This is a genomic window from Tannerella sp. (assembly GCF_052170195.1).
Classification (GTDB): domain Bacteria; phylum Bacteroidota; class Bacteroidia; order Bacteroidales; family Tannerellaceae; genus Tannerella.
Genome location: NZ_JBQNAZ010000005.1, coordinates 57672 through 115342, shown reverse-complemented (window position 1 = coordinate 115342; position 57671 = coordinate 57672). Strand labels below are relative to the sequence as shown.

49 protein-coding genes and 1 other RNA gene (1 of these 50 only partly in view) are annotated in these 57671 nt (G+C 49.4%); 21 read left to right on the top strand and 29 right to left on the bottom strand.

Going from position 1 to position 57671, the window contains the following annotated elements; all coding sequences use genetic code 11:
• Positions 1–100 precede the first annotated feature (100 nt).
• Positions 101–562, top strand: a complete 462-nt coding sequence (locus ACTTKA_RS02845; RefSeq protein ID WP_442714925.1) for a C-GCAxxG-C-C family protein — start codon at positions 101–103, stop codon at positions 560–562.
• 216 nt (positions 563–778) lie between these two features.
• Here ACTTKA_RS02845 and rd read toward each other — a convergent pair whose 3' ends face one another.
• Together rd and ACTTKA_RS02835 are read right to left on the bottom strand one after the other, a co-directional pair.
• Positions 779–940 carry a rubredoxin gene (rd, locus tag ACTTKA_RS02840; protein ID WP_124750398.1) on the bottom strand — a complete coding sequence of 54 codons (162 nt, stop codon included), beginning with the start codon at positions 938–940 and terminating at the stop codon, positions 779–781.
• A gap of 442 nt (positions 941–1382) precedes the next feature.
• On the bottom strand, positions 1383–2327 hold the full coding sequence (locus ACTTKA_RS02835; RefSeq protein WP_442723890.1) for a hydrogen peroxide-inducible genes activator: 945 nt from the start codon (positions 2325–2327) through the stop codon (positions 1383–1385).
• Positions 2328–2458: 131 nt separating this feature from the next.
• Here ACTTKA_RS02835 and ACTTKA_RS02830 point away from each other — a divergent pair, with 131 nt between their 5' ends.
• A complete protein-coding gene (locus tag ACTTKA_RS02830; RefSeq protein WP_442723889.1) occupies positions 2459–2935 on the top strand; it encodes a Dps family protein in 477 nt (158 codons plus the stop codon).
• A gap of 77 nt (positions 2936–3012) precedes the next feature.
• Here ACTTKA_RS02830 and ACTTKA_RS02825 read toward each other — a convergent pair whose 3' ends face one another.
• From ACTTKA_RS02825 to tssD (ACTTKA_RS02785), 9 genes are all read right to left on the bottom strand, one after another.
• Positions 3013–4113, bottom strand: a complete 1101-nt coding sequence (locus ACTTKA_RS02825) for a mechanosensitive ion channel family protein (RefSeq protein WP_442723894.1) — start codon at positions 4111–4113, stop codon at positions 3013–3015.
• Between the two features lie 153 nt (positions 4114–4266).
• Entirely contained in the window at positions 4267–5022 is a 756-nt protein-coding gene (locus ACTTKA_RS02820) for a tRNA threonylcarbamoyladenosine dehydratase (RefSeq protein ID WP_442714934.1), read from the bottom strand.
• 149 nt (positions 5023–5171) lie between these two features.
• Positions 5172–5558 carry a diacylglycerol kinase family protein gene (locus ACTTKA_RS02815; RefSeq protein WP_442714928.1) on the bottom strand — a complete coding sequence of 129 codons (387 nt, stop codon included), beginning with the start codon at positions 5556–5558 and terminating at the stop codon, positions 5172–5174.
• Positions 5559–5638: 80 nt separating this feature from the next.
• Positions 5639–6223, bottom strand: a complete 585-nt coding sequence (locus tag ACTTKA_RS02810) for a hypothetical protein (RefSeq protein WP_442714929.1) — start codon at positions 6221–6223, stop codon at positions 5639–5641.
• Positions 6224–6596: 373 nt separating this feature from the next.
• Positions 6597–7502, bottom strand: coding sequence for a hypothetical protein (locus ACTTKA_RS02805; RefSeq protein ID WP_442714930.1), 906 nt, complete (start codon positions 7500–7502; stop codon positions 6597–6599).
• A 13-nt stretch (positions 7503–7515) separates the two neighbouring features.
• Positions 7516–8130, bottom strand: a complete 615-nt coding sequence (locus tag ACTTKA_RS02800; protein ID WP_442723888.1) for a hypothetical protein — start codon at positions 8128–8130, stop codon at positions 7516–7518.
• The gene (locus tag ACTTKA_RS02795; protein WP_442723887.1) at positions 8079–8627 is read right to left on the bottom strand and encodes a hypothetical protein; all 549 of its coding nucleotides are present in this window, start codon (positions 8625–8627) and stop codon (positions 8079–8081) included. The genes ACTTKA_RS02800 and ACTTKA_RS02795 overlap by 52 nt, the downstream gene beginning before the upstream one ends.
• Before the next feature lie 21 nt (positions 8628–8648).
• Positions 8649–9047 carry a type VI secretion system tube protein TssD gene (gene tssD / locus ACTTKA_RS02790; RefSeq protein ID WP_442723886.1) on the bottom strand — a complete coding sequence of 133 codons (399 nt, stop codon included), beginning with the start codon at positions 9045–9047 and terminating at the stop codon, positions 8649–8651.
• 14 nt (positions 9048–9061) lie between these two features.
• Entirely contained in the window at positions 9062–9493 is a 432-nt protein-coding gene (gene tssD, locus ACTTKA_RS02785; protein ID WP_442723885.1) for a type VI secretion system tube protein TssD, read from the bottom strand.
• A 1006-nt stretch (positions 9494–10499) separates the two neighbouring features.
• Between tssD (ACTTKA_RS02785) and ACTTKA_RS02780 the strand changes: the two genes are divergently transcribed.
• On the top strand, positions 10500–13769 hold the full coding sequence (locus ACTTKA_RS02780) for a SusC/RagA family TonB-linked outer membrane protein (RefSeq protein ID WP_442713367.1): 3270 nt from the start codon (positions 10500–10502) through the stop codon (positions 13767–13769).
• Between the two features lie 48 nt (positions 13770–13817).
• On the top strand, positions 13818–15479 hold the full coding sequence (locus tag ACTTKA_RS02775; RefSeq protein WP_442723884.1) for a RagB/SusD family nutrient uptake outer membrane protein: 1662 nt from the start codon (positions 13818–13820) through the stop codon (positions 15477–15479).
• Positions 15480–15669: 190 nt separating this feature from the next.
• Here ACTTKA_RS02775 and ACTTKA_RS02770 read toward each other — a convergent pair whose 3' ends face one another.
• Entirely contained in the window at positions 15670–18090 is a 2421-nt protein-coding gene (locus ACTTKA_RS02770) for an alpha-L-arabinofuranosidase C-terminal domain-containing protein (protein ID WP_442723883.1), read from the bottom strand.
• Between the two features lie 140 nt (positions 18091–18230).
• A complete protein-coding gene (locus ACTTKA_RS02765; protein ID WP_442723882.1) occupies positions 18231–18707 on the bottom strand; it encodes an ISAs1 family transposase in 477 nt (158 codons plus the stop codon).
• A gap of 202 nt (positions 18708–18909) precedes the next feature.
• On the opposite strand from ACTTKA_RS02765, the gene rnpB reads away from it, so the two are divergent.
• The 4 genes from rnpB to ACTTKA_RS02745 all read left to right on the top strand — a co-directional run bounded on the left by rnpB (position 18910) and on the right by ACTTKA_RS02745 (position 24570).
• Positions 18910–19284: RNase P RNA component class A (gene rnpB, locus ACTTKA_RS02760), an RNA gene on the top strand.
• A gap of 30 nt (positions 19285–19314) precedes the next feature.
• On the top strand, positions 19315–20679 hold the full coding sequence (locus ACTTKA_RS02755; RefSeq protein WP_442723881.1) for a YihY/virulence factor BrkB family protein: 1365 nt from the start codon (positions 19315–19317) through the stop codon (positions 20677–20679).
• A gap of 240 nt (positions 20680–20919) precedes the next feature.
• A complete protein-coding gene (thrA, locus tag ACTTKA_RS02750; protein ID WP_442723880.1) occupies positions 20920–23358 on the top strand; it encodes a bifunctional aspartate kinase/homoserine dehydrogenase I in 2439 nt (812 codons plus the stop codon).
• Between the two features lie 6 nt (positions 23359–23364).
• Positions 23365–24570, top strand: coding sequence for a cofactor-independent phosphoglycerate mutase (locus ACTTKA_RS02745; protein WP_442723879.1), 1206 nt, complete (start codon positions 23365–23367; stop codon positions 24568–24570).
• A 17-nt stretch (positions 24571–24587) separates the two neighbouring features.
• On the opposite strand, the gene ACTTKA_RS02740 is transcribed toward ACTTKA_RS02745, so the two are convergent.
• The 4 genes from ACTTKA_RS02740 to ACTTKA_RS02725 form a co-directional block, all read right to left on the bottom strand.
• Positions 24588–25484 (bottom strand): bile acid:sodium symporter family protein, encoded by an 897-nt coding sequence (locus ACTTKA_RS02740; RefSeq protein ID WP_442723878.1) that lies wholly within the window; start codon positions 25482–25484, stop codon positions 24588–24590.
• Positions 25485–25527: 43 nt separating this feature from the next.
• A complete protein-coding gene (locus tag ACTTKA_RS02735) occupies positions 25528–27516 on the bottom strand; it encodes a glucosamine-6-phosphate deaminase (protein WP_442723877.1) in 1989 nt (662 codons plus the stop codon).
• Positions 27517–27678: 162 nt separating this feature from the next.
• Entirely contained in the window at positions 27679–30141 is a 2463-nt protein-coding gene (gene priA / locus ACTTKA_RS02730) for a replication restart helicase PriA (RefSeq protein ID WP_442723876.1), read from the bottom strand.
• A gap of 24 nt (positions 30142–30165) precedes the next feature.
• Positions 30166–30768 carry a porin family protein gene (locus ACTTKA_RS02725; protein WP_442723875.1) on the bottom strand — a complete coding sequence of 201 codons (603 nt, stop codon included), beginning with the start codon at positions 30766–30768 and terminating at the stop codon, positions 30166–30168.
• Positions 30769–31189: 421 nt separating this feature from the next.
• Here ACTTKA_RS02725 and ACTTKA_RS02720 point away from each other — a divergent pair, with 421 nt between their 5' ends.
• The 9 genes from ACTTKA_RS02720 (at position 31190) to ACTTKA_RS02680 (ending at position 40274) form a co-directional block, all read left to right on the top strand.
• Positions 31190–31519 (top strand): hypothetical protein, encoded by a 330-nt coding sequence (locus tag ACTTKA_RS02720; RefSeq protein WP_442723874.1) that lies wholly within the window; start codon positions 31190–31192, stop codon positions 31517–31519.
• Positions 31520–31789: 270 nt separating this feature from the next.
• Positions 31790–32983 carry a saccharopine dehydrogenase family protein gene (locus tag ACTTKA_RS02715; RefSeq protein ID WP_442723873.1) on the top strand — a complete coding sequence of 398 codons (1194 nt, stop codon included), beginning with the start codon at positions 31790–31792 and terminating at the stop codon, positions 32981–32983.
• Between the two features lie 71 nt (positions 32984–33054).
• Positions 33055–33510, top strand: a complete 456-nt coding sequence (bcp, locus tag ACTTKA_RS02710; protein WP_442723872.1) for a thioredoxin-dependent thiol peroxidase — start codon at positions 33055–33057, stop codon at positions 33508–33510.
• 33 nt (positions 33511–33543) lie between these two features.
• On the top strand, positions 33544–34560 hold the full coding sequence (gene recA, locus ACTTKA_RS02705) for a recombinase RecA (protein ID WP_314695159.1): 1017 nt from the start codon (positions 33544–33546) through the stop codon (positions 34558–34560).
• A gap of 1 nt (position 34561) precedes the next feature.
• The gene (locus ACTTKA_RS02700) at positions 34562–35515 is read left to right on the top strand and encodes a GNAT family N-acetyltransferase (RefSeq protein ID WP_442723871.1); all 954 of its coding nucleotides are present in this window, start codon (positions 34562–34564) and stop codon (positions 35513–35515) included.
• Complete coding sequence (locus ACTTKA_RS02695; protein WP_442723870.1) at positions 35497–36804, top strand: polysaccharide deacetylase family protein; 1308 nt, start codon at positions 35497–35499, stop codon at positions 36802–36804. Before ACTTKA_RS02700 ends, ACTTKA_RS02695 begins: the two co-directional genes overlap by 19 nt.
• Before the next feature lie 20 nt (positions 36805–36824).
• Positions 36825–37922 (top strand): non-hydrolyzing UDP-N-acetylglucosamine 2-epimerase, encoded by a 1098-nt coding sequence (wecB, locus tag ACTTKA_RS02690; RefSeq protein ID WP_314790671.1) that lies wholly within the window; start codon positions 36825–36827, stop codon positions 37920–37922.
• Complete coding sequence (locus tag ACTTKA_RS02685; protein WP_442723869.1) at positions 37919–39157, top strand: glycosyltransferase; 1239 nt, start codon at positions 37919–37921, stop codon at positions 39155–39157. Before wecB ends, ACTTKA_RS02685 begins: the two co-directional genes overlap by 4 nt.
• The gene (locus ACTTKA_RS02680) at positions 39150–40274 is read left to right on the top strand and encodes a glycosyltransferase family 1 protein (RefSeq protein ID WP_442723868.1); all 1125 of its coding nucleotides are present in this window, start codon (positions 39150–39152) and stop codon (positions 40272–40274) included. Before ACTTKA_RS02685 ends, ACTTKA_RS02680 begins: the two co-directional genes overlap by 8 nt.
• A 763-nt stretch (positions 40275–41037) precedes the next feature.
• On the opposite strand, the gene ACTTKA_RS02675 is transcribed toward ACTTKA_RS02680, so the two are convergent.
• Genes ACTTKA_RS02675 through ACTTKA_RS02665 form a run of 3 tightly spaced genes read right to left on the bottom strand, consistent with a single transcriptional unit; the run spans position 41038 to position 42909 of the window.
• Positions 41038–41739, bottom strand: coding sequence for a 16S rRNA (uracil(1498)-N(3))-methyltransferase (locus ACTTKA_RS02675; protein ID WP_075589272.1), 702 nt, complete (start codon positions 41737–41739; stop codon positions 41038–41040).
• Positions 41740–41769: 30 nt separating this feature from the next.
• Positions 41770–42393: a bifunctional nuclease family protein gene (locus tag ACTTKA_RS02670; protein ID WP_074452263.1), complete on the bottom strand. Its 624-nt coding sequence runs from the start codon at positions 42391–42393 to the stop codon at positions 41770–41772.
• Between the two features lie 15 nt (positions 42394–42408).
• Entirely contained in the window at positions 42409–42909 is a 501-nt protein-coding gene (locus tag ACTTKA_RS02665; RefSeq protein WP_097530873.1) for a thioredoxin family protein, read from the bottom strand.
• A 117-nt stretch (positions 42910–43026) separates the two neighbouring features.
• Between ACTTKA_RS02665 and ACTTKA_RS02660 the strand changes: the two genes are divergently transcribed.
• The 3 genes from ACTTKA_RS02660 to ACTTKA_RS02650 are packed head-to-tail and all read left to right on the top strand — an operon-like array spanning position 43027 to position 45361.
• Positions 43027–44265, top strand: coding sequence for a 3-keto-disaccharide hydrolase (locus tag ACTTKA_RS02660; RefSeq protein WP_046472706.1), 1239 nt, complete (start codon positions 43027–43029; stop codon positions 44263–44265).
• Between the two features lie 29 nt (positions 44266–44294).
• Positions 44295–45155 (top strand): sugar phosphate isomerase/epimerase family protein, encoded by an 861-nt coding sequence (locus tag ACTTKA_RS02655; protein WP_442723867.1) that lies wholly within the window; start codon positions 44295–44297, stop codon positions 45153–45155.
• 32 nt (positions 45156–45187) lie between these two features.
• Positions 45188–45361 (top strand): hypothetical protein, encoded by a 174-nt coding sequence (locus ACTTKA_RS02650; RefSeq protein ID WP_442723866.1) that lies wholly within the window; start codon positions 45188–45190, stop codon positions 45359–45361.
• Positions 45362–45409: 48 nt separating this feature from the next.
• Here ACTTKA_RS02650 and ACTTKA_RS02645 read toward each other — a convergent pair whose 3' ends face one another.
• The 9 genes from ACTTKA_RS02645 to ACTTKA_RS02605 all read right to left on the bottom strand — a co-directional run bounded on the left by ACTTKA_RS02645 (position 45410) and on the right by ACTTKA_RS02605 (position 56432).
• A complete protein-coding gene (locus ACTTKA_RS02645) occupies positions 45410–46591 on the bottom strand; it encodes a TolC family protein (RefSeq protein ID WP_442723865.1) in 1182 nt (393 codons plus the stop codon).
• Complete coding sequence (locus ACTTKA_RS02640) at positions 46588–49671, bottom strand: efflux RND transporter permease subunit (protein WP_442723864.1); 3084 nt, start codon at positions 49669–49671, stop codon at positions 46588–46590. Before ACTTKA_RS02640 ends, ACTTKA_RS02645 begins: the two co-directional genes overlap by 4 nt.
• A gap of 13 nt (positions 49672–49684) precedes the next feature.
• The gene (locus ACTTKA_RS02635; protein WP_442723863.1) at positions 49685–50917 is read right to left on the bottom strand and encodes an efflux RND transporter periplasmic adaptor subunit; all 1233 of its coding nucleotides are present in this window, start codon (positions 50915–50917) and stop codon (positions 49685–49687) included.
• A 75-nt stretch (positions 50918–50992) separates the two neighbouring features.
• On the bottom strand, positions 50993–51433 hold the full coding sequence (locus ACTTKA_RS02630; RefSeq protein ID WP_442723862.1) for a DUF6769 family protein: 441 nt from the start codon (positions 51431–51433) through the stop codon (positions 50993–50995).
• A 39-nt stretch (positions 51434–51472) separates the two neighbouring features.
• Complete coding sequence (locus ACTTKA_RS02625; RefSeq protein WP_442723861.1) at positions 51473–52204, bottom strand: HAD family hydrolase; 732 nt, start codon at positions 52202–52204, stop codon at positions 51473–51475.
• Complete coding sequence (locus ACTTKA_RS02620; protein ID WP_442723893.1) at positions 52201–53121, bottom strand: CDP-alcohol phosphatidyltransferase family protein; 921 nt, start codon at positions 53119–53121, stop codon at positions 52201–52203. The genes ACTTKA_RS02625 and ACTTKA_RS02620 overlap by 4 nt, the downstream gene beginning before the upstream one ends.
• A complete protein-coding gene (locus ACTTKA_RS02615; RefSeq protein WP_442723860.1) occupies positions 53121–53978 on the bottom strand; it encodes a hypothetical protein in 858 nt (285 codons plus the stop codon). The genes ACTTKA_RS02620 and ACTTKA_RS02615 overlap by 1 nt, the downstream gene beginning before the upstream one ends.
• Positions 53979–54017: 39 nt before the next feature.
• A complete protein-coding gene (locus tag ACTTKA_RS02610; RefSeq protein ID WP_442723859.1) occupies positions 54018–54713 on the bottom strand; it encodes a sugar phosphate nucleotidyltransferase in 696 nt (231 codons plus the stop codon).
• 54 nt (positions 54714–54767) lie between these two features.
• Positions 54768–56432 (bottom strand): putative transporter, encoded by a 1665-nt coding sequence (locus tag ACTTKA_RS02605; RefSeq protein WP_442723858.1) that lies wholly within the window; start codon positions 56430–56432, stop codon positions 54768–54770.
• Between the two features lie 135 nt (positions 56433–56567).
• Here ACTTKA_RS02605 and ACTTKA_RS02600 point away from each other — a divergent pair, with 135 nt between their 5' ends.
• Positions 56568–57671, top strand: partial view of a DUF5686 family protein gene (locus ACTTKA_RS02600; RefSeq protein WP_442723857.1) — the beginning only. 1485 nt of this gene lie beyond the right edge of the window; 1104 of the gene's 2589 nt are visible here — the first part of the coding sequence; it begins with the start codon at positions 56568–56570; its stop codon lies off the right edge, out of view.

Here is a 57671-nt window from a genome sequence, read left to right as displayed (position 1 = left end):
GGCTCTGCCGTTTTTTATTTATACTGGCTTATAAATCGCGATTTTTATGTAAATTTGTCGAATATACAGTATACTTGTGTGTTGTTGTAAAAGAAAAAATATGGAATCAATCAATGTCGAGGAACGTGTACAGAAGGCACGTCGTTTATTTTCGGAAGGGTATAATTGTGCGCAGTCCGTGTTGTTGGCCTACGCGGATGTATGGGGTATAAAACCCTCATTGGCAGCCACTATGGTAGCCCCGTTTGGTGGAGGGATCGGAAAGATGCGTGAGGTATGCGGTACCGTCAGCAGTATGGCTATGATGGCAGGGTTTATGGAACCGGCAGCCGATCCGTCAGACAAAGAGGCTAAGAAGCGAGTTTACGCATTAGTGCAGGAGTTAGCAGGGCAGTTTCGTCAGGCAAACGGCTCTATCTTGTGTCGGGAATTACTCGTAGTGGAAAAGGAAGAGTCTGCTCCATCCGAAAACACTTCCGGATCGATCAGGAAACGCCCATGTGCAGAATATGTTGCCACAGCGGCTCGCCTTGTAGGTGAAAAGCTTCTGGAACGCTCTTGAGGCATTAAGAACTTACAATACAAATAGAAAAATTCCTGATTGAAGAGGTTTGCTTTTGTAGAACCTATGTGATGCCTTAAACGTATCAGGAAAATTGGGGAATCGTAGAAAAGAAAGAAATCAGGATGAGAGTTCCGTACGTAATGACGAATACGGATACCATCCTCATCCTGATTTTACCGTTAATTTTATCCTTTGAACTTGTGCAGGCCGGTTTTATTCGACCGGTTCAAAATCTTCTTTGCCAACGCCACATAAAGGGCAAACCCAATCGTCCGGAATATCTTCGAACGCTGTTCCCGGATCAATACCGCCATCCGGATCTCCTTCTACCGGATCGTAAATGTAATCACATACGATGCATCTATACTTTTTCATACTTTATTATTTAAAAAATTAGGCGGACAAATATAGTGTTTTTTTTATATTGATAATTGTTTGCAGTGATTTTTTTTATGTTTATTGCGTTTTCCACAAATCAAAAAACAGGATCCTTAATTTTCCTTTTTCTATAGATTGAAAATGAATATTTTATAAATCTTTATTAAAAATGAATATCCGTGTTTGTACCTAAAAGCTCCATTAAACTATTTAATAACAATAATTTGTATGTATGGATCGGAGAAAGAAATAAATTTCTGTATACCAGCAATATATAATTAATTTTAGGCATATATACGGACATTCATATTATTGAATAATGTTTTCTGCTCGTCAGCCGTTCCTTTGTATCAGGGAAATAAGCATGGTTTCCAGAATCCGTATGACGTACTCCTTTTTCAAGTGTAAAAATACAGTGTTACGGCATCTTTCGCAACTTTCAGAGATCTACCTTAATAGTATAACGGCTGAGTTCGGAATTTTGCATCGATTGAGGTACTGATTTCTTAACCATGCTTACAATAACCTCAGCCATTTTTTGGCGGACAAAATTACGACTGACAATCAAGCTGATTTCTCTTACCGAAGTGTCTCCTTTGATCTTGCGGAGATTACCTTGCTTTTCTTCGGGCAGTCCCATGGCAGTCATCTCAGGTATAATCGTCAAACCTCCATTATAATCTACAATGTTCATCAGCGTATCCAAACTCCCTGATTCATAGCTGACCGTTGGAGATGGTTCGTTTTCTCTTTTCTTTTTACAGAGCGTTTCTGCCTGTCCGCGTAGACAATGAATGTTATTAAGCAACCATACCTTATGAATGTCAATCTCTTTCAGGTCGATTTCGTTACTGTGAAAAAGATGTTCTTCCGGCGATACATACGCGTAAAATTTTTCGTAATAGATGGGGGTTTCGATCAGTAAAGGATGATTTAAGGGACTAGCGGCCAGCCCTCCGTCTATCCGGCCACAGAGTATGTTTTCGATCATCGCCGAGGTAGACACTTCTTCCATCATGAGATTAATTTCCGTATTCGATTCACGGACCCTCTTGAGAAGTTCCGGGACCAGATAAGACGCGATGGTGGGAATGATCCCCATTTTAAAATTTCCTTTCAGAACATCTTTTTCGTTGTAAACAAGCTCCTTAATCTGATTAAATTGATAAATAGACAGTCGTGCCTGATGGATGATTTTTTTTCCGATTTCTGTGGGTTGAACGGGTTGCGTCATCCGATCGAAAATTTTGACTTCCAGCTCATCTTCCAACTTCTGAATCATCATGCTTAAGGTCGGTTGTGTCACCCGACAAGCTTCTGCCGCTTTGACAAAATGCCGGTAATTATCGACGGCAATGATATATTCTAACTGCTGAATCGTCATCTCTGTACCATTTATTGATAAAATTGATGCAAAGATAGAAATTATCAATTTGACAAGAGGGATTTATGACTGTATCTTTGCATTCAAAAAAATAAGATTATTAACAAACACATAAAAAAACAGTTAGAATTATGAATGCGAAAAAAAAGACAGGTAAAGAAGTGAACAGTGCCGTACAATCGATTATTAACGGTTTGAGCGATGTACTCGCCAATCGTCAGGTGTATTATGCAAATCTGAGAGGATTGCATTGGGATATCGTAGGAGATAAGTTCTTCGAACTGCACGAACTGTATGAAGAATATTACAATGAAGAAGCAGCGGCCATCGATCAGGTAGCAGAGCGCATTGCCATGTTGGGCGGACATCCTGAAAACCGCTTCTCGGAGTATCTGAAACAGTCAGATATTAAAGAAACACATCATGTTTCGGATTGGGAGAAAGGGATTAATCAGGTACTCGATTCGATGAACATCTTGCGCGAGAAATACCAAGGCCTCGTTAAGTTGGCTACCGAAGCTGGTGATTTCGGAACAGTTGCATTGGCCGGCAAGCATCTTGGGGCTATTGAGACGAATCTGTGGAAGTTGACGGCTTATATGGCGTAATATTGACGCTTACTGAGAGCATAAAGAAGATGTGTCGAAACATATCGTTATGACACATCTTCTTGTCTTTTGTAGCATCAGCGTTGCTCGTTTATTAACGCTTTGACCTCCGGCGTTTCGGCATGATTTTCGATATAGATGGTTCTGGAGGGGAAGGCGAAGTTTAGGCCGGCCTCGTTAAACGAACGAAGGATCTCGAAATTGACGGTCGAGCGTGTCCCGAAAATATCGGCTCCCTTGCGAATGAAATAAACGAAACGGATAACAAGCGACGAATCTGCAAAATTCGCGAATGCCACATTCAGACTGTTTTCTTCCACATCTGGCACCTTATGAGGAATCTTTCGTAAAATTTTGACGGCTTTCTGCATCTTTTCGGGTGTAGTATCATACGTCAGTCCGATCTCCATGACAATACGCCGCGCAGGCTCTGAAGAGATATTGGTAATCAAGGCATCAATTAATTTGTAGTTTGGGATAGTGACGATCCGCTTGTCATACGTCTCAAGTCGTGTACTTCTTAATCCGATATCGACAACGGTGCCTTCCATCTGATCGAAACTGATCACATCGCCGATTTGAAAGGTTTTGTCAGTAAAAATGGTAATTCCGCCGAAGATATTTTTGATCGTATCCTGTGCAGCGAGTGCAAAAGCAATCCCTCCGATCCCCAACGTTCCGATCAGGGTGGTTACGGTTACTCCGATATTGTGCAGCCCGACTACCCCGCCAATCACCCATACGAAAATAAGTATTCCGCGTTTGATGACCGGGAGGAGCTTCCGGTCGATGTTAAAAGGAGTTCTCTGCTGATCATCGTCCTTGCCGGCCAGATTTTCTTCAAGCAGCCCCGTGAAAAGTCGGGCGAAGAACCACGTTACATTAAGCGTGATCAATACTTCATATACATTTTTAAGCGTTTTATGAAATGTGTCACTCAATGTCAGCCGATCAAGAGATATCCATATCGCAAACAGTATGATGCCCATGTAAACAGGTTTTTCAAAGGCAGTGACCAGGATATCGTCAAGGCGTGTACGACTCTTAGCCGTGACTTTTCGGATGATTTTCTTAATGATCATAGAAATGAGCTTATTAATAAGAAGAGCACCTATAATAATAAGCAAAGATATTCCCCAGTCCTGCACTGAGTTGCCGTAGTAAAGTGTATCCAACATCATTGTGTCTTATTTTTATGATTTGTAAAATTCTATTGTTGAGGAATGTAATCTGTTTGTAATATCTTCCCCGCTGTCTACAAAGATACAAAAGAATGAAAAATGCCAAGACTAACCGTTATTCATCGCATGAAAGAAACAACGGGATAAGTATCATTTCGTGTTGACAGAGGTGTATATATCTCTGATAACAAGGCTGGATAAAGTAAATCCGAAAATAGCTGTGATATATGCCAGTGTACCGTTGATACGCGCTTTTCGGGCATCCCATCCCGACGATGATATGACTGCGTCGGGAAGAGCACCTCGGTTATCGAGTACTTCGTCGCTAAAGACACAGACAAATTTCTTTCCGGGCAATTGGCCTTTTTTCAATTTCCGGCGCAGCGCCGCAGCCAATGGGCATCCTTGTATTTTCCAAAACTCTGCCATACGGATACGCGACGGGTCCATCTTTAAGGCGGCTCCCATGCTGGAAAAGAACACGGCATCGGTCTGTGTAGCTGTCCGTATCAGGTGGGTTTTTTCTTCTAAGCTGTCAATGGCATCGAGGATGTAATCGTAGGATTCGAGATGAAAAGAGGCGGATGTGTAAGCATTATACATCTCTTGAATCGCTGTAATTTCTGCCTCCGGATTGATCTCGAGAAGACGTTTTTTCAGCACATTTACTTTGGCTTCCCCTACGGTAAGTGTCGTGGCCGGAAGTTGACGGTTGATATTCGTTTCGCTTACACAGTCGGAATCGACAAGGGTCAAGTGACGAACACCACTGCGTATCAGGCTCTCGGCACACCAACTGCCCACACCTCCAACTCCCAGCAGGATTACTCGTGCGGCGTTCATGCGTCGCATCGCATCCGTACCGATCAACAATTCGGCACGTTCAAAATTCGCTTTTTCCGACATATCTACATAGTCCAATGACTCCGGCGCAAAGATAAGGATAAAACAAAAAAACAACGATTTATATACCATACACTCGCCCTATAAAACCGGAGTATTCATCATTTGATCTTCTGATCGGAAGACGATATATTAGTACTGCTAATAGTGTGTTAGTAGCAGCACCCGGCAACTTTAGGGATAAAAATCACCAGACCTATGATAGCTGCCGTGATAGCCATGATCAGTACGGCACCGGCCGAAAAATCTTTTACACGTTTGATACGTTCATCATATTGAGGAGATACGGCATCCGATAATTCTTCGATGGCTGTGTTAAACGTTTCCCCTGCAAATACTCCACCGGCTGCAAGGGCAACAGCGATCCATTCCGTCGACGATAGCCGGAAATACATCCCGGCTACAACTACACATACCAGCACACACGTGTGAACCCGTGCGTTTTGCTCTGCATAAATCACCTGACGGACTCCCCGTAATGCATAGCTGAAACTCCGGAATAAACGCCGGACAGAAAATTTTTTCTTCTCTTTAATCATGCTTCAAACATAGATAAAAAAGTCGAGATGTACATACACGATCCAATAAAAAAATCATTTTACGATCTATATATAGGTATCTACGGGATTGCTGTTTCCGGAGGGGCAGGGGGTTGTTTTTGGGGCAGGGGAAACGTTTTTCCGTCCAGGCAATCCAACTGCTCCGTTCGCAGAAACTCACGCATAAAATGCTTCGTAGGCAAAGCCAATAAAGCCGTATCCATTTCCTGAAGGTATTGGGCTTTTATCGTATCATCAATAATACAAAACCCGAGAAAACGTTTCATCAGTCTTTTTCCCACATAATAATCGATTTTCGCCTTCTCTACCGGAAAATAACACATACCCAAATCATACGTCGGAGGTAATATATTATCCTCGCTACAATATGGATAATAACGGGCGTATATTGCCGAATCCTGTTTGTCATAATAATGATATGCTGCATCACAGTAGCTATACCAAATTTTTTTATAAAAATCCCAAGAATCCGATATACGGTATTCGCGCGAAACCCTGTATAAATCGTTTTTCACCTCTTCCTGACGTTCATTATGGGTCATATACCGGTAGCGGATAACCGTATCGATCTGAAACCTGTATAAAGGCAATGCACTACCGCCCGGCAGTTTGATGCCCTCCGGATGGCGCTTCCCAATATTCATACCGAATACGCCCGAACGAGAAGAAGGAGCATAGTATGTATACAATTTTCCTGCATACGAATCCCCGCATATTTTGATTAAAGTGCTGTATTCAGGTCTTTCAAAAACGCATCTGTATTCGTATAATAACGTATCATTTGGCTGATAACGATAGACATCCTGCATAATCCTGTCGTCTCCGTATATTGTTCTATCATACGGTGCTATCATCGGACATTTATCGAATTCAAACAAATGTATCTTGGGCCGGAACAAACTGCACGAAGCAACAAAAAGCAAAGCCCCGACGCATAGAAGAATTTTACAATCAAACATTTTCATCTTACGATCTATATATAAGTATTGGGTTGTAGATACGCAATGAATTGCGTATCTACGGGATTGCTGTTTCCGGAGGGGCATGGGGTTGTTTTTTGGGCAGGGGAAACGTTTTTCCGTCCAGGCAATCCAACTGCTCCGTTCGCAAGAACTCACGTATAAAATGCTTCGTAGGCAAAGCCAATAAAGCCGTATCGACTTCCTGAAGGTATTGGGAGGCTATCGGTATTCTTTCAATTTTGCAAAATCCCAGAAAACGTTTCATCAACCTCTTTTTTACATAATAATCGATTTTCGCCTTCTCTACGGGGAAATAACACATACCCAAATCTGACGTTAGTGGCAATACCTCATCCTCGACACAATAACAATATAAAGCATTTATACTTGCATCCCATTTGTCGTAATAATGGTATGCAGCCTCATAATAAATAGTCATAATTTCTGTATAAAAATCACAAATTCTATATGAAACACGACATTCACGGGCTAACCTGTATAGATCATTGTTCACCTCTTCCTTCCGTTCATTGGAGGTCATATACCGGTAGCGGATAACCGTATCGATCTGAAACCTGTATAAAGGCAATACATCGCCTCCCGGCAGCTCGATATTTTCCGGATGGCGCTCCTCAATATTCATTCCAAATACGCCCGAACGAGAAGAAGGAGCATAATGAGTATAAAGTTTTCCTCCCCAAGAATCCCCGCATATTTTGATTAAAGGTATATATTCACGTCTTTCAAAAGTACATCCATAATCATATAACAGTGTATCATTTTGCTGATAACGATAGATATATTGAAGAATTTCATCATCTCTGTATTTGGTTGTATCCTCTGGCGAAATTCCACAATAAGGAGCGTATAATTCAAACAAATGTATCTTGGGACGAAACAAACTACACGAAGCGACGAGAAACACTGATCCAGCGCATAGAATAATTTTAATATAAGGCATTTTTGTTTTTCTATTATTTCTTTTTACGATATGTAACACCATTGCAGCGAAAAGAAATATCATAAGCATTTGCGAATCCTTGCAATTCTTCGCATATTTCTCTCTTTTTTTCCATTGGTGTAAGCGGGTCTTTTAGTTTACGTTCACATTCGGTGATATAATCGGCATTCATAATCCGATAATCAAGAGCATATCCTGCTTTGTTGATCGATACGGTTGCCGTATCCCTAATGGCATGTTGTTCGATATCTTTCCTTTCGGGGAGGAATTCGTATACCTTGTTGTCGTATCCCTGTCCGCCGAAAAGCTGCCCGCGGGCAAAAGCCTCCAACTCGTCTTCCTTATCATACATTCCGAAAGTATATCCATTTATTTTTCCCGTATTTTTATCCCTAGATATGCGGGAAGGAGAGCTAAATTTTCCCGTTTCGAACTGATAGGCATGTTTCAGTTCGTGAGCAAACGAAATCATCTTTTTACTTACCAAACGGATCACGAAGACGCCTGTTTTGTCCTCAAATTTTGCTTCTCCGTAATATTTCACATCCGGGTTATTGCCTGGGATCGGCCCAGTTTCTACATGATACGTCTGATTAGACGTTGCCAGTACGCCAATCTCGTATTCCACCTGCTCGTATTCCTTGATTTCGTCGGAGAGTTTTTGGATTTCAGCATCGATATCATTGATTTTTTCAGGTTTACGGGTTTGTTTTTTTCGGCAGCCCTCCGTTTTATTTCTTCTTTATCCTTTATCTTGTCTTTCATCGCCTTTTTCTGCTCATCCTTCCGCTCCTGACATTTTTTGAGCAGCAGATTGGCCATCTCTCTCGCCGCAGGTGTAAAAGCGGGTTGGGCGATCTTCTTCAACACCTCCATTAAGTTTTCGTGTACATAGGCGGGAGCCGAGGGGCTGACGATCGGCGTAATAGTCGGCAGTCGCACGGTATGAAAAAACGTCGTATCGCGAAGGATCGCATACGCCTTTTCGTTGGGATAGCGCGGATGGGAAGACCTGACCTGAACGGTATCGCTCCCGGCTATGCCCAACCCGTCTACATAGTCGCCTTCACAAGGGCAACCGTTTGTCACTAAATAACAATAATCTTCTTTCGATATAATTCTCATGACACAAGTCCTTTACATTTTTTATTTACTCCAGAAATTGTTGTGTTCTACGCCATTGATAATGACTCTCTCGGGCGAGAGGGTCAATGTGGTCATCGTTCCCGTCTTCGAGCCGGTCTCTCGGTCTAAGCCGATACAGTAAGCGTTGAAAAACTCGACCCGTATGGCCGCCTGAGCGATCTCTGTATGGAAGATCACCGTTCCGTTTTTCAACAGCGTCGAATCTTTCGCCCAGGCATGCAGATTTCTATCCACCACCTGTGATAAGCCGATCACCATCCGTCCGCCTCTCTCTTCATGCTGCGGTTGTCCTTTGTGATCGACCCACTGAGAAAACGAGATGTTGAACTTCTCTATTTCATACTTTTTCCCATCGACCATCAGATGAGACTCTACATGTGCTAAAGCCAAGGTAAACATACTTCTATCTCCTCTTAATCATAAATCCATTCATTCGTTATTCGGACATCTCCTCCTACGATTAACTCTTCTGCCTGAAGAGCCAGCTTCGTAGATATATACGATTTTCCCGAATGGACATAATCGATTTCAAACTTCGTACATGCCGCATTTTTGAAAATGATTTTTTCCACCGGAATATTTTCCTCATTCAATACCACAATCACCCCATCGACGTATCTGCGTGATTGCAATCCCCATTCCAACAGTTCGATGGTTGGAAATTGTGACAAGTTCACTTCTATCGCGCTGACAAAGACCCTTGTCGTAACTTTTCCGTTTTGACCGGTTCCTTGCTGAATCGAAAACCTGCAGGTCAAAATATCATATCCGTCCTTCAATAGACGGGACAGGTCGGTCGCAGCATCCGGCGAACCGAATTTCAAAATACTTCTATGACTATACATCCTTGTTATGTTATTCTTTGCCAATTTTAAACGGATTTCCGATACAACCCGGTACGCAATATATGGCGTATTCGTTATGGATACGCAATAATTTGCATATCTACAACCGCCCCGACAGACTAATATATTGATTCGACTTTATACATTCAACATATGCTCGAACTCATAGATACGATATTTTTAAAGGACTTTTTAGTCTCCAAAATAATCATTTTTTCGGTTTTTCGGTCGGTGATGGAAAGGTCATACCATTCCACCATTACTTTGTTTTTCTCGGTTGTTGCCATGATAGTTAATTTTCACAATAAACAACTCCATAAGTAAACAAATGTAAACAAATGAACCGCACAATAAGTTCACAAGGAGACAATAATTTCTATGCCTTCAGTTATCATCAAGGTTAAGCATATTGTTTTCATTCGTTTGCCTGAGGAGAAATACCTGTTTTCAGGGACAAACGGAGATGATAAGGGTTCTTTATATTTGTCGGCATATTTACATTTATATCAAAATGAAAAAGATATCGGTATACGTAAATAACACAAACAAAGTTACGAAAGTAGTTATCATGCTTACCTGTATCAGGTTACAGAAAGATACCGTTACGATTCCGCAAGAAGAACCTTCTTCGCGAAGAAATAAAAGGATCCGGCTACGTCACTTACACCTCACGGATTCTTATTCCCTCTTCAGAAAAGGTGTGCCGAAAGATACTTTTTGCCGGTCCCCTTTTATAATAATTAAATAGCCTCTTTTTTAAAAAAATACTCTTGTCAATATCCGGAAGAATGCGAAGCATCCCGAGAATTAAAAAAACGTTATTTTTTGTTTTATTTACACTTTTGACAACCGCATCTTCAATTATTTTATAATTTTGCGCGGCAAAAAACGATAAATAATTATCAAAAACATCATGAAAACAACATTTCAATAGAGACACAACATCTTGCGTATCTTACATTATCACAATTATATTATTTTAAACAGTCTTTTTTATTTTCAATCAATGAACAGAAAACTAATTTTTATTTTGACTCTCTGCTTTTGGTATGCAGGGATCATGACCGCCCAGACGGCTATGCAAGTCAGGGGGAGTGTAGTAGACGAAACGGGCGAACCGGTGATCGGTGCGAGCATCCGGTTAAAACACGCGCCAGACAAGGGTACGATTACTGATGCCGATGGCCTTTTCACGCTGTCGGCACCTTCACCTTCGGTGCTTGTGGTTTCGTACATGGGTATGAAGACGCAGGAAGTAGAAGCGCGTCCGGAGCTGCGAATCGTGATGCGTACTGATGCCGAACTGCTCGACGAAGTGATTGTGGTGGCTTACGGAACGGCGAAGAAATCGTCATTTACCGGATCGGCCAGTGTGGTAAAATCGGACCAGTTAGAAAAAATCTCGGGATCGGGGTTTGTGGAAGCACTACAAGGGATGAGTGCAGGCGTAAACATTACGAACAACGAAGGGAACCCCGGAGGCGATACGCGGGTACAAATTCGAGGTATCAGCTCGATGTCCGGAAAAAGCGAACCGTTATATATCGTTGACGGGATGCCGTACGACGGTAAATTGACGTCTATTTCACCGAGCGATATCGAGTCGATGACCGTTTTGAAAGATGCGGCGGCCTCCTCGCTTTACGGCTCGCGTGCAGCCAACGGCGTAGTGGTGATTACTACGAAGAAGGGCAAAAGCAGCCGTCCGACGATTCATTTCCGCGCAGCATTGGGTACTTCGGACAATGCCGTAGCCAACCCTGTCAAGGCCGATCCTTATCACCAACTAACAAACACGTGGCGCGCCATCTACAACGACCGGTTCTATGTGAACGGCGCTACGGCACAGGCAGCCGGTGATTATGCGTCTACGACGCTCTTACCGCACATGGTCAACCCGCGCGTCAATTCGAAAGGTGAGACTGTTTATGTCACCCCCTTCAAGCATATCAATGAACCTTACGTATTGCACGACGGTAACGGAAACGAACGTATCAACCCGGCACTGGAGATGGTCTGGGATAAGAGTGATTATGACTGGTACGGCGCCGTATTCTCGCGCAAATTGCGTCAAGATTATTCGTTCGACGTAAGCGGCATGGCCAACGACGGAAAGACGAACTACTATACCTCCGTTTCGTATTTGGACGACAAGGGATATGCCAACAGTCAATATTTTAAACGTTATTCGTTCCGCGTAAACGTGGCTACGGAACTTACGAAATGGCTCTCACTAAGCGGAAGCCTCGCTTACAGCAGCTCGCGACAGAACGTATCGGGAGCTAACCGTGCACTGGTCTTCTCCAACACGCTTAACTCGCCATGGCTGCGTAACGAAGACAATACCGACTGGTACTATTCGCAAAAAACGGGTCGGAGAATGTATGATTTCGGTGTCAACAGCTCGAATTTCTTTGGTATCCACGTACTGAATAACGGAGGTGACTACTGGAATAATCCGAACGACGAAAGTTTCGATAACAACGAAGCAGGTATCTTGACGACGCATTACTACGCCGATATGAAACTGCCTTTCGATTTGAAATTTAAAACAGGCGTGAACATCGACGCCGTGTCGACGAACATCTACCAGTACAGCTCGGCCGTTCATGGGGAAGGACAACTCAAACCTTTCGGCGTGACAACCATGACGAACGGCGGTAGCGCCACACGAACCCATTATAAAAATACGTCCATGACATGGAACAACTTGCTGACGTGGGACAAAAGTTTAAACGAACATGAACTCAACGTACTGCTCGGACATGAGTTCTACTCACACAACAGCCAATACAGCACCGCTTCGGGCGAAGGGATCATGCAGTTAGGACAATACGAGCTTTCATCCACGACCAAGAACTGGTCGGTCGGCTCATATCGTAACCGCTATGCCCTCCTCTCGTTCTTCGGAAAAGCCGAATACAATTTCGACAATAAATATTATCTGTCAGGTTCGTTCCGTCGCGACGGTTCGTCACGCTTCAGCAAACAAAGCCGTTGGGGAAACTTCTTCTCGGTAGGTGGTTCGTGGCGTATCTCGAAAGAATCGTTTATGCAAAACGTGAAATGGATGGATAACTTAGCCCTGCGAGCCAGCTACGGTACATCGGGTAACGACAAACTGATTCTTCGCTCTACCAGTAATGGTTCGGCCATGGGAGGAGAAATCCTGTATGCCTACCAAGGTTATTACGATTCCGACGATTTATACGGCCAGGCCGGTTACAAACCAACCTCCGTCGCCACCCCCAATCTGAAATGGGAACAAAATCAGCAGTTCAACGCAGCCCTTGACTTCAGCCTCTTCAACAGGCTCAGTGGTACGATCGAATATTACTCGCGCGATGCCAAAGACCTGCTTTACTACAAAAGCCTCCCGCTTTCGGCGCAGGTGGGCAACGCCGAAGGTATCAATACGAATTTGGGAAACGTACGCAACAGCGGATTCGAGTTTACGCTCTCTGCCTCCGTACTCCGAAGCTCCGACTTCCAATGGGATATCGACGCAAACTTCTCTACCCTTAAAAACGAAGTAACCTATCTGCCGGGAGGCGCTTATACGTACTCCAATCGGGTGGCTACATACAAAATCGAGGAAGGAAAATCAATCTATGAGTTCTATATGGCAAAGAATGCCGGCGTCAATCCGGACAACGGCAATATGCGCTACTGGATTAAAGACGGTAATAACGGATGGAAAACAACAGAAAACTATTCCGAAGTCAAAACGTCGGACTATCAGTATGTAGGCAGTTCTATCCCGAAAGCATTCGGCTCTTTGACAAACAGCTTCAAATACCGTGACTTCGACTTCTCGTTCATGTGGTACGCCTCCTTCGGCTCGAAAATGTTCGACTACGTCTATCTCGAGCGTACAACAGTACGTAACGGCGTAGGTATCATACAAGACCTCGTAGAAGGCAACGTGTGGATGAAACCCGGCGATCAGGCCAAGTTTCCGCGCTGGTCGGCCAGTAATTACGGAGACACCCGCCGTGCTTCCGACTTTTATCTGTTCAACAACGACTATTTCCGTCTGAGAAACCTGACGATCGGCTATACCCTGCCCAAAACGCTGATGAACCGCTCGGGTATCTCACACGCCCGTATCTACATTACCGGCGACAACTTGCTCACTTTCGGACCGGCTGCCGCACGCTATACCGAACCCGAAACAGGCGTACAGGGAAACAACTATAACGGAAATGCCAACACCGACAACGGTATACAAGGCTCGAGAAGAGTGTACATGGCAGGTATTCAAGTGACTTTCTGAAACCAATGAACAGAAATGAACATGTTTAACATCAAAAACCGAAAACAAATGAAAATAGATCAATTCAAAAAAACAATAGCAGTCGTAGCCGCCTGTGTCTTTACCTTGAGTAACTGTACGGACGAACTGACGACCAACTCGTCAACGGCCATAAGCGAAGAAACGGTACTCTCCAGTACTACCGGACTGAACATGGTGTTGAGATCAGCTTATCATTACATGTTAACAAACGGAGGATTAGGTGGTGCGAGCCAGAACGAAGCCTGTTACGCAGGACTGCCCGGGTATTGCATGTATTACGACCTCGGCGGTGCCGACATCATCAGTACCACGAACTATGGTGGTTCGCCGGAAAACAGCTACCGCTTCGCTCCGGAACGTACGGAAGCATCCAGTGTTTATTCGGGTAAAATCTGGTCTACCATGTATAAGACGATCAATCAGGTTAACGTCATCATCGATGCGCTTCCTGCTGCCTCAGGCACTGATGCCGAAAAAGACGTCATCAAGGGACAGTGTCTGGCCATGCGCGGAATATGCTACTTCCATCTGTTGATGAATTATCAGCAGACGTATGCCATCGCAAAAGAAAAACGAGGCGTGATTCTCCGCACCTCGTCGGCCGATCCCGCCAACAAAGCCTTCTCTACGGTGAAGGAAGGATATGCGCAGGTTGTTTCCGATCTGAAAGCAGCCAAGACCCTCCTGACCCAATATCAGCGCGACGAAATGTTCCGCGTCAATGCCGATGTGGCTGCCGGTGTCCTGGCACGCGTGTATCAGGTAATGGGAGACTGGCAAAACGCATTGGCCGAAGCCAAAAGCGTTTACGAAAAACATGCGACCTTGATGACTAAAGAAGAATGGTATAGCGGATTCGATAACCTGATCAGTGACGGATGCAAAGAACTCGTATGGGGACTGAAATATACGAACCTGACAAACATAGGATCAAATACACAATTCAACTACTGGTACAATCAAGACCCGAGTTATGGCGAAGGAATGACCGACGGTCCCACTTACAGCTTCATCAATTTGTTTGTTGACAGTCGTTATGTGGCGCTCTTCGACGGCTCCGATTATCGCGGATTCAAAAACGAACAGACGACCGGCGTGAAAGACGCGGACATCAAGAACGTGATGTTCTGGCACCGCACAGCCAACGGAAACAAAGAAACGGCTGCCAAATGGGCTTACAACAAGTTCAAATATTACGGAGATGCCAACGGAGCCAAACAAGGGAAAAGCTACCCTGAGTTTCCGTTGATGCGTAGCTCCGAAATGCTGCTGATCATGGCCGAAGCATCCGCGAACCTGGGAGATGCTACCACAGCGCTCTCTTATCTGACGACATTGCAGAAAGCCCGTCAGGTCGGTGCCCTCACCAACACGACCGACAAGAACAGCCTGCTGGAAGCCATCTACACCGAACGGCGTAAAGAACTGTTGGGCGAAGGCGTCACAGGAATGTATGACTTGCTGCGCCTGCAAAAACCGTTATTGCGTTACGGCAGCACAACGACCAACCCGTCAGGACATTTCCCGTGGGGACTCATGCATCTGGACGGATACAATGCCTCCGACGTACAACCCAAAGCAACCCTGCCTTCGAACGATTACCGGTTCATCTGTCAGATTCCGCAGCTTGAACTAGCTAATAACGAAGCCATTTCAGAAGCTGACCAAAACCCGTCGAAAGGACAATAACAGACGAATGATCCTATAGTAGTAAGATGTAAACATCCGTCTGCTACTTTTGTAGAATCAAAGGAGGTATGTCCAAACGTTGTTTGGACATACCTCCTTCAAGTGTTAAAAAAGAAGGTTCCGAAACGGTGAAGAATAAGGCATCGAATGCGCACTACATAAGCCGGATGAGTAAAGTAAAGAGGGCTGTTCACTCTTTCACCTTCAGTCGGAAAATCGTTACCGAGTTGGGGGGAAATCCGTAGCGTATAGGGCGTTGCATTGGAAAGCGTATCGTCTGTCGTACGGGCTTCACCGCATCGGGATGTTTGAAGGTATTACGGCTTTCGGGACGCGCCGAGAGCTGGAGTAGTTCGGCCTCATCTTCTACTTTCCGACCTTTCACGTCCAACGAGGTCCATTCTTCATGCATTGTCGTATTGACAACTTTCAGAATGATCGTCTTTGTATCCGGATCGTACGTAGCCACCGAAAGCAGCGAAGGGATAAACGGCAGCGTCGCATCGGGCAGTTCAACCTGATCAATCCGGCAGCGGATCGTCTCGTCCCGGCATTCGATCCGTACCGTGCTCCACGCATCCTTCGAGAGCGACAGGGAAACGGCTTCCGTGAGCGGTTGCCGCACTGTTCCGGCATAACGATAGAGTAGAGCGGTACTGTCGGTCAGCACGAGCGCAATCGCGCTGCGTCGCTCGTCGGTCAAGCCGTTGTCACGCATCTGCAATCGCATGGTTGCACCCTTCTTTAGCGGACGGATACGGGCTGAGAGCGTGTAATTGCAATTCATTGAGTCGCCCAATTGCATATATTTCACACCACCCGACGATTCCTCTTTTTCCGGGATGATCGACTGTACCGCTCCATTCAGTGTTATTTCACCTGTTTCAAATTCATCGCCTGAAAAAACGACCGATGCCCGGCCGCAAGTCACAAACGGTTTGCGATAAGTGTTCACTTCCGTCACCAGCAGCTCTTTCCCTCGGTGACCGGCAAACATCTCCAAGACATGGTATGAAGGCGTTTTAACCACACGCGACGCATCGAAGAGGATGGCCGGCGTACCGTTCAGAGGGAAGCCCGCATGCCCCAGCAACGGTGAATAGGAGATGCCGCAGATATGTGCCGGACTGCGTTCGACCCCGACGAGAAAAGCCGCTTCACCCACCGCCGCACGCATCGTACCGCCCTCATGTCCCCAAGCCGCACCGAAAGCCCCCACGAACAGTCCGGCTCTGCGCAAACTTCTGCTCTTTGTCTCGAAACAGCTGCTACTGGCCATCAGTTGATCGGCATTCATCAGATAACGTGTATGAATCCGATCCGCATAAAGATCCTGAACCGCAGCCGAGTCACTTGCCATAACTGCGACCTGCGGAAACGTATCCCTGAGTGCGCGCCTCAGAAAACGATAACGACAGGCATATTCTTCATCGTAATTCGCATCACCGAAAGCCACATCCGACAATCCGAACGGTGCGGCATGTCCATGAGCCACACGGCGGCCTCCGCCCTCCGGATCAGTCGCCGGCCCGTTTGCATACGCCACCGCACCTGCCGCTCGAAGAGCCAATAACCCCATATTCCTCATATCTTCGTAACGGGAACGATAACGCTGATTCAACACACCGGCATTCATTATATATATCGGTCGAGCGTTCAGGTCTTCGCACAGTTGAAGGTATTCATAGAAACCGACGCCGTTCGTCGTGCCATAGCCCCAGATGCTCCAGAGCGGTTTGCGCGACTCGATTGGGCCGACAGTCCCCTCCCAGTCGGGAATCATGACAGGCGTATAGCTCTCGGCAAAAGCCCCGCCCGGGAATCGGACAAACGCCGGCGAAAGTCCCGCTACCGCCTCCATCAGATCGGCGCGCAGACCGTTCGAACGCTCTTTCCACGTCTTTTTAGGGAACAATGAAACGACATCGAGGTAGAACGATGTACCGCTGTCGGCTTCAAATACCAGCGTCGCATTGCGGGTGCTGTCCGTCGCCGTAAAGGTATGGCGGAAGTGCGTCCAGACATCCGGCATGTACACGACATGAGGTTTGCTCAGCAGCCGGCCGGCCAACGTGTCGCGCAGAGCAACCGAAATGCTCCGCCCATGCCTGCCGCGCAGGTAGAACGACAGATCGTACTGCTCGCCCCGAACAAGCGCGATACCGCGAAATCCCTCCGCAACAGCCCCTCCGTATCCTCCCGAAGAGGCGACTTGCACAAACAGCGAACGACGGTTATCTTCGTTCAAAGGATCATGCGTATCGATCGTCAGCAAAGTATTTGACGAAAGCGGCCGCCAGCCCGGAATGATGTAAGGTGAAACAAAAGGAATTTGCCAACCGGCCGGCGTGACGATGACATTCCGCGCCGCATCGTACGAACAACCGTAAGGTACAGCCCCATCCTCCAAACTGCGGTTACGGATCATCTCCGCATAAATTCCACCCTCTACCGCGTGATTCATCTCCTCCAGCGTCACGCCATACAGCGCTTCCTGTACAGGCTGCGAAGGTTTTTCCAGATCGATGATGATCGATGAAGTCACCGGCCGTTCCGGCCGGCAAGCCGTCAGCAACCATACTCCTATCACCGCTATATCTCGCAATCTCATATCATTATCTTGTTCAAAATAATATCCTCAGACGCATCGGATCTTCGCATAAACAAATTGTGCAAAACACTCTTTTGCGTAAGTTGCGCAAAACTACATAAAAAGTTTGTGATTTCAGAGATCGCCTCAGGGCAATCACATCAAGTTCTGAGTAGTTCTTTCAAGTAGTTCATGTTTAGAGCAGCCTTGAGAACCACCGGAAAAGGTGGAGATACGCTCAGAAACTGTACAAGAGCACGCAGATTGAGCCACATCTTACATTCATCAGGCTCGAAAACATCCTCTATCCTTAGCGTGGAGGCACGTTCCTCCACTCGTTCATGAGCTTTATCAAAGATGCTATAAACAAAACGTGTGTCTTTCCCGGTAAAAGCATCCCGGGTATTTAAAAACAAGTGCTTGTGATTTTCTTTCAGGCACAAGACGTACTCAGCCTCTGCCGAGATAATTTGCTCAGCAGTGCCGGTCTGTGTCCCTATCGCATCACGATAGTCAATAGCCCCTTTGATCACCAGATTGTCTGACACTTTTAACACAACGGTAATTTCGTTTTCCTTGTTATCCGGAGTCTCTTGTGCCAGATTCAGGCGATAGAAACATAGTTCTTGCCCCCACACAAATAAATGGCTAATGCTATAACTAAAATATCGCTTAACTTATGCTTGCAACAACCCACAACCTGCTGATCGGAAGCATGTAAATAATAAGGATTCATGTTCTTTCATAGCTCAAAGACAATCCATCTTTTGATGCGGTTGTTCTGTTTTTTTAGTGACCCAAATGCGTTGAATCGATTATTTCCACTATCTTTGTCTTTTGGCAGCAGACCGGTCTGTCGCTTATTCTTTTGGGGATGAGAGGAAAGTCCGGGCAACACAGGGCGCCATCCTTCCTAACGGGAAGCTGTCTGCGAGGGCAGAGTAACGTAGCAGAAAAGAACCGCCGCGCCGTAAGGCGAGGTAAGGGTGAAAAGGTGAGGTAAGAGCTTACCGCTCCCGTCGGAATACGGGAGGTCCGTACGTCTGATGGGTTGTAAGGTCATGTATACCGACGATAGAGGGCGGCTCGTCCGATGTCGGGGGGTAGACTGCAAAGAGTTTGCCGGCGACGGTAAGCCAAGATAAATGACAGACGCTTCGTCTTTCTTTTCGGGGTGACGGAGTACAGAACCCGGCTTACAGGTCGGCTGCCTTTTTTTACGATAAACAACACATCAGCATAACGATGCCGGATAATAAGACGACTAAAAAATCGCTCATCACGCGAATTAGCGAGGCAATTTCATCATTGATTCGCTTCGTCACCTACGATATTTGGAGGGTAGCCGACAACGAAATGAGCGGGTTACGCCGATCCTATATTTACGTGGCCAAGACCGTGATTCTGGCCGTGCGCGGCTTCAGAAGCGAGAATTTGCAGACACGCGCCTCAGCACTGACATACAGCACGCTATTAGCCCTTGTCCCGTTATTGGCCGTCATTGTCGGCATAGCAAGCGGATTCGGCTTTCGCGACACCGTGCGAAAAGGGCTGTACGACTTCTTCCCCAGCCAATCGTTTCAAATCGATAAGGCACTCAATTTTGCCGAAAATTACCTCTCCATGGCCAAAGGAGGCTTGTTTATCGGAGTAGGACTTATCCTCCTCTTTTACACTGTTATCAGTCTGATTTCGACGATCGAACGCACCTTCAACGACATCTGGCAGATACAGAAAGATCGCCCGTGGCATCGCAAGGTTAGCGACTATATGGCGATGTTTGTCATTCTGCCCGTGCTGATGACCTGCTCAAGCGGACTCTCGATCTTCATTTCAACGATTCGAAACTCTTACCTTAACGAATTTATTTTCCTAACCCCGATTGCCGATCTGACGCTCAGCCTGTTGCCTTACGTAATCATCAGTTTGTTCTTCACGCTGCTCTATATCTTCGTTCCCAATACGAAGGTACGCTTTCTCAATGCGTTGGTGGCCGGGACCATCGTTGGATGTGTCTTTCAGATTTTCCAGAATTTCTACATCAGCGGACAGATCTGGGTAAGCAAATATAACGCTATCTACGGAAGCTTTGCCGCCCTTCCTTTACTCATGCTATGGCTGCAAGTGTCGTGGTTGATCTGCCTGTTCGGCGCCGAGATCGTTTATGCCTCGCAGAACGTGAAAAAGTTCAGCTTCGAACGCGACAGCAAAAATATCAGTCGACGGTATCACGACTTTTTGGCTATCCTTATCGCTACGCTAATCGTAAAACGCTTCGAACAAGGAGAGAAGCCCTACACGGCCGATGAGCTTTCGGAGTCATACCGCATACCTATCCGCCTCACTACAAGAATCCTTTGTCTACTCACCGAGTTAGGCATTCTGATTGAAGTCAATTACGAAGACGACGAGCGTATTGTTCATTATCAGCCGGCTTTCGACATTCATCAGATTAGCGTAGGACTCTTGCTGCGAAAAATCGATGAGCACGGATCGGAAAACTTCAAGATTGATACAGACGAAACATTCGGAAAAGAATGGCATACCTTTCTCGATAAACGACAAGAACTTTACCTGCCCAGCAAGGATATTCTGCTAAAAGATTTATAACCATCGTTATCTTTAGCCGTACGAACGCTTCTATCTGTCGGAGCAAAATATACCGATCCTGAAAAATCCATGTCTCACATTAGAGAAACGACACCATCCTCCAAAGGATAGGTTTATTCATCAAACAGAGATTGATTTGCTTACTCCGTATTTTTCAAAACCAGGTGTCTCTTTTCAGCTAAAAAACCTCTATCTTTGCGATTTGATTTAGGTTTAACAAATAATAGATTACATACATAAATGAAAGTATTGAAATTCGGTGGCACGTCGGTCGGTTCGACAGAAAGTATCCGCTGTGTCAAAAAGATTGTCGAAGCCATTGAAGAGCCGGTTATTGTTGTCGTTTCCGCATTGGGCGGGATCACCGACAAACTCCTGAAAACCTCTGAGCTTGCGTCGAAAGGAGATCCGGCCTATCAGCAGGAATTTGCCGAAATCGTTGCACGTCATCGCAACATCATTGAAAGCGTTGTGCCGAAAGCTGCACAGGAAAAGGTAGAGAATCTGGTAGTGGAGACGCTCGACGAGCTGGAGAATATTTTCCGAGGTGTCTTTCTCATCAAAGATTTATCTCCTAAAACGTCGGACACGATCGTTAGCTACGGCGAGCGACTTTCGTCGTTGATCATCGCTCATATCATCAAGGATGCCAAGCTATATGACTCGCGTCAATTTATCAAGACCGTCAAGCAATTCAACAAGCATATCGTCGATTTCGAACAGACCAACCAACGGGTCAAGGAAACGTTCCAATCGCTTCCGCAGGTGGCACTTGTACCCGGATTTATTTCATCGAGCTGCGAAAACGACGAAGTGACAAACCTCGGCCGTGGCGGATCCGATTATACAGCTGCCATTCTGGCTGCGGCGCTGAATGCATCGATCCTGGAGATCTGGACGGATGTCGACGGATTCATGACTGCCGACCCACGCGTCATCGACTCCGCATACGTCATCGACCGTCTCTCATTCACCGAAGCGATGGAACTTTGCCACTTCGGTGCCAAAGTTATTTATCCGCCAACGATTTATCCCGTACTCCGCAAAAATATTCCGATCCGTATACGCAATACCTTCAACCCTGAAGCTCCGGGTACGTATATCTCGAAAGAGTCGCACGCCGACAAGCTGAAGAGCATGATCAAAGGTATCTCGTCGATCAACGACACTTGCCTGATCACCGTACAGGGACTGGGTATGGTCGGAGTCATCGGAGTTAACCGACGTATTTTCAAAGCGTTGGCACAAAACGGAATCAGCGTGTTCATGGTCTCGCAAGCCAGTTCGGAAAACAACACGACATTTGCCGTGAAAAATGAGGATGCCGAGTTGGCTGTACGTGTACTCGACGATGAGTTCGCACTGGAACGCTCACAGGGCGAAATGAATCCGACGATTGCTCAGAAAGGACTGGCGACCGTGGCCATCGTAGGTGAGAACATGAGGCATACCCCCGGAGTGGCCGGCAAACTGTTCGGTACGCTCGGAAGTGCGGGTATCAGTGTCATAGCCTGTGCGCAGGGAGCTTCCGAAACGAACATCTCGTTCGTCATCAAACTTGAGTCGTTACGTAAGGCGTTGAATTCCATCCATGATTCGTTCTTCCTTTCGGAATACAAGGTACTTAACCTCTTCCTCGTCGGTATCGGAACGGTAGGTAGTCACCTGTTGGAACAGATTCAACGGCAGCAACCCGAGCTGATGAAACAAAACAGACTAAAAATCAATGTGGTCGGCATCTCCAATTCCAAACGCATGTTGCTGAATCGCGAAGGGTTGGATTTGACAATGTGCATTAAAGAGCTAAAGACAGAGGGTACCCCCTCCTCGCCCGAAGCATTGTACGATGAGATTATCCGGATGAATATTTTCAACTCTGTCTTTGTCGATTGCACCTCGAGCGAGAAAATCACAGCGCTTTACGAAAAGCTGCTAGACAATAATATCTCCGTCGTGGCAGCCAACAAGCTCGCGGCCTCCTCGCAACAGAAAATTTACCAACTGCTGAAAGATACCGCTCGCAAACGCAATGTAAAATACCTTTTCGAAACGAACGTGGGTGCGGGCCTGCCCATCATCAACACGATGAACAATTTGATCAACAGCGGCGACCACATCCTCCGGTTAGAAGCTGTCGTTTCAGGCACCCTGAACTTCATCTTCAACACGGTCAGCGAAGACATATCGCTGAGCCAGGCGATCCGTATGGCCGTAGACGCCGGGTATGCCGAACCCGATCCGCGCACCGACCTGAGCGGCAAGGACGTGATCCGTAAATTAGTGATTCTCGCGCGCGAAGCCGGCTACAAGATCGAACAGAAGGAAGTAAAAATAACCTCCTTCATTCCCGAAGCATATTTCAACAATACAGTAGAGTACTTCTGGGAACATATTCCGGAACTGGATGCCGCCTTCGAAGAAAAACGCAAGAAAATCGCTGCCGAGAACAAACGGATGCGCTTCGTTGCCAGTATGAAAGAAGGGGCTTGCGAAGTCGGACTGAAGGAGGTAGACAGCCACCATCCGTTTTACGAACTCGAAGGCAGCAACAACATCATCATGATCTCGACCGAACGCTATCATGATTATCCGATGATCATCAAAGGATACGGAGCCGGAGCGGCCGTAACGGCTGCCGGCGTGTTTGCCGACATCATCTCCATCGCGAACATCCGCTGAGGCAAAATGAAGTATCTCGTTGTCCTCGCAGACGGTATGGCAGATGAGCCGATAGCCGAATTGGGACATCGCACGCCGTTGCAATATGCGCGAACGCCTTATATGGACCGGCTTGCAGCATCGGGAGTGACCGGAAGCCTGCGTACAGTTCCCGATGGCTTTGCGCCGGGCAGCGAGGTAGCCAATCTGTCCGTATTAGGCTACAGCCTCCCGGCTGTCTACGAAGGACGCGGCGCGCTCGAAGCGGCCGGTATGGGAATACGATTGCGACCGGACGAACTGGCCATGCGGTGTAACCTGCTCTGCGTGGAGGGAGAACGGCTGAAAAGTTATTCGGCAGGAGACCTCGCCGACGAAGAAGCCGAACAGCTCATCACCTTTCTTAACAACGAGCTGGGCGATGAAAACATCCGGTTTTATCGCGGCTTGTCATACCGGCATCTGCTGGTCATCAAAAAGGGCGACAAACGGATCGACTGTACACCTCCCCATAACATCCTCTCGCTTCCGTTTCGCCCGGCTTTGGTCAGGGCTCAAACACCCGAAGCCGGCCCAACAGCGGCCCTTCTCAACGAACTGATTCGGAAATCGCAAGATATACTGCCGGATCATCCGGTCAACCGCCGACGGATCAACGAAGAGAAAGAGCCGGCCAACAGCATCTGGCCATGGTCACCGGGATATCGCCCGGCCATGCAGACATTCAAACAGCTGTATGGCATGGGAAAAAGCGCCGTCATCTCGGCCGTCGATGTAATTCGCGGTATCGGAGCTTATGCCGGCATGGACGTGATAAGCGTCGAAGGAGCTACCGGCAGACATGACACGAACTACGAGGGCAAAGCACAAGCAGCTATCCGAGCCTTGCAAACGCACGACTTCGTATATCTGCATATCGAAGCGAGCGACGAGGCCGGACACGCAGGCGATGCAGCACTGAAAGTCCGCACCATCGAAGACTTGGACTCCCGGATTATCAAGCCTTTATTCGAAGTGCTGAGTCAATGGGATGTTCCCGTCACGGTCGCGGTACTGCCTGACCACCCTACCCCATGCGCTCTGCGTACACACACCGATACGCCCGTTCCTTTTCTGATCTACCGTCCCGGAATAACACCCGACAGGGTAACCCGCTACGATGAATTTTCCGTGCAGCATGGAAAATACCCGTTGCTCAATGGCAACGAGTTCATAAAAGAAGTATTGAAGTAAAAAATGCGCCGGTTCGTTTATTTGTCTTTCTTTCCTTTTTTCCACAACTGCCAGCTATTGATCATATTTTGCCACAGGATATACCCCGAAGGCGCGATCGCCGTCAGCGGATGCAGATACGTCTGTGCCATCCAGATAGCAAGGATCGTATTCTTTTGCCCGAGCCCCTGCCCCGACGACACCGGATCGCCATAATAACGGCCGATACGACGACCGAGTATAAATTGCAACACACATAAAACGAGCGACACACCCAGCAAACCGTATTCCGTTTGATAGTCGACATTATCCTGATTCAGCATAAACTGAACGGTGATACCTGTCACTACAGTCAGGGCAACAGCCCAGAGATAGAAGGTCATACGCGGCATTCTCAGCAAAAGACGGTGTACCCGAGGCGTCCATTTCCGAACGGCCAACGCCACAAACAGGGGGAGAATAAGCAGCGGGAAGACTTTCCGGCAGATAAACCATACCGACTGCATAAACGTCATTTCATCGCCATGTACGCCGGTCAAGGTGAAATAGACGGGGGCAGCGACGGCCACAGCCATGTTGCAGAACAGCAGATAAGCCGTCAGGAAGCCGACATTGCCGCCGAGCATCCCTGTAATCACGGCCGCCGCTGTCGCCGTAGGTACCAGCATGCAGAGCATCGCTCCCTGCGCCACGACAGCGTCGAACGGACGCAGGAGGCAGTAAACGGCCGCGCTCCCGACCAGCTGAATCACCAGCAGCCAGAGGTGTGCCGGATGGAAGCGAATATCCTTCAGCGAGATCTTACAGAACGTGAGCAGCAGCATCGTAAAAATCAGGTAAGGAGTCAAAAAAGAAAGGCGGCTGACCCATTGATGAGCCAGCGCGCCTGTAATCATTGCGATCGGAAGCATCCAATCTTTTACGAATTTCAACACTTCGGTTATCGTTTATGGTTCGTTTCCGATTCGGGAACTTACGTTACCGGATGGGAATATACTGCACGAACGCCTCGATAGCCTCATACGAAGCCAGACCGAGTTGTTTGTACAGCTCGGCTGTCGCACGGTTACGGTCTTCGGCGCGTTGCCAGAAGAGGCGTTCGTCATCGCCAAGGAACGGTGCGCTTTCAGCCTGCGACTGATGCTTGAGAATCGCGTTCCGTTTGTAACGCAACTCTTCCGGACTGATCGGCACGGCCATCTCGATATGGTCCATCTCCCATTCCGCCCATGCCCCGCGATACATCCATATACGGCAATCCTTCATCCACTTCTGATCTTTCACCTCATCGATCGCAGCCAACGCAGCATCGAGACACACCTTGTGCGTTCCGTGCGGGTCGGCCAAGTCGCCGGCGACAAAAATCTGATTCGGCTTCACTTCGAGCAAGAGTTTCTTAATGATCTCCACATCTTTCTCGCTGATGGGGTTCTTCTTCACCAGACCCGTTTCGTAGAATGGCAGATCGAGGAAATGTACATGCTCGTCCTTGACTCCCGAATAACGACATCCGTGACGCGCTTCTTCACGACGGATCGTACCCTTCATAAACAATACATCGGGACGTTCGGGCTTGCCGTCTTCTTTCTTGTCGTAGCGCAGATACTGTATGATCTCTTCCGCTTTTTTCCGGATCGTCTTGTCTTTCGGCGAATATTTATCACATACATCGCACAGATATTCGCAATACCGGATCACTTCCTCATCGCCTACGGCAATGTTGCCCGATGTCTGATAAGCCACATGCACGTCATGATGCTGGTCGCACAGACGACGCAACGTTCCGCCCATCGAGATCACATCGTCATCGGGATGCGGGCTGAAGAGGATCACTCGCTTGGGATACGGCTCGGCACGTTCGGGACGGTTCGAATCGTCGGCATTCGGCTTTCCGCCCGGCCATCCGGTGATGGTATGCTGAATATCGTTGAATATTTTGATGTTCACATTGTAGGCCGACCCGTAGAGCGCCAGCAGCTCGCCGAGCCCGTGTTCACTGTAATCCTTGTTGGTAAGTTTGAGGATCGGTTTATTCGTCAACTGACAGAGCCAAACGATGGCGCGACGAATCAGTTTGTTGTCCCATTCGCAGGTCGTCACGAGCCACGGATGACTGATACGTGTCAGGTCACAAGCCGACGAGAGATCGATGACCGCTTTGGCATTCGCATGATGCTGGAGGCAAGTAGCGGGCAAAGCATCCGTCACCGGATTTTCGATCGTTTTGCGGATAATATTGGCTTTATTTTCACCCCACGAGATGAGCACGACCTTTTTCGCATCCATAATCGTACCGAGTCCCATCGTGATCACGCCCGCGGGCACGTTTTCGATAGAGCTGAACAACAACGCCGACTCCTTGCGCGACGTGTCGTCCATCAGCACCAAATGCGTGCGTGAGGCAACCGACGTACCGGCACTGTTTAGACCGACCGTGCCTCCCTGTCCGATACCAAGCAGCATATAATCAATGCCTCCGCATTCGTTGATCTTCTGCTCATAGCTCTGACAGAACTCATAGATATCGTTTTTGTTCATAAAGCCATCCGGGCTGTAGATGTTCTTTTTCGGAATATCCACATGATTCAGGAACACTTCCTGCAACTGATGCAAGTTGCTGTTCGCCGCATTCGTCAGCGGATAAAATTCGTAAAGCAAAAAAACGATCACATTCTTAAAGCTCAGCTGTTCCTCTTTATGCATCTGAATGAGGTGTTGAAAAAGCGTGTGCGGCGAACGTCCGCCCGGTATAGCCATGACGAACTTCTTCTTAGCCTTTTGCTTTTCTCTGATCTCGTCGGCGATTTCTTTAGCCAACGCTGCCGAACCTTCATCCATCGTCGCATAGATGTGTGTCCGTATCTTCTCGAAACGTGTCAGCGAAGTGTACTCGTAAGCATTTTCCGGATTGTAGTATCTTTCCGGTATACGCGTCAACGTAATTTGTGAACTTAAATTATTTCTCATTATATTATTATATTTGATTTTTTTTCCGCACAAAGGTACGAAAAATATCGTCTCACGCGCCCTTCAAAAACAATTTGCAGCGAACAATGTGTTTTAGCATCATGTACACGATAAAAACGCACAAGAAATTCCGTATCGAGGATGACAAATGCTGTTCCGCTCCTACTGCGGATCAACATCGGCATGCAGAATAACCTGACGGAACGACGGTGTCTGCTGCATCGCCGCATGAGCGGCTTCGAGCGTGTGACGCACGTCTTTCACGGCAACCGAAAGCGGTATCTTCAACATAATCCGGCGCACAAACAACGTCTGGACACGACCTATCGGCGGTACGAAGGGGCCGATGACGTTCGTCCCCAAATCGGTTCGTAACCGCTCGGCGTACATGGCCGCGAACCGGTTCAGTGTCGATTCGTTCTTCGCCCGCATGATGACCGTGATCAGGCGGCAATAAGGCGGATAGCAGTATTGCTTGCGCTCGGTCAGTTGCGAGAGCGCCATCCCGTCGTAGTCGAAGGTCTGTACCATGCGCAGTAGCGAATGTTGAGGCTGTGACGTCTGAATGATAACCGTTCCCTGTCCGGCACGCCGTCCTGCGCGTCCGCTCACCTGCATCATCAGCTGAAAAGCCCGCTCATGAGCGCGGAAATCGGGAAAGTTCATCAGGCTGTCGGCGTTCAGCACCCCAACCACGCTGACGTTCCCGAAGTCCAATCCTTTCGAGAGCATCTGCGTTCCGATCAGGATCTGCGTCTTCCCCTCTTCAAAATCGGTCAGGATACGCTCGTAGGCACGACGCGTACGGGCATTGTCGAGGTCGAGACGCGCTGTGGCGGCGTCAGGGAACAAGGTGGCGATCTCCTCTTCGATATTCTCCGTGCCGAAGCCTACCATCTTGACCTCGGCGCTCGCACACGAGGGACAACGCGACGGCACAGGTTGCGAATAACCGCAATAATGGCAAACTTGCCGGTGACGGCTGCGGTGATACGTGAGCGTCACGTCGCAGTTCACGCAGTGCGGCACATAACCGCACGCCTTGCATTCCAGCATCGGAGCGAAACCGCGCCGGTTCTGAAACAAAATCACCTGCCGTCCGTGCGTCAGCGCCTCATCGATTTTTTCGCGCAGCAACGGAGAGAACAGCGTCTCCTTCATGATTTTTTTGCGTCGCAACGTTTTCACGTCGACGATATGAATTTGCGGGATTAACGTTGAGCCATAACGTTCACGCAGCGTGACCAGCCCGTATTTTCCCGTCTTCGCATTATAAAACGAATCGAGCGAAGGCGTAGCCGAGCCGAGCAGTGTGCGGGCGCCGTGCATCGAGGCCAGCATAATGGCCGCATTGCGCGCGTGATAGCGGGGCGCCGGATCCTGCTGCTTATACGACGGTTCCTGCTCCTCGTCCACAATGACCAGCCCCAGAGCGGAAAACGGCAGAAACAGCGACGAACGTACTCCCACTACCGCCAACGGCTCGTCGGCCTCAAGCAGCTTATTCCACACCTCCACCCGTTCCGCGTCAGAGAGCCCGGAATGATACACCAGCAGACGTTGGCCTAACACCCGCGCCAACCGTTCGGTGATCTGTGTCGTAACGGCAATCTCCGGCAACAGATACAAGACCTGCCGCCCCTCCCGCAACGTCGCAAGGATCAGATGCAGATAGATTTCCGTTTTTCCGCACGACGGCGCTCCGTGTAACAGGCAAACGGCTTTCGTCGCGAACGTCTCGTTGATCGAGGTAAACGCCGCTTGCTGTGCCGCGCTCAGCGGACAGGGCGGATGCAGAGCCGACGTAAGATGTAACCGGCTGACCTCTTTCCGGTACGCCTCGATCACCCCACGCCGCAACAGCCCGTTCAGCGCCGACGGATCGACACCAGCTGTTTTCAGTAACGTTTTTCGGGAGATTTCGGGTGTGCCTTCTCCCCGAAAGGGTTTCGTTTCGTCGAGGAAAGAGAGTAACAGCTTCTCCTGCTTCGGTGCCCGCCTCAACGATTCAAACACTGAGACGAGATCCGCTTCTTTCTCATACAGGGAAGACAGACGCAGGTAGATTTCCGTCTTGGGCACGAAGCCGCGTTTAAGTTCTTCGCGAACGGTTATGGCTCCCTGCTTCACAAGTTGCGTCAACGCGGGAATCAGGTTGTGCAGGCCGGTTTTCTTCTCAATCTCTGCCACTGTTTGCGGCTTTCCCTCTCCCGCCAACGCATCGAGTAGCGTTTGCGACTTGGGCGACAGAGGACGGGAAGCCTCAAAATCGTCGCAAAGCGAAACGACGGTCTCGCTTCCGAGTTTCAGGCCGGAAGGAACAGCCGCTTTATACACATCGCCTAACGCACAAAGGTAATACGAGGCCATCCATTCCCAGAAATGCAATTGACGCTCGTGAAGGACAGGCGCTTCATCGAGCACGGTAAAAACGGATTTGACCGCATACGAATCGTCGGGAGGACGCTCGTGCACCTCCCGTACGATAGCCGTATAGTAACGCTTGGCCCCGAACGGAACAATCACCCTGCCGCTGGGCAACACCTGCGACGCTATACCTTCGGGGATCGCGTACGTGTACGTCTGTGCCAAAGGCAAGGGCAGGATGACATCCGCATATTTCATACGTTCTCCGGAGGGAATCTTCCTTTAGAAGAATACGGCAGCCGAGATCATCCACGTGTGCGGCTTACCGATATAAGACATAAGATCGTTATCGACCTTGTATGTCTTATAATTGTCGGTCAACCCGAGACTGTACGTCAATCCCACCTGTACGATATCGAACACCTCAGCACCGGCCGTTAAGTTCAACCCTGCGGCAAAACTCTGGGCCTTCAATTGATCCGTCACTCTTCCGGGGATGTTTCTGAGCTTGTCGCCCGACACGCGGAACGAAGCATACGGACCGGCCGCCACGTAAGGTTTGACAAGCGGTAACATAATCTTGTACTTCAGATTGACGGGCACATCGACATAATCGTTCCGGTATCCTTTATCATTCAATCCGAATCCTTTCTGACTGTATACCACCGCGGCGTCGACCCCCAGACCGGCTACAGGAATCATCAGCTCAATCATCGGGCCGATATGAAATCCGGTGATGTTCTCCGAATCAATCACATCCTGATTAAACTTTACGGAAGCAATGTTTACCCCGCCTTTCACGCCGAAGCGCAACTGTGCCTGCATAGCCGGCGCTGCCAGCAATGCCGCAACGAATAAAAACCATTTCATCTTTTTCATCATCATGATCTTCTATCATTAATATTTATACTCGATTGCAAAGGTATTACAATCCGTTTAATAAACAAACCCAATACTTCATCCTCTCCCCTTTCGCTTCGCTCTCCCCCCTTCAAAGGGGGATGTCCGTATCAACGGCATCACGGGCGAACACAGAGGTTCGCCCCTACGCGGCATACCGAACGTTGTTTGCTGATGGCTGAACGCTAACGATTACGTCAGGCTTTCAGCCCTCCGACGAGGGGAGCGCCTGTTTTCCCAACGCTTCGCATTGGGCTGAATTAACGCGCCCTTTCAGGGCTGTTTGTCAATTGTTATTGGTTATTTGCCGGGTACACGGAATCCGAACGCAGAGGAACATCCCCCCAGCCCCCCTTCAAAGGGGGGAAGAGCAAAGCGCAGTGTTGGGGGAACAGACCGAACGTCTTTGGCGTTCGTCCATGGGCCTCGGGCGGTGAGCCGACGGAGCAGCGAGCGGGGCGAAAGAAAATCAGGCTGTCCGAGCGAAGCGAGTTACCTGATTTTCCGACCTGCAAGCGTCGCGAAGGCGTGTGAAGCGCACGAAGCCTTGACCTTTGGGTTACTTTTGGGTCAAGCCAAAAGTAACGGAAAAGAGATTCTTCGCTTCGCTCTGAATGACAAAGGTAGGGGAATTACGAATTACAAATTACGAACGCTGATTAATTCAGGCTTTCAGCCCTCCACTGAGGGGGTGGCCTTTCTCCCCAACGCTCCGCTTCGCTCCACATTGGGCTGAATTAACACGCCCTTTCAGGGCTCTTACAGCAGTCAGTTAGTCAGCGTTCAGCAAACAATTCAGCATCTCAACAATTCAACATCTCAACAACTAAACACCTAAACACCTAAACAGCTCAACAACTAAACATCTCAACAATTCAACATGTAAACATCTCCCTGATTTGAATTCTCTTTCTCTAAAAAAAATGACGGAATATATTCATCAACGAAAAAAGCCGTATATTTGTCGTTGAGACAACATTCTTTTATTTCATATACAAAATAAACTATGGGCAGAACTTTGGTTATCGGTGCCGGCGGGGTAAGTACCGTGGCAGTAAAGAAAATGGCGATGAACGCCGACGTGTTTACGGATATTATGCTTGCGAGCCGTACAAAAAGCAAGTGCGACAAGATCGCGTCGGACATTAAAAACATGAACGTACTTACGGCACAGGTAGATGCCGATAAGGTAGATGAGCTGGTTCGTCTGTTCGAGGACTTCAAACCGGAATTAGTCGTTAATCTGGCTCTGCCGTATCAGGATTTGCACATCATGGATGCCTGCCTGAAATACGGCGTCAGCTATCTGGATACGGCCAACTATGAACCGCTCGATGAGGCGAAGTATGAATACAGCTGGCAATGGGCGTATAAAGACCGCTTCGAGAAGGCCGGTCTGACGGCTATTCTCGGATGCGGATTCGATCCGGGCGTAACCGGAGTGTTTACCGCCTATGCCGCCAAACATCATTTCGATGAGTTGCATTACCTCGACATCGTAGACTGCAACGCCGGCGATCATCACAAGGCTTTCGCCACCAACTTCAATCCGGAGATCAACATCCGCGAGATCACCCAGAGAGGCAAATATTTCGAAAACGGAGCATGGCACGAAACCGATCCGCTGTCGGTACATCAGCCCATTCACTACCCGAATATCGGTCCGCGCGAATCGTACCTGATGTATCACGAGGAGCTGGAGAGCCTGACGAAGAATTTCCCGACACTCCAACGCGCCCGTTTCTGGATGACGTTCGGACAGGAATACCTGACCCACCTGCGCGTGATGCAAAACATCGGCATGACGAGCATCAAGCCCGTATTGTACAACGGAGTAGAGATCGTACCGATTCAGTTCCTGAAAGCCGTATTGCCCGATCCCGGCAAACTGGGAGAGAACTATACGGGCGAGACCTCGATCGGTTGCCGCATCCGCGGGATCAAAGACGACAAAGAACGCACCTATTACATTTATAATAATTGCAGCCACGAGCAGGCATACAAGGAAACGGGTGCGCAGGGCGTAAGCTACACCACGGGCGTACCGGCGATGATCGGCTCGAAGATGTTCTTCAAAGGACTGTGGAAGAAACCGGGAGTGTGGAACGTCGAGGAGTTCGATCCCGATCCGTTCATGAAAGAGCTGAACGAGCAGGGACTGCCGTGGCATGAGATCTTCGATGGCGATCTGGAGCTGTAAACCGTACTATAACGGGATAAAAGTGAAAACAAATTGATCGCACAAGTTAAATGAACACGTAAAAGTAAGATATGGCTATACAAACAGGAGATAAAGTGCCTGACCTTTTGGGATTCGATCAGGATGGAAAAGAAGTGAAAGTAAGCGATTACAAAGGACGTAAAATCGCATTGTATTTCTATCCCAAAGACAACACGAGCGGCTGCACGGCAGAAGCATGCAGCTTACGCGACGGATATGACGGGCTGAAAAAAGCCGGCTACGAAATCATTGGGGTGAGCAAAGACAGTGCCAAATCACACCGCGGATTCATCGAAAAGCAAAACCTGCCCTTCCGGCTGATTGCCGATACGGATACGACCCTGCAACAGCAGTTCGGTGTTTGGGCAGAAAAGAAGATGTATGGACGCACCTATATGGGAACCTTGCGCTATACGTTTCTGATCGATGAAAACGGGGTAATCGAAAAAGTCATCGAGAAAGTCGATACGAAAAATCATGCGCAGCAAATCCTGAACGAAAAGTAACCAACTCTATAAAACAGCAAGAAATAAATCGTTATGGCAAAAGAAAAGAAAGAAGAGACAGCCGTCAACACAGACAAACTGAAAGCCTTGCAGGCGGCCATGGAGAAGATTGAGAAGAGCTATGGCAAAGGAGCGATCATGACGCTGGGAAACGACCACATCGAAAATATCGAAGTCATTCCTACCGGCTCGATCGGACTGAACGCCGCCCTTGGGGTGGGAGGTTATCCGCGCGGACGCGTAGTCGAGATTTACGGACCGGAGTCGTCGGGTAAGACGACGCTGGCCATTCATGCGATTGCCGAGGCTCAGAAGATGGGTGGCATTGCGGCTTTCATCGATGCGGAGCATGCCTTCGACCGGTTCTACGCGCAAAAACTCGGTGTCGACATCGACAACCTGCTCGTTTCGCAGCCCGACAGCGGCGAGCAGGCGCTTGAAATCGCGGAACAACTGATCCGCTCGGCCGCCGTCGACATCATTGTGATCGACTCGGTTGCCGCGTTGACGCCGAAAGCCGAAATCGAAGGCGAAATGGGCGACAGCAAAATGGGGCTGCAAGCCCGGCTCATGTCGCAAGCCTTGCGTAAACTGACAGCTGCCATCAGCAAAACAAAAACGTCATGTATCTTCATCAACCAGCTGCGTGAAAAAATCGGCGTGATGTTCGGGAACCCCGAAACGACAACCGGAGGTAACGCCCTGAAGTTCTATGCTTCGGTACGTATCGACATCCGTCGTATCAGTACGCTCAAGGACGGAGATGACGTGAAAGGTACACAGGTACGCGTCAAGGTGGTGAAAAACAAAGTGGCGCCGCCATTCCGGAAAGCAGAGTTCGACATCATGTTCGGCGAAGGTATTTCGCGCGCCGGCGAGATCATCGACTTGGGAAGCACGCTGAATATTGTCAAGAAAAGCGGCTCATGGTTCAGCTACGGAGATACGAAGCTGGCTCAGGGACGCGACGCTGCCAAGCAGTGCATCATCGACAATCCCGAGCTGGCAGACGAACTCGAACAGCAGATATTTGAGAAGCTGAAAGGGTAAGATGTCCCGCAAAGAAACTTATCGTACATTATGCCGGACAGAAGAAAGCCTCCCGGTTTTCTCGCGCGACTGGTGGTTGGATGCGGTATGTGGCGAAAAGCGATGGGACGTTCTGGTCATCGAAGAGAAAGGGCGCGTCGTCGCCACCATGCCGCTATATATTCCAACCGGCGGCGTGGTCTCGATGCCCTGCTACACGCAGGCCTTGGGGCCGTGGTTCGCCCCGCTCTCTCACGACACCAAATACACCACCGCACTGGGATACCGTCAGGCGCTGGCTTCGCAACTGACGGAACAACTGAAAGCCTATCGTTCCTTTCTCCAGAATTTCAGTTATGAAATCACGGACTGGCTACCGTTCTACTGGGAGGGCTACACACAAACGACACGCTACACCTACCTGCTGAAAAACATCGGCGAGACCGACCGGCTTCTGAGCCGGATGAGTCAGAACATCCGCCGTAACCTCATCAAGGCGAAAGAGCATCACGGCATCACGGTCAAGACGGGTATTCCGACGGAAGCCTTCCTTACGATTCAGCAAAAGACATTCGAACGTCAGGGCACGGTGAACCGGCAAGACCCGAATGTACTGAAAAGACTGATTGAAGTCTGTCGCCAACGCGGGCAAGGCGAGATTTTCGGAGGATATGACAACGACGAACAGCTCCATGCCGCCGCCTTTATCGTATGGCAGAAAAGCTCCGCATACTACATTGCGGGAGGAGGCGACCCGCTGCTCCGTCATTCGGGCGCACACGGTTTGGTGCTTTGGGAAGCCATTCGGCATACCGCACAATATACGGACACTTTCGATTTCGAAGGATCTATGCTCCGGGGCGTGGAACGGTTTTTCAGAGAATTTGGCGCCATCCAGACACCCTACTTCACAATATGTCGGGGAAAACGGAGTTGGATAGACAGGATCAAAATCAAATGGGCGCAAACGAGATGACGGATATCGAAGCATACATCGTCCGGTTCCTGTTAGGCGATCACCTGACGGAAGACGTATACCGGCTTGTCGGCTATACCTCCGATCCTCGCGACTACGCAAACTATAAGCTCGTGATCGTTCCGTCGGGATTCTTCAACGAGGAGGTTTACGGAACGGCTTCTACCCTGCCCCGTCTGCCTCTGCCGACCATCGAAAACATCCCGCTGCTGTTCGGATCGCCCGACGTCACACGTGTGGGAGACACCCTCGTTACCCGTGCCGATTTCATCGCGAGCGCTTTCTTCCTGATAAGCCGTTATGAAGAATGGATGCGGAAAGACTGCCGTGACGAACACGGACGATTCCCCGGAAAAGAGTCTTTGCCCGCCCGTGGCAGATTCATCGACCGGGCCGTGATCGACGAGTACGGCAGCCTGCTGCGGAAGTGGCTGCGACAAGCCGGATGCAACGCACCCGAACCGCCCGAAGCGTTCCGCCGGATCCATCTGACGCACGACGTGGACGCTCCGTTTCGCTGTCGCACGTGGAAGCATGTGGTACGGGAAACGTTGAAAGGAAACATATACCACGCTTTGCGATGGAAATACGGCAAGCTCGAAGACGATCCTTTTTACACCTTCCCGTGGATGCTGAAACAGGGAGAAAACATGCGGAAAATCTTCGGCGAGGAGCACTGTCAATCCATCGTGTTTTTCCGGGCGGGAGGAAGCGATGCCAGAGACAAGCCGCATTACGACCTCAACGGCAAAGATATGCAACAGCTGCTCAAGCTATGCCGCGAATATGAAGCAATCATTGGCCTGCACACCAGCTACAAGGCTGGCCGACAGCCCGGTTTTATTCTCTCGGAGAAGCAGACCCTTGAGAAGGCATCCGGCTTCGCGATCACGCAAAACCGTCATCACTTCCTGACCTCACGCGAACCGGAAGATATGGAAGCGCTCGAAGCGTCCGGCCTGACGGACGATTATACCATGGGATATGCCGACATGGCCGGCTTCCGGTTGGGTACAAGTCGCGCCGTGCGATACATCAACCCCGCCACCCGACGACTCTCTCCCTCGCTCACCCTCCATCCGCTTACGGTCATGGACAGCACGCTGAGCGAACCGAAATATATGAATCTGGACGAGGGACAGGCGCTTCGCTACTGCATGCACCTGGCCAGTACGACCCGGAAAATGAACGGAGAACTGACGCTTCTCTGGCACAATACCTCCGCGACGCTGCGTTGCGGATACTTGAAAAATCTATACAGCAAAATCTTATATTGGCTCACCATGTAACAACGTAATATCAAACGTATATGAAAATAGTAACCATTATCGGAGCACGTCCGCAATTTATCAAAGCGGCCATGATCAGCAGAGCGATTATCGAACATAATCGCCATTCGGAAGGCGAACGTATCGAAGAGAAGATTCTGCATACGGGGCAGCACTATGACCGGAACATGAGCGAAATTTTCTTTAACCGGCTGGGAATACCGCAGCCCACATGGAAACTGCACTGCGGAGGCATCGGCAGTCATGCGAAGATGACGGCGCAGATGCTTGTCGAAATCGAAAAAGCTTTGCTCGAAAGCATGCCCGACCAAGTACTCGTCTACGGCGATACCAACTCCACCCTATCCGGCGCGCTGGCAGCTACACAACTGCATATCCCGGTCGCACATGTGGAAGCCGGGCTGCGCAGCTTCAACCGGAAGATGCCCGAAGAAATCAACCGCGTGCTGACCGACCATATCGCCGGCCATCTGTTCTGCCCGACATACGCCGCCATCCGTAACCTTCGCGACGAAGGCATCACGCGCAATGTCTTTCATTCCGGCGACGTGATGTACGATGCCGCCCTGACCTTCGGCAAGGTAGCCGAAGAACAGTCTGCGATCATGTCGACACTGCGACTGAACCGTCGTTCGTTCTACCTCTGCACGGTACATCGCGCCGAGAATACGGACGACAAGGATCGACTGACGCAGATCGTTCATGCCCTGATCGAAATAGCGACGCCCGACAAGCCTGTTATCTGGCCGTTGCATCCCCGAACCGAACTGTATCTCGACACGTATCGTCTGCGCGAAACGCTCGCTTCTCACCCGGCGGTAAGAATCATCGATCCGGTCGATTACATCGATATGGTCATGCTCGAAAAAGAAGCGGCAACGATTCTGACCGATTCGGGCGGCGTACAGAAAGAGGCCTACTTCCATCGCACGCCGTGCATCACGCTGCGCGAAGAAACGGAATGGACGGAGACGATCGAGGCCGGGTGGAACCGGCTGGCCGGCTACAAAACCGGAAAAATCATCCAGAGCCTGCATATCGAGTCCGAACGCAGAGAGATTGAAGAATACGGCGACGGGCACGCTGCCGAGAAAATCATCAAGGCGCTTTGCTCATGAAGCACGTGCTGATACTTTGCGATCAGTTTCCGCCGGCCTTCGGGCCACGCATGGGCTACCTGTGCAAGTATCTGAAACAAAACGGGTGGCATCCGACCGTGGTGTCGGAGTATCTTCCCGACGAGACCTTCGCTTTTCTGAAAGGCGATACCGACGTCTCTTTCATTCGCTACCACCGTTCAGGAAGTCGTGTGGAATGGTTGAAAGTTCTGCTGCTGGAATTGTTTTTCGGGTACAAGAACCGGCGTATGGCGCAGGAGGCGGAAAAAAAACTCCAACAACAACGCTACGACGTGTTGCTTTGCAGTACCTACCGGAGCTTCCCGCTGTCGGCCGCACGAAAAATCGCCCGGAAGTATCGCCTGCCGTTCGTCGTCGATCTGCGCGACATCATCGAGCAATACAGCAACTGCGAATATATCGCTCATCCGCTCCCCAAGCTGTTCGGAGCAGAGAAGCTTATCGCCCGGCTATTCCGCAGCCACAACCTCCGGCAACGAAATAAGGTGCTGCGCCGGGCCGACTGTGTCACTACCGTCTCCCCTTGGCACGTCTCCGTACTGCAACGTCTGAACCCGAACACGCAACTTATCTGTAACGGATTCGATCCGGAGTTGTTTGCACCTGTCACCATCCGCACCCCGGAATTTCGCATCACCTATACCGGACGCCTGCTCAGTTCTTCCATGCGTAATCCGGAACTGCTTTTCAAGGCTGTCGCACGGCTTTCGCGCGAAGGAATCATCACCCCTGAAACGTTCCGTATCCGCTGGTTCATCGATCCGCAGTCGAAGCAACAGCTTCAACAAGAAGTCAAAATATATCCAATCGCCGACTATATGGATTATCCCGGTTATGTGCCGGCCGCACGTATCCCCGCCATCCTCAACGAAAGTTCGATGTTGCTGCTGCTGACGAACAAGGCGGACAAAAACGGTCCGAAAGGCATCATGACCACGAAATTTTTCGAAGCGCTGGCCGTCGAGAAACCGATACTTTGCGTGCGGGGCGACGAGGGATGCCTCGAAGAAGTTATCAGACGAACGAGGGCCGGCCTTTCGGCACACAACGAAGAAGAGGTGTACGCGTTTATCCGGCGGTATTACCTCCAATGGCAAGCGGAGAAAACAACGTCGATCGACGTCGACCGCAAAGAAGTGCAATCGTTCTCACGCAAGACGCAGGCGCTCCAATTCATCCGTATTTTCGAACAAATCGCACCGCATCATGAATAAAACGTTACATGTCGTCGCACTCAATATTCCGTGGCCGGCCAACTATGGAGGAGTCATCGATATTTATTACAAGGTCAAAGCCCTGCACGAGTGCGGAGTCAAAATCATCCTGCACTGCTTCGAATATGAGCGGCCGCACGCAGCCGAGTTGGAAGCAATCTGCGAGGAGGTGCATTATTACCGTCGGCGGACGGGATGGCAGACGAATATCTCGTTGCTGCCGTACAACGTGTACAGCCGTAAAGATGAACGTTTACTCCGAAATCTGCGGAAAGACGACTACCCCATTCTGTTCGAAGGACTGCACACCTGTTACTACCTGACCGATCCCGAACTGGCAAGCCGTATCAAGATCTTTCGCGGATGCAACATCGAGCACGATTATTACCATGCCATCGGGCAGGCCGAGCATCATCCGTTGAAGAAACTGTTTTACCATGTCGAAGCCGAGCGATTCCGGCGATTCGAACAGAAGGTCGAGGACGCCCAAATCATGCTGGCCGTATCGATGAAAGACTGTACGTATCTGCGGAAGACCTTCCCGAAGAATCACGTCGAATTTATGCCGTGCTTCCACGCCTACAACGCCATCACCTCGAAAGAAGGACAGTCCGGCATGCTCCTCTACCATGCGAAATTGTCGGTCAAGGAGAATGAAACGGCAGCGCTCTACCTGATCCGTAACGTGTTTGGCAAGCTCTCGCCGTTCCGCTGCATCATTGCCGGAATGAATCCTTCGAAAAGACTGCTGAAAGAAGCGGCACGCTATCCGAACATCTCCGTCGAAGCCAACCCCGCAGCAGAACGGATCGACCGGCTCATCGGCGAAGCACACATCCATCTGCTCGTGACTTTTCAGGACACCGGGCTGAAGCTGAAACTGCTGAACAGCCTCTTTGCCGGACGCCACGTCGTCGTTAATCCGCCGATGCTCGCCGGCAGCGGGTTAGATGAGTTATGTCACATCGCCGAGACACCGGAGCAAATGATTGCCACTTGCCGTCGACTGATGAAGCAACCTTTCACCGCCTCCGAAATCGAACGACGCGAACAATTGTTGTTCCCCACCTATTCAAACCGTTACCAAGCCGAACGCCTTATCCGAATGATTTGGTGAATACCTGAAAGACGTTGAGGGGTTGAGGGGTTGAATTGTTGAGATGTTTAGTTGTTGATCTGTTTACTGAACGCTGTAACAGCCCTGAAAGGGCGCGTTAATTCGGCTGACACTCCTCAAGAACCCGAGGACGGCCGTATTCGATCGGCCGCTGACCGTCAAATAACCGCTATTTTGGGAAAGCGGCTTTCCCAACACGGGGAAGGGCACTTTCCCTGCACGGGGAAAGGTGCTTTCCCAACGGCTGGAAGGCTGCTTTCCCAATGGCTCGCCTTTGTCATTCCGAACACCTCCTCTTGTCATTCCGAACGCAGTGAGGAATCTCGCGGGGAAAAGAAAAGAGATTCTTCGCTTACGCTCTGAATGACATATTAATGGTTAATGGTCAATGGTTAATTGTTATGCCGGGTACACGGTATCCGAACGCAAATTTCGCAAATAACGCGAATGGACGCAAATACCCCCCTTTGTCATTCCGAACACCGTGAGGAATCCCGCAGGGAAAAGGAAGGAGATTCTTCGCTTCGCTCTGAATGACAAATTAATGGTTAATTGTTATGCGTGATACACGCCGAACCATGTACCCGGCAAATAACCATTAACCATTGACAATTAACCATTGAAAAGCAGCCCTGAAAGAGCGCGTTAATTCAGCCCAACGCGTAGCGAAGCGTTGGGAAACAAGCGAGCCCCTCCGATGGTGTTACTATCCGATAAAAATAAACTGGAAGCTCCTGATTCCTTTATCCATCGTCGTTATCTCTTACTGATTCAGGACATGAAGGGTATGGCAGGCGGTGAAGGCGGCTGTCTCGGTGCGCAGGCGGCTTTTTCCCAATGAAACACCTATGAAGCCATGCGCTTCGGCCAGCTCCACTTCTTCCTTGCTGAAATCTCCTTCGGGGCCGATCAGTATCAGCGCATCTTCGCCCGGACGGTAGACGGAACGAATCAAAGGCAAATCCTCCGGAGTGTGGCAATGCGCAATCATTTTCCGTCCTTCAAACGGACGGACGACGAAATCGCTGAAGTCGCTCATCCCGATAAGCTGAGGCAGACGTGCTTTCTGCGATTGCTTCATGGCCGAAACGAGGATTTTCTCTAACCGCTCGGTCTTTACCTCCCGACGTTCCGAGAAGCGGCAGTTGAGGCATGTCACGGTATCGATGCCTACTTCGGTCGCTTTTTCGAGAAACCATTCCATACGGTCGATATTCTTCGTCGGCGCTACGGCCAGATGTATCCGGAACGGCCATAACGGCGCCTGCGGCAGGTGTTCTACAACCGTTACCCGGCAATGTTTCGGATGGGGTTCGGCAATCACAGCCCGGTAAAACGACCCTTTACCGTCGGTCAGCATCAACGTGTCATCCACTGTCAGACGCAGTACTTTCGTGCAATGCCTCGATTCCTCTTCGGGTAAGAGCGGGTTCGTCGCAATGTCGGGAGCGTAGAAAAGCTGCATGCGTGAACTATACTATATAAGGTGTATCGTTTATTGTATATCGCCGAAATGATCACGGCGGTTCAGTTCGTCCCGGTAAATCTTGGCCGACTCGTATTTCTCTTCGCCGATGGCTTTCTGCATCCGCTCTTCAAGCTCACCGCGTTGCAGCATATTGAGCCATTCGCGTAGTTTCTCCGGGTCGTGAATCTCTTCGGGATTCAGGTCTTTCGATAATACCGGCGCTTCGTTTTCGATCGTTCCTTCATCAATCACCACCCCGCATTGCTGCATGATCGATTCGAGCGTGTATATCGGACAGTTTACCCGCAAGGCGATCGCTACGGCGTCCGACGTACGCGAGTCGATACGTACTTCGTTCGTTCCGTCCGAGAAGATAAGCTCCGAATAGAATACTCCTTCCTCGAATCGATAGATGAATACTTCCGAAAGAAAGAGTTTAAACGACTGTATCACCCCGACGAACAGATCGTGTGTCAAAGGACGGGGAGGAGTTAGCTCTTCCAACGCAATCGCGATCGATTGCGCCTCCGAAACACCGACGATGACGGGCAGGCGGCGCGGCCCTTTCTCCGACAAAATCAACGCATAAGCCCCCGACTGGACCTGACTGTTCGTCAATCCCTGCACGATTAATCTGATCTTCTTATCCATTGTTTGATTCCTCCTTCATTTTATTCTTCGCATTGCATTCTCAATGGCTTCGAGTGTTGTTTCCCGCAAACGGATGTACTTCTCTTTATCCAGCAGATAAAGTGCCGGTAACGAATGGAACAGATAGTTGCTTCCGGGGATGATCGACAAATGTTCGTCATACCCGTTGATCCACTGCTCCGGAAGGTGGGAAGCATGGCTTTTCCAAAGCTCCCGGTCATTGTCCGGATAAATGGCCAGCACCTGCAACTTTTTCTCGGCAAAGAGACGATTCAGGATTTCCGATCCGGCTATTTGTTCGGTGAGTAAGCGGCAGTCTTCGCACGTCGGTTCGTAAAAATAGAGCAGTATCCATTCCGAGGTAAGCGCGTAAAGCGAATCCTTTTGCCCTGAGCCCAATGTATAGGTGAAATTGCCCGCTTTTACCGGAGGGACGGATGTCTGATGTTCGGCTTTCATTCCGCACAAAGCGGAGAAGAACAAGACAACGCCCAGCATAATCCGTTTACTTTTCATTCTTTTTGTTTTCACCGGACAAAGATAATCATTTTACAAAGAATGACTATCTTTGTGGAGTTTTTTGAAAATTTTAAAATTGTTTTTATGATGAAGTGCATGAATTGTTTATGTGTGATGGTTTTATTCGGAGCCTTAACGGCATGTTCCGAGAAACCGCAAAATGTGTTGACCGAAGAGGAAAAGGCGGCGGGATGGCAATTGCTGTTCGACGGTCAGACGCTCGAAGGCTGGCGTGATTACAACGGTCAGGCCCTGACCGGTCCGTGGGAAGTGGTCGACGGTGCTATTCAGGCCGATGGCGAAGGCAGCGATGAGAACGGATACATCGTGTATGATCGTATCTATGAGAATTTCGAGCTGCAATGGGATTGGAAAATCTCGAAAGGCGGTAACAGCGGATTGCTTTATCACGTTGTGGAGCGTCCGCAGTACAAGGTGCCATACGTGACCGGTCCCGAATACCAGTTGATCGACGACAAAGGGTTTGCCGAACCGTTGGAAGACTGGCAGCGTTGCGGCGTGGATTATGCGATGTATCTGCCCGATTTCGCGACGATGAATGTACGTCCCGCCGGCGAATGGAATACCTCGAAAATTGTCTTCGACAACGGACATGTAGAGTACTACATGAACGGACAGAAAACGATCGAATTCGAAGCATGGTCGGACGATTGGTTTCAACGTAAGAACAGCGGTAAGTGGGAGAATGCTCCCGAATACGGTCTGGCGCGCAAAGGGCTGATATGCTTGCAGGATCACGGTTATCCGGCATGGTTCCGCAACATTAAAATCCGTGAATTACCGCGCAAGACGGAGGAAGAAGAATTATTTAACGGCAAAGACCTGACGGGCTGGGATGTTTACGGAACGGAGCAATGGTATGTACAGGACAGCCTGCTCGTTTGTGAGAGCGGTCCCGACAAGCAGTACGGTTATCTGGCCACATGCAAATATTATAACGATTTCGAGTTGACGGCCGACTTCAAGCAGGAAGCCGATGGCAACTCGGGTATCTTCATCCGTTCGTTCGTAGAAGAAGGAGCGAAAGTGAACGGCTGGCAGGTGGAGGTGGCTCCAAAAGGATTCGATACGGGCGGTATCTACGAGTCGTATGGCCGCGGATGGCTGATCCAGATTCCGGACGATCGCGAAAACTTCCTCAAAGAAAGAGAGTGGAACACGATGCGTATCCGGGTGGTCGGCAATCAGGTAACGACTTGGTTGAACGGCGAACAGATGGTCGATATTCAGGACGAGAAGATCGGTGCCGGTCAAGGCCGTATCGCTCTGCAAATACATGACGGAGGAGGTATTAAGGTGCTTTGGCGTAACATCCGGGTGAAAACATTGTAATCATTCCCTCACCAATAACGATCCGGAAGATGAAAAGAACGATATGGCTGGGAGCGGTCGTTACACTTATATGCAGCCTTTTACCGACCGTTTGTCCGGCACGGGACAAGGCTGAGAAAAACGGTTGGCGGTTGTCCGTGCAATCGTATTCGTTCCATAAGTTCACGCTCGTAGAAACGCTCGACAAAGTAGCGGAGCTGGGGGTTCACAACATCGAGGTCTATCCCGGCCATAAACTGGGCGGACAATGGGGCGATCGGGTATTCGGCTACGATCTCGACGCACAAACGCGCGAAGAGCTGAAAGCGCTTGCCGCCTCGAAGCAGATCCGTTTCGCGGGTACCGGCGTGTACATGACCGACGATGCCTCGACATGGGAAAAGATGTTCCGACTGGCCAAGGATATGGAGATGGAATTTATCTCGTGCGAACCGGCCACGAAAGACTGGGATCTGATAGAACGTCTGGCCAAACAGTACGATCTGAAAGTATCCGTCCATAATCATCCGCAGCCGTCGGACTATTGGACACCCGAAAACGTGTTGAAACAGATCTCGACGCGTGATGCACGCATCGGTTCCTGTGCCGATGTCGGTCATTGGCGTCGCGAAGGGCTTGATCCGGTAGAGTGTTTGAAAATGTTGCAGGGACGTGTACGGTCGCTTCATTTCAAAGATGTCGCACCGAAAAAGGAAGGTGTGGTCTGGCAGGGTGATGTGATTTGGGGCACCGGCAGTCTGGATATGAAAGGCATGCTCGAAGAGTTGAAACGTCAGCGGTTTGAAGGCGTTTTCTCGATTGAGTACGAAGCCAACTGGGAGAACTCGGTACCGGATATTCGGAAATGTATCGAATATTTCCATCAGACGGTCGAAGAACTATTTCCCTAAACTACTTCTTTCGGATTCACAAATAGAAAGGGGTGTGTCGGAGCTTTTTGCTCCGACACACCCTCTTTTCTTATGCGCCCGGTCGATACGTGCTTATCGATGCAGTCGATACGTACTTATCGATGCAGTCGATACGTGCTTATCGATACAGTCGATACGTGTTTATCGATGCAGTCGATACGTACTTATCGATCCGGTCGATATGAATGACACTTCATCTCCTTTTCCGACTGTTGCGCTCTACTTTACCGTTATCAAAGTTTGTAGCTGTAAATCGCGGCCAGCACTTTGTGGTATTCGCTTTGCAATTGCAGATGATAGTCGGTGCTCTGATATAGCGTGCCGATGCTGACGAAATACTCGATCATGGAGATTTGTCCGGCTTGCAACGCTTTATTCAGCAGGGTCAGGTTGTCCTGATTTTTAAGCACGGTATCAAATTCGTCCATCGAAGCGCGGAGTACCTGCAACCGGTGATAGAGCTGCATCAGGCGGTTCTCGACCTGTACCGCAGTGCTCTCACGTTGCAACTCTACATAATGACTTTGACGGTGCGCCTTCTTCACCTGATGGCGGTTTGAAAAGAGCGGGATGCTCATTCCCACGACGAAGCCGTTGTATCGATCTCCACCGGTGGCCGTGTTCAGCCGATAGCCCAGCTCCAGTCCAGGCAGCCCCTGAGCGCGGCTTACGCCGATCTGCCGCTGCGCTTCGGCCTGCCGGTATTGCAACGTCTGTAATGTGGCGTCGGCGGCCAGCGCCTCGTCACGTAACGCGTCCCACGAGGGCGGTTCGGCAGGCGAAGGGTAAACCGTATCGGTGAATGCGACGGGGTGTCCGCCGTTCAACGTGGCCAATTCGCGCAACTTGCCTTCGCGTTCCGTCTCGTTCAGCCGTTCCTCCGTCTTTACGTTTAAGAGCTCGAGCTTGATTTTATTCGTCTCCAGTATATTGGCATTGCCTTTCTTCAAACGCTCGTCATACAGCTCCGCCAGCCGCTCGGCGTCGCGTCGCCGTTCGCGAAGGAGCTGTCGACGCCGGTTAAGCCACACTAAATCGAGGCAGACTTCTTGGGCATTGAGCAATACCTGACGACGCTCACCGGTGTATTGCGAGGCGAAGAGTTGTTGGCGAACGGTCGTCAGTTTGCTGCGTTGCCCGTAAACCGTGGGGAACTCGAACGACTGCGACGCGACCAGCTCACCCTGTACGCCCATCTCCGCACGATTGCCGTATTGATGCGAATAACTCACCGATGGATCGGGCAGGTTATTCTCACTTTTCGATTCGAGCAACTGCAACTCGTAATATTGGCGGGCGGCCTGCAACTCGCGGTTATTCGTTTCCACTTGACGCAATACCTCGTCCATCGTCGTCTGCGCTTGCGCCACGATGGTCAGCAGCACGGCAAGTCCTGCTATCATATATTTTTTCATACGTTTTGCTTTTTATGGATTAAAAGATACATAATCGGGATGATAAAGCCGTTTAACAGCGTAGAGGTCAGCAATCCGCCCAGAATCACGACAGCCATCGGGCTCTGAATTTCGTTACCCGGCAGATCGCCTCCCAAGGCCAGCGGAACGAGCGCCAGCGCCGAGGTAAGCGCCGTCATCAGAATGGGGTTAAGCCGGTCTGATGAACCTTGCCTTACACACTCAATCAATGACAGCCCACTGCGTTTCAGATCGTTGTATCGATCGATCAGAAGCATGCCGTTGCGTGTGGCAATGCCGAACAGCGAAATGAATCCGATGATGGCGGGGATGCTGATGATTCGGTCGGCAAAGAAGATGGCAAAGATGCCGCCGATGAGTGCCAACGGAAGATTCAGCAGTACGACGGCCGACTGCTTCATGCTCCTAAACTGGTTGTAAAGCAGCAGAAAGATAACGAAAATAGACAGGATAGAGGCGACGAGCAGCGTGCGCGATGCAGCCTGCTCGCTCTCGAACTGTCCGCCGTATTCGATGTGATACCCTTCGGGAAGCACGATCTGCTCATCGATCCGTTCGCGTATCCGGTGGACGATACCCCGCAGGTCCCCGCCCGACACATTGGCCGAAACGACGATCTTGCGACTGACGTTCTCGCGGCTGATCGTATTCGGCCCGCCGGACGAAACAATGTCGGCCACGTAGTTCAACGGTATTTTCCGCCCGTCGGCATCGATGATCAGATCACCGATCCGGTCGATGCCGCTCCGGCTCTCGTCATTGACCCTTACGGTCAGATCGAAGGAGCGATTGCCTTCATACACCTGCGAAACGACCTCGCCACCGAGCATAACCGATACATACTCTCCGAACTCGGAAGGGGGGATGCCGTATTTGGCGAGCATCTCGCGTTTCGGCTCGATTTTGATCTGAGGACGTTCGATCTGCTGCTCTACGTTCAGGTCGGCAATCCCCTCGATATCGGCGATACTCGTCTTAATCCGGTTGCCGAGCGCGAACATACGGTTCAGGTCCGTACCGAACAGCTTGATGGCAATATTGGCTCGTGTGCCCGATAACATCGCGTCGATACGGTGCGAGATGGGTTGTCCGATCTCAATATTTACTCCCGAAAGTGTTTTCAGCTTCTCCCGCACTTCCTCGACGACCTCTTCTTTCGACCGTCCGGAAAGCTCGAACGGCGCTTCGATCTCAGAGACATTGACCCCCAACGCATGCTCGTCTAACTCGGCGCGTCCGGTCTTACGTGCCACCGTCCGTATCTCCGGAATCGAAAGCAGTAACTCTTCCGCCCGGCGACCAACCTTGTCCGACTCTTCGAGCGAGATGCCCGGCAGTGTACTTACGTTGATCGTAAACGAACCTTCGTTGAACGACGGCAAAAAACTGTTTCCCAACATGAAAAAGGCGACGAGCGCCACGAGCGCGATCCCGCCCGTAATGCCGAGCGAAGCCTTCCGATGGGTTAGCGTCCGGTCTAAAGCGCGTTCGTAAGCCGCCTTGAGATGACGCACCACGAACGGCTCTTTATTTTTCTTTGTCTGGCGGTCTGCCGTGAGCAGAAAACTGCATAACACGGGAGTCAGCGTCAACGCTACGAGAGTAGAGGCAAACAGCGCCACAATAAAAGCCACGCCCAACGGTGCCAGCATCCGCCCCTCCATACCCGAAAGGAAGAACAACGGCACGAAGCTGACGACGATAATAAAGGTTGAGTTCAGGATCGGCATCCGCACCTCCTGCGAGGCGTCGAACACGACGGCAATCACTCCGCGCCGCTCGGCCTCGGGCTTCTGCCGGTTCTCACGCAGACGTTTGTAGACGTTCTCGACATCGACGATCGCATCGTCAACGAGTGAGCCGATCGCAATGGCCATCCCTCCAATACTCATCGTGTTAATCGTCAGTCCCATCAATCGTAACACGACGATGGCAACGAGCAGCGACAAGGGAATGGTGACGAGCGAGATCAGGGTGGTTCGTGCATTCATCAGGAAGATAAACAAGATGATCACGACGAAAACAGCCCCTTCGATCAGCGATCGCTGAATGTTGCCGATCGAGTTTTCGATAAACCGTGACTGCCGGAAGATGTCCGTTGCCACCTGCACATCACGGGGCATCGTTTTTTGCAATTCGGCGATGGAGGCGTCGAGCTTCCGCGTCAGATCGAGCGTGCTCGTATGCGGCTGTTTCGTGACCGTCAGCAATACGGCCGGCTTGGCGCGGTGCGACGCTACACCGAGTTTCGGCATCTTCGCGCCGATACGTACGTCGGCCACATCGCCCAGCAAGAGCGGCACTTCGCCCACGCGTTTTAATACGGCTTTCGACAGGGCATCGACGTCGTTGGTGGAGATCACGCCACGGATGATGTACTCGTTTCCGTATTCATATAATACCCCGCCCGACGCGTTTTGATTCATGTCGCGAACTACTTTCATCACCTCATCCAGACCGATCCTGTAATGCTTCATCTTTTCAGGATTCAGCAACACCTGATATTCCCTGATATCGCCTCCCAATACGGCTACTTGCGCTACTCCACCTGTAGACAACAGACGCGGGCGAATGGTCCAGTCGGCGATCGTTCGCAGTTCCTCCATCGAGGTCGTATCGGCCGTCAGGCCGATAATCATCATCTCGCCGAGAATAGACGATTGCGGCCCCAGCGTCGGTCTTCCTGCGTTCGGCGGTAAAGATTCGCCGATCATAGCCAGCTTTTCCGATACGATCTGGCGCGCACGGTAAATATCCGTCCCCCAGTTAAACTCGACCCATACGACCGAGAAGCCGGTTGTCGACGATGAACGTACGCGACGCACATCCGTCGCTCCGTTGACGGCCGTCTCTACCGGAAAAGTGACCAACCGCTCTACTTCTTCGGGAGCCATCCCTTTTGCCTCGGTCATCACGACTACGGTCGGAGCATTCAGGTCGGGGAAGACATCCACGTCCATGTTCATGGCCGTATACGTACCGGCAAAGAGCAATAATACAGCTGCGGCAAGCACGATCAGCCGATTATTCAATGAAAATCGTATAATATTATTCAGCATATCCGTCCGGTTTTTAATGACTGTGACTGTGACCTTCCGGAATCACGCTTGCATTGGCCGCCAGCTTCAGCTGGTAAACACCCTGCGTCACGACGCGATCTCCCACATGTATCCCGGAAAGAATCTGCACGCGCTCACCGTCGTCAGCTCCTAAGGTAACTTCTCTTTTTACGTAACCTTCTTCGTCGAGTTGAACATACACAAAATGGACCCCTTGCTCCTCCGTTACAGCCTTTATCGGCAAAGTTATCACATCGGGACGCGGAGTGGAAAGCAGATACACTTCGGCGTAAGCGCCGGGCATGATATCGCCGATATTGTCGAACTCGAAAGTGACGGGCACATAGAACGAGGCTTGTCCTGCCGACTTCCCGAACGACAGCAACCGCCCTTTCAGTTCGCTCAGTTTGTATATCCGGTCGCTGTAGGATACCTTGAAATTCGCACTCCCGATGTGCTGTAAGTCTCTGAAATATTTTTCAGGAACCTCGGCACGCAATTGTAACCGCCGGTTCTGTGAAACGGTGGCGACAGGCTGGCCGACTGCCACAAACTCTCCCTGATTGACAAACCGGTTTTTGAGGTATCCGGCGATGGGTGTCGTAAGCCTTACGCCGTGCGCTCCCGCTTTGCCGGCAAACGCTCGATAGGCGGTCTTCGCCGTTTCGTAACGGAGGCGAACCTGCTCGAATTCCTGGGTCGAGATGATTTGATCCTTCACTAACTCTTCGGCGCGTCGGAATTCTTTCTCGGCGGTTTCATACGTAATCCGGGCCTGCGCCACCGGATCGCCGTTGGCAATATCTTTGGCCGAGATCGATGCGATCGCTTCGCCGGCACGTACTGCCACCCCCTCGACTGCAGAACCGGAAAAAGAAAGGATACCGTTCGATGTCGCGGCTATCGTCACCTCGTCACCTTGTGCCGACAGGATTTGTCCGCCGGCTTTGATTACCTGACAAAACAGACCGGCCTCTGCGGTGCTGACTTCCAGACCTACGGCCTTGGCCTGTTCGGCAGTAAAGATAATCTCGTTATCTATGGCTTCATGGGTGTCTTCTTTATAGTCGTGATCATGCTCCTCTCCTTCATGGTCATGGTCGTGTTTATGGTCATGCTCATGTTTATGATCTGAATGTTCATCATGAGCGTGTTGATGTTCGTCTTTTTGTGTGGATGCGCCGCCACACCCGGCAAGTATGCAGGCGCAAACGGCCCACAATAAAATAAATGATCGATGTTTCATAATTGACTTTTTTAATGAATGAACAATAGCTGAGTACAGTACGTCTGCAATCAGCCTGAAATGATTTTCGGTTCATTAAAAAAGAGGCGGGGCGCGCAGTCCCGAAGCACGTGTAATCCACGTGTCGTGAAGCGCTTCGATATAAAAGGAGGGATATTTTCGGGAGAAACACAGACCGGCTTGTTCCAATTCGGCCGGATAGAGATAATTCAGTAATACGAAGAAAGAAATGAGAACAGGCGTCACTGCCGCATGGCTATCATGATCCTGTGTCAGGGTGACGGACACGGTCGCCCCACAATCATCGCATGTCTGTAAAGGATGGTGATGAGGATGGCCGTTCGGAGAGGTTTCGCCACACGTATGACAGCAGGCATGTTTTGCTCCATCTCCCCAAAAAGACATAAAACAAACTTTTCCACCATCGTGATGATGATGTGGTGCCGTCGCCGAAAGCAGGAAGAATACGCTGCTTATCCATACGACCCATTGCATGATATGTCGTTTATGCTTCATCTGAGGATTTTTCATCCGGTGGACAAAGGTATATGTTTTTTAAGATGATGACAAATTAAAAATCGTTTTCAGCTCCGAAAAGTCCGAAATTACAGCGTCAGCCGTCTCTTTACCGGCATATTCTTTCCAACCGATGTTTTTGAGCCAGACCGTACGGCAACCCACAGCGGCGGCAGGAACGATATCCTTATCGTACGAGTCTCCGATCACAGCGATATGAGCAGCCGGTATCTTCAAGGCGTTGATCCCCAAGCGGAAGATTTGAGGATCGGGTTTGCGGACGCCCACCGTCGCCGACTCAATAAGGAGCGGGAAATACGCATCGAGACGGAAATCTTTCAATACCGTCCGAAGGTTTCCGTAAAAATTGGAAACCATGGCCAGCGGATAACTGTCGGCCAACGCCTCGATAACAGGGCGCGCCGCAGCGGTCGACCGCCCAGCGAATATATAGCATCGCCCGGCCAGGCTTCGTTTCAATTCGCGTGAGGCTTCCATGTCCGACAAATACCGATTCTCACGAAGCCACTCGATTTGCAAATCGGTCTTAATACGCATCATATCGGCAAACGTATGCTCCGGTTTCACCAAAGGAAGTTGCCCCATCGTCCGCTCGGCATGCACGTAAGCCTGCCGGAAAACGTCTTTCGTGACAGGGACAGCCTCCGCCTGATAAGCCTGCCAGATCACTTCCGCCCAATGCAATCCGTTACTGTCGATCGTACCGCCGTAGTCGAACACGATCCCTTGAATAGTTTTTATGTTGATCATTGCTGTTGGTTCTTTAATAAGGGGGTAAAGTCGGTGCAAATACGTTCATGCTTCGTCACCATGTAAACGAGCATGACATTGAGCACCGTCAGTTCGAAAACGAAATAAAGCCACGGCTGATCGATCAAAAGGCTTACGAATAACGCAATAACACGTGTATTGAACGAAAGCATATTCGTATATTTCATCAACGGCAGACTTTTCGTGCGGAATGCTTTGCGAAACCATTCCGGCGCTTCTCCGCGATAATCGTTCCGGACTATGTCCATCATCTCCTGAAAGCGAGGCGTCCATCGTTCCTGTCCGCGTGTATAACGCAAGTAAAACATTTCGAATAATTTGTAAATAAAATCATGTTTCCATGTCATCTTCTCGAAATTCGCCTTGACGGCCGGTGAGTGTGACAGCTCGCTGCCGGCTTTTCCTTTCAGAAAAAGGAGATGGATGTTCCGGTAGTAATCGGCCATGGCAGCCTGCTTGCCGTGGAAGGCTCCCGTAACGACAGCCATTAGCCAGATCCATCCGCCCCAGACCGGCATGAGTCGCAAACAAATGGCGACATAGATAACGAAGAACCATACATCGCCACAGAAGCCGTCGAGGATCCTTCCCAACGGTGATTTCTGCCCGGTCATACGCGCCAGCTGACCGTCGGCGCTGTCGTACATATTGGCCCAGACAAGGAGTAACATCCCGATCACATTGATTGTCGGCGAAGGGTAGTAAAAACAAATACCGGCGGCAATCCCGATAAAGATTCCCGCTACGGTAACGGCATTCGGCGATATACCCATCCGCTCGAACAGCAAGGCCCATCGATAGCCCAGCGGACGATAAAAATGTATATCAATAAACTCTTCCGTATCCAACGATTTGAGTGTGGACTCCAAATCCTTTGTCTGTGAGTTGCGTGTCATCATTGTTTCATGAAACGGTAAATACATTCGGCAATATAGGGTGACGCTTCGTCACGACAAGGTGCAAAACTCGGCCAGTCGTTGAAATCGATCAGTCGTACCGTGCCGTCTTCCGATACAATGCAGTCGCCACCATAAATATGGACGTTCAACACTTGGGCTGCCTGATCGCACATTTTTCGTAAATAATTCAGATCGAAAGAAAATCCCTTGGCTGCACCGTTGATTTGTTCAAGCCCGAACTTTCCGTGATGCCTCTCGAACGGATAAAACCAATAGAAAAAGTCCGTTCCGTACACCCCGTAAAATTTGACCAGATCGCCGACCAGATGTTCATTTATCACTGCGGTTTCAATTCCTCGCACAGCAAACTCATGAAAAATACCTTTGGCCTCTTCGCGATGACGAACATAGGTCACGTCTTCACGATGGATGGCATGGAAATCTCCGCGTTTGATCCAGCAATGATGCAAGCCGGCCTCCTCGAGCGCCTCCGTCGGATCGTCGTCTGTTTTAAGTATAAGGCTCTTCGGATGGGCTATTCCGGCAGATAGCAAAAGACGCGTCATCTTCTCACGGGTGCAATTCTCGATACCGTAGCCCGAATTGATGACCTTGCATCCTTCGTCTTCCATACGTTGCAATTTACGTACCATTTGTCGTTCACGTGCCATATTAAAAACGATATTGGCATCGATGTCCCGAACTAACAGATCCGATTCGATGTATTCATTCACCGTGCATCCCATACGGCGCAGATGCTCTGCCGTCAATGAAAAAATGGCGGCGTCATTCCCTACATGATTCGGGGAAAAACGGTTTCCCCTGCGAATGCCGGCTACCTTATGCGTATTCATGTTGATTGATCATTAGAAAGATATCCTGATAAATCCGTGTCACGATAAAAACTTTTCTGCCTTAGCCAGATCACGGATATGATCGACATCGATAATTTTATGGAACGGATAGGCTTTCAAATGCAAACCTTCGCTCACCAACAAGCGTTGATAATTGCGCATTCGTGAGATTCCTTGTGTCATCGCCTGCTCCAAGACCGGAAGTGCTGTTTTTTTCAGGCAATAGATGCCTCCCGACACATAACGGCACACCCCGTCTGTCGTATCGAGGAAAGCATGGATTCTCCCGTCATCGTCTGTCTTTACGTAGAGCGGCTTCTCATCGTCCACGAAACTTGTAACGGCCATCAAGCCATCCAAAGTCGATGTCTGCTCGAATGTACGGATATATTGTGTAAATTCATCTTCCTGAAAAATCGTATCGACCGTGGTCAGACAAAACCGATCGCCGGTCAGAAAGCGGCTTAATGCATGAAAACTATGCATCGAGCTGGGGGTGGATTGTACCAATAAATGAAACGGTACCGGCAGCGAAAGAGCTTTCAGGTGCGCCTGCACTTCCGTCATCTCTTCGTTCACGATGATACTGATCGACGTGGCGTGATGCCTCAAAAAAATATGAATCAGCCGGTCAATCAAGGGAACTCCATGTAAACGAATCAAGGGCTTGGGGGTTTTCATTCCTTCCTGCACGAGACGGGAGCCTTCACCGGCAGCGATAATTGCATAATCCATAGTGTGTTTATTTTTTGACCGGCAAAGGTATCGCTTTTCCTGCAAATAACGAAATTATCCCAACAGGCACATCAGCAGTATCTGCACAAGAATGACCCGGGCAAACATGCCTAAGGGATAAACCGTGGCATAAGCGATCGAAGGATTGTCTCCCGATATCGTTTCATTGACGTAGCTTAACGCCATCGGATTAGCCATACTTCCGCACAACATGCCCGAAACCGTACCGAAGTCGATCTTCATGACTTTCAAAGCGATCACCCCTACAATAATGGTAGGGATAAGGGTTAACCCTGCACCGATCGCAATCCACAAAAGCCCTTCGGGACGAAACACCGTTTCGAAGAAGTGTGTGCCCGCATCCAACCCCAGACATGCTAGGTACATGGAAAGACCGATCGCACGAAGCATCAGATGGGCACTGCGAGTTGTGTAAGTAATCATATGTATGCGGGGACCGAATGTGCCCAGTAAAATGCCGACGATAATAGGACCTGCCGCTAAACCCAATTTCACCGGTGTAGCGATGCCCGGAAATGAAAACGGCACAGATCCTAAAGCCAACCCCAAAACGAGACCGATAAAAATCACGACGAGGTTCGGCTCTTCCAGATCTTTGACGGCATTCCCCAATACCTGCTCTACGTTCCGGATCGCTGCAGCCTCGCCCACTACCGTCAACCGGTCTCCTAACTGGAGCACCAATTCGGGAGTGGCAAGCAACTCCACACCCGAACGAAAAACACGACTGATATTGATTCCATAATGATTGCGTAAACGGAGAGAACCTAATTTTTTGCCGTTCAACGCTGCACGAGTCACCACAATACGTTTCGAAACTAACTCCGTATCAATAGCATTCCAGTCGATATCCTCCTTGTTCCAGTCCGTCTTTTCCTGCTGACCAAACAGGAACGTTAAGGCTTGCACATCTTTTTCCGATGTGATAACCAATAATCTGTCATTCTTTTTCAAGATTTTTTCCGACGTCGGAATGCTTACATGCCCGTCTCTCCATAAACGTGAGATGATAAATTTCAGGTCACTCATCCGGACAATTTCTTTGACACTTTTTTCAAAGACCGCCGGATTATGCACTTGAAAAGCGGCGACATATACTTTTTTTAAATCTTCCTTTTCTACCTTGTTCAGTAATTCTTGACGAACGAATGCTTTCCGGATGAGTAAAACTGCAAAAATCACCCCGACTACCCCTAACGGATAAGCTACAGCACAACCTAAAGCGGGGATGTTGCTATCCAGACCGATCTGTTTCAAGGTCTGCTGTGCCGCTCCCAAGGCCGGTGTGTTTGTCGTGGCTCCGCAAAAAATACCAACCATATCCGGTAACGATACCTCTGTCAGATACGAAAGCAGGACGGTCAACCCGGTTCCGATCAGGATAAGTGCCATCGAGAGTATATTGAGCGTAATCCCCTCTTTACGAAAAGAATTAAAAAAGCCCGGACCAACCTGTAACCCGAGAGAATAGATAAAAATGACTAATCCGAAGCTTTCAGCATAAGCCAGCATTTTATCATCTATGGAAAGCCCGAAATGCCCGGCTAAAATACCGGTAAAAAAGACAAACGTAACCCCCAAGGATATTCCGCCTATATGTACTTTGCCCAATGCCAACCCTGTCGCAACGATAAGCGAAAGCACAACCACAGCCTGCAAGGCGGAGTGTTCTACAAATAAACCGTTCAACCAATCCATTTTCACTTGTTAAAACGAGGCGCAAAGATAAAACAGTTATGGTGAGAAAGCGGAGTCTTTGATCCAAAAAATATAAAATGAACAGAATATAGGTAAAATAGACTTTTGTTTCTCGGAGAAAAAAGCGACTTTTGCATGAATCATATCATTAGCGGTAAGATGAAACTAAAAAGCATTTTATACATCCTTTTGTTATGCTTGTTATTTGGAGCAGGAAAAGGGTTTGCGCAATATACGATCCGTGTAGAAGGCTATGTTAAAGATTCGTTAACACATGAAGCTATGCCTTCCGTATCGGTCATGCTGAAAGGAACGACGATCGGCACGGTGACGGACGACAGAGGCCATTTCTCCTTACAAGTCACTTCTTCCGAAAACGTATTACATGTTTCATTTCTGGGGTATGAAGAGGTTGAGCTTCCGCTGAAAAGAAATGGAATAAACAATGTAATAGTCCGGATGAAACCAATATCTTATGCGTTGTCCGATATTGTTGTCAAGCCTGAAAAAGAAAAATATTCCAGAAAAAAGAATCCGGCGGTAGCGTTTGTTGAAAAGGTGATAAGTCGGCGTACAGTTAATGATCCCCGCCGACATGATTACTATTATTATAGTACGTATGACCAGAAGATTTTGGCCAAAAATGACTTTAACGAGGAAGAGGCACGTAAGAAAAAACGCTACAAACAGATCGATTTTATCTTCGACTACATCGACACGTCTCGAGTATCGGGCAAACCGATTTTACCGCTTTACAACGAAGAGTTGATTGAGAAGACCTATTATCGGAAATCGCCTCCGGTGGAGCGCAAGGTCATACAAGGGGTGAAACGCACCGGACTGATCGAGATTTTTTCGGAAGACGGGGTCAAACAGTTTATCGAGGAGGTGTTCAGGGAAATGGATCTTTTTCAAGACAACATCCCGCTGTTCTTGAATCGTTTTGTCAGTCCGATTGCTTCATTTGGACCACTCTACTATAAGTATTACTTGTCAGATACCGTAACGGTAGAGAATGAACCGTGTGTCGATTTGGCGTTCGTGCCGTTCAACTCCGAGTCGTTCGGTTTTACCGGACATCTTTATATCACCCTCGATTCGACTTTCTTTATCAAACGGGTGAAACTGAATGTGCCTCGGCACATTAACCTCAATTTTGTGGATTTTATGCGGATCGAACAGGATTTCGTACGTACAGATGATGGCACACGACTGATGACGAAAAATGATATTACCGTC

What these genes read in the sequence shown, in the direction of transcription:
- ACTTKA_RS02845 (WP_442714925.1), top strand. Translation starts at nt 101, where the DNA reads ATGGAATCAATCAATGTCGAGGAACGTGTACAGAAGGCACGTCGTTTA.
- rd (WP_124750398.1), bottom strand. Translation starts at nt 940, where the DNA reads ATGAAAAAGTATAGATGCATCGTATGTGATTACATTTACGATCCGGTA.
- ACTTKA_RS02835 (WP_442723890.1), bottom strand. Translation starts at nt 2,327, where the DNA reads ATGACGATTCAGCAGTTAGAATATATCATTGCCGTCGATAATTACCGG.
- ACTTKA_RS02830 (WP_442723889.1), top strand. Translation starts at nt 2,459, where the DNA reads ATGAATGCGAAAAAAAAGACAGGTAAAGAAGTGAACAGTGCCGTACAA.
- ACTTKA_RS02825 (WP_442723894.1), bottom strand. Translation starts at nt 4,113, where the DNA reads ATGTTGGATACACTTTACTACGGCAACTCAGTGCAGGACTGGGGAATA.
- ACTTKA_RS02820 (WP_442714934.1), bottom strand. Translation starts at nt 5,022, where the DNA reads ATGTCGGAAAAAGCGAATTTTGAACGTGCCGAATTGTTGATCGGTACG.
- ACTTKA_RS02815 (WP_442714928.1), bottom strand. Translation starts at nt 5,558, where the DNA reads ATGATTAAAGAGAAGAAAAAATTTTCTGTCCGGCGTTTATTCCGGAGT.
- ACTTKA_RS02810 (WP_442714929.1), bottom strand. Translation starts at nt 6,223, where the DNA reads ATGAATATTGGGAAGCGCCATCCGGAGGGCATCAAACTGCCGGGCGGT.
- ACTTKA_RS02805 (WP_442714930.1), bottom strand. Translation starts at nt 7,502, where the DNA reads ATGCCTTATATTAAAATTATTCTATGCGCTGGATCAGTGTTTCTCGTC.
- ACTTKA_RS02795 (WP_442723887.1), bottom strand. Translation starts at nt 8,627, where the DNA reads ATGAGAATTATATCGAAAGAAGATTATTGTTATTTAGTGACAAACGGT.
- tssD (WP_442723886.1), bottom strand. Translation starts at nt 9,047, where the DNA reads ATGTTTACCTTGGCTTTAGCACATGTAGAGTCTCATCTGATGGTCGAT.
- tssD (WP_442723885.1), bottom strand. Translation starts at nt 9,493, where the DNA reads ATGTATAGTCATAGAAGTATTTTGAAATTCGGTTCGCCGGATGCTGCG.
- ACTTKA_RS02780 (WP_442713367.1), top strand. Translation starts at nt 10,500, where the DNA reads ATGAACAGAAAACTAATTTTTATTTTGACTCTCTGCTTTTGGTATGCA.
- ACTTKA_RS02775 (WP_442723884.1), top strand. Translation starts at nt 13,818, where the DNA reads ATGAAAATAGATCAATTCAAAAAAACAATAGCAGTCGTAGCCGCCTGT.
- ACTTKA_RS02770 (WP_442723883.1), bottom strand. Translation starts at nt 18,090, where the DNA reads ATGAGATTGCGAGATATAGCGGTGATAGGAGTATGGTTGCTGACGGCT.
- ACTTKA_RS02755 (WP_442723881.1), top strand. Translation starts at nt 19,315, where the DNA reads ATGCCGGATAATAAGACGACTAAAAAATCGCTCATCACGCGAATTAGC.
- thrA (WP_442723880.1), top strand. Translation starts at nt 20,920, where the DNA reads ATGAAAGTATTGAAATTCGGTGGCACGTCGGTCGGTTCGACAGAAAGT.
- ACTTKA_RS02745 (WP_442723879.1), top strand. Translation starts at nt 23,365, where the DNA reads ATGAAGTATCTCGTTGTCCTCGCAGACGGTATGGCAGATGAGCCGATA.
- ACTTKA_RS02735 (WP_442723877.1), bottom strand. Translation starts at nt 27,516, where the DNA reads ATGAGAAATAATTTAAGTTCACAAATTACGTTGACGCGTATACCGGAA.
- priA (WP_442723876.1), bottom strand. Translation starts at nt 30,141, where the DNA reads ATGAAATATGCGGATGTCATCCTGCCCTTGCCTTTGGCACAGACGTAC.
- ACTTKA_RS02725 (WP_442723875.1), bottom strand. Translation starts at nt 30,768, where the DNA reads ATGATGATGAAAAAGATGAAATGGTTTTTATTCGTTGCGGCATTGCTG.
- ACTTKA_RS02715 (WP_442723873.1), top strand. Translation starts at nt 31,790, where the DNA reads ATGGGCAGAACTTTGGTTATCGGTGCCGGCGGGGTAAGTACCGTGGCA.
- bcp (WP_442723872.1), top strand. Translation starts at nt 33,055, where the DNA reads ATGGCTATACAAACAGGAGATAAAGTGCCTGACCTTTTGGGATTCGAT.
- recA (WP_314695159.1), top strand. Translation starts at nt 33,544, where the DNA reads ATGGCAAAAGAAAAGAAAGAAGAGACAGCCGTCAACACAGACAAACTG.
- ACTTKA_RS02700 (WP_442723871.1), top strand. Translation starts at nt 34,562, where the DNA reads ATGTCCCGCAAAGAAACTTATCGTACATTATGCCGGACAGAAGAAAGC.
- ACTTKA_RS02695 (WP_442723870.1), top strand. Translation starts at nt 35,497, where the DNA reads ATGGGCGCAAACGAGATGACGGATATCGAAGCATACATCGTCCGGTTC.
- wecB (WP_314790671.1), top strand. Translation starts at nt 36,825, where the DNA reads ATGAAAATAGTAACCATTATCGGAGCACGTCCGCAATTTATCAAAGCG.
- ACTTKA_RS02685 (WP_442723869.1), top strand. Translation starts at nt 37,919, where the DNA reads ATGAAGCACGTGCTGATACTTTGCGATCAGTTTCCGCCGGCCTTCGGG.
- ACTTKA_RS02680 (WP_442723868.1), top strand. Translation starts at nt 39,150, where the DNA reads ATGAATAAAACGTTACATGTCGTCGCACTCAATATTCCGTGGCCGGCC.
- ACTTKA_RS02675 (WP_075589272.1), bottom strand. Translation starts at nt 41,739, where the DNA reads ATGCAGCTTTTCTACGCTCCCGACATTGCGACGAACCCGCTCTTACCC.
- ACTTKA_RS02670 (WP_074452263.1), bottom strand. Translation starts at nt 42,393, where the DNA reads ATGGATAAGAAGATCAGATTAATCGTGCAGGGATTGACGAACAGTCAG.
- ACTTKA_RS02665 (WP_097530873.1), bottom strand. Translation starts at nt 42,909, where the DNA reads ATGAAAAGTAAACGGATTATGCTGGGCGTTGTCTTGTTCTTCTCCGCT.
- ACTTKA_RS02660 (WP_046472706.1), top strand. Translation starts at nt 43,027, where the DNA reads ATGGTTTTATTCGGAGCCTTAACGGCATGTTCCGAGAAACCGCAAAAT.
- ACTTKA_RS02655 (WP_442723867.1), top strand. Translation starts at nt 44,295, where the DNA reads ATGAAAAGAACGATATGGCTGGGAGCGGTCGTTACACTTATATGCAGC.
- ACTTKA_RS02645 (WP_442723865.1), bottom strand. Translation starts at nt 46,591, where the DNA reads ATGAAAAAATATATGATAGCAGGACTTGCCGTGCTGCTGACCATCGTG.
- ACTTKA_RS02640 (WP_442723864.1), bottom strand. Translation starts at nt 49,671, where the DNA reads ATGCTGAATAATATTATACGATTTTCATTGAATAATCGGCTGATCGTG.
- ACTTKA_RS02635 (WP_442723863.1), bottom strand. Translation starts at nt 50,917, where the DNA reads ATGAAACATCGATCATTTATTTTATTGTGGGCCGTTTGCGCCTGCATA.
- ACTTKA_RS02630 (WP_442723862.1), bottom strand. Translation starts at nt 51,433, where the DNA reads ATGAAGCATAAACGACATATCATGCAATGGGTCGTATGGATAAGCAGC.
- ACTTKA_RS02625 (WP_442723861.1), bottom strand. Translation starts at nt 52,204, where the DNA reads ATGATCAACATAAAAACTATTCAAGGGATCGTGTTCGACTACGGCGGT.
- ACTTKA_RS02620 (WP_442723893.1), bottom strand. Translation starts at nt 53,121, where the DNA reads ATGACACGCAACTCACAGACAAAGGATTTGGAGTCCACACTCAAATCG.
- ACTTKA_RS02615 (WP_442723860.1), bottom strand. Translation starts at nt 53,978, where the DNA reads ATGAATACGCATAAGGTAGCCGGCATTCGCAGGGGAAACCGTTTTTCC.
- ACTTKA_RS02610 (WP_442723859.1), bottom strand. Translation starts at nt 54,713, where the DNA reads ATGGATTATGCAATTATCGCTGCCGGTGAAGGCTCCCGTCTCGTGCAG.
- ACTTKA_RS02605 (WP_442723858.1), bottom strand. Translation starts at nt 56,432, where the DNA reads ATGGATTGGTTGAACGGTTTATTTGTAGAACACTCCGCCTTGCAGGCT.